Below are 57,671 nucleotides of genomic sequence, written 5' to 3' on the forward strand. Positions count from 1 at the left end.
TTTTTGTTATTTTAAATAAATAATTGATTCGCTAATATAATAAACCCCTCGGTATTTTTATATCGAAGGGTTTTAATTGAAATATTAAAGTATTTACTTAACTAAACTAATTACAATAGGTGTTGCTTGTATTGTCGTAGTAGTAATAAGCGTATTATCATTCTGATGTTTAATAATAACACCTGATTGAGATGTTGCTAATTTCCACACGCCTTTTACGGTAACTGTGCTGCTTATTGGTTTAGAGTCGGCCGTTAGCCATTTACGAGAATAAACACTGACTTCGACTTGATTTCCATTATTATCAATTTGGTCAGCTTCAATGTCTTGATATAAATTTAAATCAGGATTAACAATACTCAATGTTAACTGTTGGTTTTGTGCTTTAGCCATCACCATAGTAGGTGCATCACTCGATAATAATATTGCTTGAGGTGATTTTAATTGTGTCGCTTCAAAAAAAGCATACCCTTCTTCTTGGGTGATTTTATCTTTTACCGCATGCAATTGATTATTATGTTGCAATACAGTGTATTCAGGCGCTTTATTATCTTGTGACTCAATCGCTATCGCATACTCATAAGTCGCATCACTAGGTGCGTTATCATGAGAGATCACGGCTGTTGCAAATAGTTGTTCTGTTGATTTTGAATTTCTATCATCGAGTGAATGTTGTTTTTGATAACTAAACTCTACAGTTTGACCTTTAGCGAGCTTATATAAGTTACCCGCAGGATCAATTAAAGTATCTGCATTATTTAAAGTTAATTGAGTACCTAATTGATTCACTTCTTTGCCATTAATTATCACAGATTGTAATTTAGGAACAGCAAATTGGAACAGTGTGGTTTCTGTTTTATGTTGTTTGTCCGTATTTTCAATGCCCGATCCTAATGCAATAACCCTATTATCAAATAAGAAATAGGATTTATTAGCTCTTAAGCTTTGTTGTTGATATTTGCTGTGACCATGTAATTTCATGGCAAACATACTGTTATTATTTAATGTATTTGCACCAGAATAGCTTTCTGTTGAAAGCAACATTTCTTCAATACCTGCACTCGGTAATTGGTTTAATTTTGCTTCAAGTTCATCATAAGGAAGATGAATTGTCGTGGTACCCGGATATCGGTTCCAATCCCATCCTGCATGGCTAAATCCTGATTGTGCTAAGTTTGCGGGTATGATTTCCAATTGACCATACTGTAAGTAGCGCCCATAACGATTGTTATTTTCATAACTTTCATTACCAACAAGATAACGACTAAATCCGCGAGCGATAGCAAGCCAGCTTTGTTGGGGGGCTTGAATAGAGGCTCTACGCTGTATCGCCATCGAAGCATAGTTCATCGCCCATGCGCCAGTGGGTTCATTTTCAGCTTTAATACCTTCAAAACTGTCTTTGTTATCTAATTTTGCATAGGCCGCAGCCAATATGGTATCTAATTTTTGTTTGCCATCAGGTGTACCGGCTAATGCCATCCATTTAAATGGTGCGATCCCTATTTTATGTAATCCAGTAGGATGGCGGCCACTTAATACCACGGGAATTTGTGTCTCTTTAGTGTAGATGCGCATTTTTAATAACACATCTTTTAAACGCTCATGGGCTGAAGATGAAAGACGGAAAGGGGAATCACTTAGCGCATAAACACTAGGAGCTAAACCACCAAAAGCATCTTTCGCATACGCTGGATAATGCTGCGAGTGGTGAAAAATAGAACCATCAGGCTTGAAACCACCTGCAACACCTTTTGAACTTAGTATGGTTTTATTTAGCCAGTTTTGCAGTTGCGCTAAGGCTTGTTGGCGTTGTTGATAATCTGGCAACATCAGTAAGCTTTTTATCATCCACTGTAATTGTGTGTTGAGAATATCAACGTTTGCATCAACGATCTCATCGTCTTTTTCAAAAATTCGGCCTGTGGCGTTGTACCACATCATTGCCTGTTGCGTTGGCGCTAAAAGATGATTTTTTGCCAGAATATGACGACCAATAAACCATGCATCAAAAAGCTCTCTGGTTTGATATCCAACATGAGTAATAATTTGATAACCACTACCTCGTGTAAAACCTTGCTCAAGAACGTAACGAGTTCCTAATAAATAAAGATCTTCTAATTTTTTTCTATCGGCTACTGATAAGGAATTACTACGCAAGTAAATAGCAGTTTGAAGAAGCGTTTTACCTACATCTCTTAGCATATTGGCATCAAGTAATGCTTTTTTCGTCTCTTCACTAAATACGCCTTCAACTTTCATAAAGTTTTGCCGGTTGGGGTGATCTAGTGCTTTTCCTGTTATTGATCCATCAGCGTGTTGTGTTAATTCTAATTTTTCCCAGAGTGTTAAATTTTTATCTAGCATATCTGAGGTGATTTTTTTATCGCTGTTAATTCCCTGATAATACTCAAAACGCTGATAAATTGATGCCATTTCAGCTTGATCATCATGAAACTCAGTATCGAAATTTAGAGTTGGATAATGCACTTTAAACATCTGATCGTACATCAGTAAAGCACTCCAGTTTTTACTGACCATGGTATTTACTGCATTATTAACATAAGGCACATTATCATCAGGAACTGCCCAGCGATTGTCTAACGGTACACTCATAATAATTTGGTCGAAAAAGAGAGTTCCAGCTTGATTTGGTGCCGTAATGACTAATTGATCCAATTTTCCTGTTGCAGTGCCTTTCATATCACGAAAGGGAACTGCAATACCGCGCCATCCTGTGAAATTAAGTTGAGTATCAAAACTTAATGCCACTTGATCATTTTGTTTGAATTGTAATGTGAGAGGCGATGATTGTGGTTTTTCATTGTAAATCCACATCATAAACGTGAGTGGTGTCGCGGTATCTTTATCATCCTGATAATTTACTTGATTATTAAGTGTTAATGTTGCTTGTGGTTGATATTGCCACTTGAGTGATTGAACGCCATCTTTGGCATGTTCTTTACTTAACGATAATTGATTGCTATTTGAAGTGACTAATGTATTTGGTATTTCACCTTCAAAGAGGTAAAGATCACCAAAAGGTTCATGAGAAAGAGAAGGTAATGCTTGTGCGGGTAAGGATAAGCAGAAACTTAGTGTAATAGCATGGGCTAAAGGATGTTTTATTAGCATAATCAGATTTCCTGCAAATAAAAAAGGAACGCGAATGCGTTCCTTTAAAGGTTAAATCAAGGGAGAGGTGAGAGTTTAATTTCTTGTGGAATACCAAAATAACTGGTGAAAGTGAGTTCGGTATTCTCACCAGAAACGCGATGTTTTACCTCACCATCTTTATCCACAGACTGCCATTTTCCATTAACGGTGACATTAATTGTGACAGGTGTTGCGGCTTTCTGCCGTGTCATATTTAAATCTGGTGTAACGGCACTGACAGTAAGTGTATTTCCTTGATGATGAGTCATTACAATCGCGGGTTTATCAACCTTTTTGATCCATTTATCTTCAATTGATGCAGATTGATAAAAGGCATATCCCGTCACATTGCTGAGTTTATCGTAAATAATATGAACATCTTTATCTTTACGAAGAACCTGATATAACTCATTATTTTCATGGAACTTCTCTGCCATTTCTCTCATTTTTTCAGGAGTCGCATCTAAAAAGACCATATACTCATAGCTGGAATCTTTAGGTTGAACGCTGTGATCAATCCACGCTGAACTGAAGTTCCCTTCTGTTGGTTGGCGATTTTTATTTTCAGCCGAGGTCTGGTGTTGGCGACTGACATTCACTTTTTCTGCTTGGGTAATTAAATAGCCATTACCGTTGCTATCGATGATCCAATCACCTTGTTTTAGCGTGGTTTGATAAGGGAAACTGTCAACTTTTTGCCCATTAATCCAGATGGTATTTAATGTTGGTGTAATGGCATGTTGGAATAACGTTGTTTCAACATTTTTATTTTTATCGCTGCTATTAATATTGCTACCGACAAAAATTAAATGGTTATCCGCCGCTAATACAGTTTTTTTAGCCGTAAAGTTAGGATCAAAACGCTCAAGATTAGCAGGATAAATAAGATCAAATGCCATCATGCCATATTTACCATCAAGGGCAGATGTTCCACTAAATCCACGCTCTCCACGTTGCATTAACGTATGAGGTTTAGGGCTATCTAACTCTTTAAGAGGAAGATGAATAGTGGTTGCTCCTGGCATTCTATTCCAATCCCAACCTTCTTGTTGATAGCCTTGTGAAAGCTGTGAGCCATTACTGACTATCTGGGCTACACCATGGCTTTGATAACGACCATAGCGGTTATCTTTGTTATAAATTTCAGATGACCAAACATTGGTGTTATACGCTTTTAGTGTCACCATTTTATCTTGCCAACGATGAATACCAAAGGCACCACCATTAAAGGCATAGAATCCTTGAGGAAGTGCTGCTGGTGCAATATTTTCACCAAAAATAGCGCTCGATTCACTTTGCGTTTTATCACTAATGGCAAGATAAATAGAAGCGAGCGTTTTATCAGGTGATGGTTTTGCAGACATTGCAAGCCAGTAATAGCCTTGAGCAACCGATTTTAATGACGGTGAATTAAACGGGTGCCGCCCAGCTAAAGGTAATCCTACTTCAGGATTACTGTAGATCCATGCCGAAACCATGGCTTTTTTCAGGTTATTCCAACCACTTTCACCAACAGCAAAAGGTGTACTACGCAGTAAATAAATAAGCTGAGAGGCATTTTTAAAAGCAGGAAAAGAGTAACCCGGATAGTTACCTTCATGTCGCCATGCTGTACCATCAGGACGTAAACCATCTTTACCGCCTGGCGGTACTTGAGTTAATGCACCAGTAATGTAATGACTGAAAGTATTAACTAAGTTAATGCGCTTTTGATCATCAGGCTCTAGCAATAATAAAGCCAAGTGCTGACGAGATAAGGTGTTGAAATAGTCTAAATCTGAACTGTTTGCTCCTACCTTCATATCAAAACTACTTTTAAACTCTCGTGAATACCACAGTAATGAATCATAAACTTGAGTTTGTAGATTGGCTTCTTTTAGGGCATCAGACATTAATAATGTAGATATATACCACCAACGAGAGCTATATCCCCAGTGATGAGTTGTGACTAATGCACTCCCTTTAACAAAGCCTTGATCTAATAAATGCTTTGTCATTAATAAGTACATCTGTTTTAACTGGGCTTTTTGTGTCGGATCTTTTTCAAGAACATAAGCACGGCTGATATTAAACATTAATGTCGTGTAATTACCTAAAATAACGTAATTATCAAAAAGCGACTTATCTTGAGAATTAAGGTTTTCTGGCTGATAAATAATGGTTTGTTTATCCGTGATCAGATGTCGCCCTTGTATTCCACCATCCGCTAAAGTGTGAATGTTAAGTGCATCAAAATCACTTTTTAACTTGCTGATATTTTCTTCTAACGCGAGATTTGTTTCTTTTTCGCCACCCACAAATTCATTAATAAGACGTTGGCGAATAAGGTCAATTGCCGCTAAATTTTCAGGTGTTACAGGTAATTGAGGCTGTACGGTGTGAAATTGAATTTCTGGCTCTGATAAGCGTGTTTTTATTTGATAATCAGACCATTGATAGCGAGCATCATCGATAGAAAACATAATACGATCGATATATATTTCGCCTTGCCCCACATTAGACGGGGCTTTAAATCGTATACTGTCAACATTTGCACCCAAAGCACGACCGACGCTATCTTGAGAGCCATCTGACGAGGTATTCATGGGATTTAATGTCATTTCACGGTTTTCAAGGTCGTTATTTAGTGAAATACCCACTGCGCGCCAACCCGTAAAATTCAGTTTTACTTTAAAGCCCGCTTGCGCTTCGCTGTTGGTGTTGAGTTTTTCACCAAAATCAACAGTGAGATAGCCATCAATGGGTTTTTCATTATAAAGCCAAAATGATAAAACAGGTGTAGATGCACGTCCCCATGCTTTAGAGGCTTCTTTGTCTGTCGGTACAATCAGCTTTTTATGCAAAGTAAAGCTACTTCCACCTTTCCATTTCCACAAAAGGGATTGGCTTCCCATAATGCTACGCTTATCAGATAACGTCAGTGTTGAGTTTTTATCTGTTGTGAAATCAGCTAACGGATTATTTTGGGCAAAATGATATATTTCAGACTGCATCAGATTATTAGGATCAAATGCAGGATTGTTTGTTGCTGCCATTGCATTATAAGGGGCTGATAATAGCCCCAACGTCATGGCAAGTGCAGTAAAGCGAAATATCGGCATATTTATTCTCCTTAGAAACGCTGGCTAACAGTAAAACCAATGCGCCCTTCATTGAATTTGTCATAACGCTGATATCCCATCGTTGTGCCTAAATTTAGCGTGTTGGTAATATCGAGATTGGCACCTAATTCTGCACTAATAATGTCACCGCCAACGGCATTTCCTTTAATATCAAAAGTGCTTCCTCCAGTATTAAAATAAGTGAGGCTGTGGCGTTGATTAATATTATTTTCCCCCGCAATATCTTTGAAATAACGGAGATTAAGTGATGGTGTTAATTTGCCATAAGAGGTTTGATAGCTATTCCATAAAGCAACAGATCCCCCTAATTGATTAACTGCGTAGCGTTGACCATAAGTACGCATTGATAATGCCGAACCTGTTTCTTCCCACGAATCAATATTTAGCCATTGATATTGGTAAGTCAGCATTGGTTTAATATGGATGAAATCAAAATCAAAATAGGTTCCTGCATTAATCTGATAACCTAATTGCACACCAGAATAATCACCTTTTGCTTTGGTATTTCCTTGCCATCCGGTATTGCCGCCGATATCTCGCTCGCTATCGACAGTGTAATAACCAATATTTAAATTACCGTTTAGGAATAATGTGTCACTATACCAACCGATGTAAGGCATAAATTCAAAATGGTTAATTTCTTTACTTGCGTTACGTTGTTTCGCGTCAGCTTTGGCGTAGTTATAAGCCAAAGAAACGCCGATAAGAGCATCTTGATTAATTTCGTAATCAGTACCGATTTGAATACCTGTGCGGTAAGTGTTGTAACCGTTAATGCCACCTTGATTACTTTGTGTACCGTAACCGTACAGCATATTAGCCCAGCTATTCCAGCCAGCTTCTCTTTCTTCAATAGGTAATTGGTTATCATAGCGTAAATAGCGATGAGCAATATTATTGCGCATATCTTCAACCATGATTAATCCCGCTTGAATATCACTACCATCAGCGATAGGGGCTAAATCATTCGATAATGCGGCAATATTATTATCGTCATTTCCTGCGGCGACTAATAAACTCAGTGCTTCATCTGAGATTTGGTTACGCGTATTATTAAATTCATTTAATACGGTTGGAATAACAAAGTTTGCTGCAGCTAATCCATTTTCACTTACATTGCCACGTTCTGCTGCACTAATAAAATTATTGCCGCCTTCATAACTAATACCATAACGTGCAACTAACTGATTGCCACTAACGCCACCACTAATATTCGGCGGTGTGGTTTCTAACCATGAATCTGTTTTTTCTAATAAAGGAGAAACATCAGGTGCAATGGCATTAGCATCAGTAACGGTGATACCAGCTTCGTCTTTAATGGCGGAATTTGAAGAAATTAATACGATATCTTTGTTAATGATATTATCGACACTGGTTCCTTTAAAATCTAATTTGGCTTGGCTACCTTTTTTAAAGGTGACATCACCATCAACATGGAGAATAGCGTCATCAGTATTGGTATTATCATCAAGGCGGAAAATAAGCTGACTATTTTCCTTATTCATGAAATTACCTTCCCAATGAATTGTTCTATCTTTTCCTTGGATAGTTAAATTGCCATGATTTTCAATTAATGGAACACCTGTGATTTTGTATCCATCAAATAAAGCATTTTGAGCACCACCTTGATAAGCAAAGTTTATTTTAGTGTCAACGTGACCATTTCCTAGAATATCACCGTGGATCTCACCATTTACATCACTTCTAAAACCTGTATTCAGTGTTCTAAAGTCAATAGCCGCTGTTTTTCCTCGAATAATGGCGCCGTCTCTAATATAAACACCAGTACCTCGTTTTGGAAAATTGCCTTCAACAAGTATTGCTGTACCATTTTCACTGGTGACGTTAGCACCATTTAAATTAATATTACTGCTAAAAGAGGCACCCTGATTTATTTTGATTGCACTGGCTCCATCACCCGTTACGGTAATATTTTTTGTGATTGCTTGAGCTTTATATTCTGTTGATGAACCATTAAATACAACGCCATCACCTTGTGAAACTGTGACATCTTTATCTATTTGAGCATTATTGCCATTATTAACATTAACGGTTTCACAGATATTTAAATTAGGATCACAATCAGCAGCCCACGCAGAACCATAAATAGCTGATAAAATAGCAGCGCTCAAAAATAACAATTTTTTATTTTTCACAATATAACTCCATGAACAATTATATGATTTTAATTATTAGAATGTTGCTCGGAATGAAACTTTGAAATAATCCTGAGTTGATTTACTACCATCATTTTTATTTTCAACTCGTTCATTATAATATTCCGTCATGACTCGCCATTGAGGTGATATTTGATAAGCCATTTGTAGGGTATAACGGGTCATATCTTTTTCGACATAAACACCTTTATTTGTTCTATCTTCTATTTTTCCAAAAATAGATTTACGCATTGATGGAGAAACAATTAATCCTATTGGCGTTGTCCAGTTAACATACATACGTAATTGCTGATTGTGGTTTGTTTCTTTTGTGTCATATTCTTCGTGTCGAATAGCTTGCTTACCACCATCAAAATAAGCAACGGTTGTATTAATATTAGGAGTGACAAAATAGCGTAGGCCAGGTTCAATTTCCCATCCTAAGTAATCCGTGTTTGTGACACCATTACTGCGTTTATCTTCTTTCTTTTGTAAGCCAAATAAAACGCTACCCGTTAAAACCCAATTTTTATTGATTGGAAATTGGTAATTGGTTTTTGATTCATAGAAATCAATAGTTAATCGACTTCCATTATCATAGTTAGTGAGATCTTGACGTACTTTTAAACCAGGTTGGATCCAACCATTATTTAATTTAAAACGATAGCTACCCTGTAAATCATAACGCTGATAACGGTTTTTATTATCATGCTCACGTTGACGAAAACCAACATCGAAATACCAGTTAGACTTATCTGGATTAATATTAAAATCTACACGATAACCAGCATAGTTATTTGGTGTATCGTAATCTGCTGTTTCCCACGAAAACATGGCGTTGACATTAGCTGCTTGAGAATGAAAAGAAGTTAAACCTAAGCCAAGAAGAGGTAAAAAAAGAGCAATACGAAGTTTGTTCATGGTATATATCCAATTCTTTATTCGCTTTTATTTGTGTCAATTTTTAGGTGTAGGACATCTTTCCCTTTGTTTTATTAAAAGGATTTTTATATCAGCGAATTGGGTTTATATATAGCGCCATAATATTATGGCGCAGATATTTTTATTATTTCTCTTTACATGTTGATATTGTTTTATTTAATTTATTAGTTGTAGCCGTAATAAATTCAGTGGCGCGCCAAGAATCTCCTGTTTTTTCCAACCAAGGGGTTAATTCTTCTTTAATTAACTTCTCAATTAAAGGCATATTATCTTTGGCAACATTTTTCATTTGATATGGATCGTTCACATTGTCATATAAAGTATATTTTAATGGTTGTCCATCTTGTCTATCTATAACCAAAGTATGAGTTTTGGTTCTGACACCTCGTTTACCGAATGAAGGTTCACCATAAGGAATAAAGAGATAAAGCTGAGAATTTGCTGTGTCGCCTTTGCCTGTGACTACCCTATCTGCAAGATTAGTACCTTCTACGGAATCAGGGATCCATTCCGATAAACCAAGTAGCCCTAAGATAGTTGGGTAAATATCAGGTGCTGACATTAATGCATCGTCAGTGCCTGGTTTAATTTTACCCGGTAAACGAAACATCATAGGAACACGCATAGATTCTTCATAAGGATTATTTTTTGTTGCTTGTCCATTTGCCCCTAAGCAACTGCCATGATCAGAGAAGAAAACAACAAGAGTATTATCTGCAAGACCTTGTTTTTCTAATTCATCTACGATGCGACCAAATTGCTCATCAACACCGTTGACCATTGCCATATATTCTTTGAAATATTGAGGTCCATAGCCTTCTTGATATTCAGTATCCCACTGTACATTAGGGCGTGTATTTAGCTCTTTTGACGTCTTACCTTGATAAGCATCGAGGTATTTCTTCGGTACTTGATCATAAGGTGAATGAGGAGGGTTCATTGAAACCACTAATGCAAATGGTTTTGAATTATCTCTAAATTGATTATTTTCATTTTTGAGGAACTTGATTGCCATATCAGCTTCATGTTCAGGTCCCCATTGATCAATGTAAATTGGCTTATCACGAGGGGTATCGTTTGCCCAATACATTGGTTTTAAATGTAAATCATAAGTGCCATAAGAATACCAAAAATCAAAACCATGACGTCTATCTGGTGCTGCCCATTCATTCCAATAACGACCTTCCATTGGATTGTTGTAACTTTTAATAAACGGTTCGTAAGGTGCGTCAAGGTGCCATTTACCAATATAGCCTGTGCTGTAATCGAGAGATTTTAAAACATCCGACCAACATTTTGCATAAGGCGATAAATCAATACCCACTTTTCCACCGTAATCATGAGCATTACCTGTAATGCCATTGCGTACAGGATATTGTCCTGTCATAAACATGCCGCGAAAAGGAGAACACAAAGGATAGTTTGATGCCATTTGTGTCATTACTTTGGCTTGCTTCGCAAATTTATTAAGATTAGGTGTAATTGAAGGATCTTCCCCCATAAACTGCAGAGCGTGAGCACGCATTTCATCAGGAAAAACAATTAATAAATTAGGTGCGTTTTCTGGGCGCGTTGGTTTGTTAGGCGTAGAGCTCCCTGAATTAGCAAGAACAGGGGTAGAAACAGACATTGCCGCACCGCTGGCTGCGAGTCCTTTGATAAAAGTTCTGCGGGAAACAGTCATTGCTTCCTCCTATTTTACGTTTACTTTCGAATTGGTGTCTTTTATCTTATTTATACTTTTGTATAAGATCAAAAAGTAAGTTAACGAAAGATCAAGAATTGAAAGGGAGATCACAGAATGATGTCAAATTGTAAGCAATTTGACAGCTAAAATAGGAGTTGGAATATTGTTAAGAATAGATTAATTTTTTATTGTTTTATTTATTGTATTGATTTATATGGATATTATTTGTTTTGTGATGATGGTAGCAAAAATATCTAAAAGCCTCCATTTTTAGCTGGTAAATAGGATAACAGAAAGTGTAAGCATTTTTCTTTCGTTTGTTTTCATTGTCCTTTAATGATCCACCATGATGTGCCTTTAAACTCAAAGTTTTTAACGACCTCCATGCCCAATTTTTGGTGTGCTTTTAGTGACCGAATATTTTCGCTATTAACAAATGCGATAGGGTGCCCGCCATGTAGAGAACAGATCTGTTGGTAGAGATTTTTTAATAGTGACTTTCCTCGGTGCGATTTATCAATACAAACGGGGCCGTAAAACCAATTGTTTTGTGTTATTTCTGGAAAGTATTGGTTAATAGCTTGAGCAATTGGAGGGATCGAAAAAGAGGTAACAGGAAAGCTAAAAACAACAGCAATGATATTTTCCTGGTAAAGTGCAACAATGGCGTTAGTGCTATTTTGATACATAGCCTCAACTTTATTTAGAGGATATTCACCATATAATCCACCTTGTTGAGATTCAGAATTTGCCTGTAATAATAGTGCTACTGCACTTATATCTTTAGCGGTCATTTTTTGAAATATATAATTCATTTTTTATTCCTTTTTGCTCTGGCTTATAATCCTAGTATATAAAAAATAATGTATATTACAAAAAATATGTTAGAAATACTAAAGTTAAACTTATCAATTTTTCTTTAGATGATTTATTTATTGTCAATTGAAATTCTTTTTTATAAAGAAGCAGTAATATTACTTAAATTATTACTGCTTTAATTATAAAGTTATTTTTTAATAATCTGATTATAGAAGAGAAAATTGTTTACCAACCATAAGCTAATCCACCGCCAATAATAATTTCTTTTTCACTATTAATGGATGAGTTTAATCGAAATGCAATATCGTTATTTGGTTTATATTGTACACCTCCAGCAAATGCTGTTCCTGTCCGATAATTACTAATACCAATTCCGCCACTTAAAGTGTGATGAGCAAGATAAGGAATGCTAGTCATTGCAACTGATGAAGCTATGCCAGCAAATACTTTTTTTTCTAACGCGATAATTTCTTTGTCTAAATTTGCAATTGAATCTGTGATTTCAGCCTGTCTTTTTTTATAATAATTATCAAAATCATTAATATGGGTTTTGAGATTACTGATATCTGTACTGACCGTTCTCTTTAGCTGATTAATGGTGTTGTTTGTTGCTATTTTATTTTTATCAACCAACTTTTTAGCTTGAGCAAAGTTAACGGCATCAGTATTATTTTTTCCTTCACTGATATTAACTAATCGTGAAGTGTGTTTATTTTCAATGTTTCCAAATGAGACTGTATTTTCTTCCGTTGCTAATGAATTAGCGCCAATAGCAACTGAGTGTGTATTTTTAGCTTGGCTATTTGTTCCTATTGCAATTGAACCGTTACCTGATGCATTACTTTTATCGCCTAATGAAATACTAGGGATATTAATGATTATTGGATCTTCTTTATTTTCTTTGATTAAGTTTGTGTTTGAATAGGAGAAATTTGGAAATAAGAAAACAATTAAAAATAATTTTTTAAATAACATTTAATTTAATCCTTTAATGATCTTTAGTGGTATGAATTAATGCTAAATGATTACTTTTCTCATCACAAATAAAACATTCTGTATTTACTCTTAAAAATAGTTTTAAATAAAATACTAAGCTATTTAATATTTGATCAATAGTTATAGTTCATTAAATAGTATTTAAAAAAATTTATTTTATAAAAAACTGCATCTTACTTAAGATGCAGTTTAGGATAAAAAAAGTTATTAATGTTTTTTTCTAAAAGCAAAAGCGACAGAGATTGCTTGTAGCAGACACATTGTTGAAGTTTGAGAACGAAAGGTTTTTATTTGAGCTTCTTTAACAGTTAAACAAACATCGCTTAAACTCGCTAATGGGCTAATTGGACTATCAGTAACAATAATCTGTTTTGCTTCTTTGTAAGTTGCCATTTCACACATTTTTTGCATTTCATCTGAATACGGATGGAAATGAATACCAAAGAGCACATCACGATGTGTAATATTTCTTAATTGCTCTTTGTACATCCCGCCTAGGCTGTTGACAAAAACAGTCTCACAAGGGATATGCGAGAGAGCATGAAAAAAATAGCTTGCAGCACTGAATGAGTGATGAAAGCCACAAATATAAATTGTGTCAGCGTGTTCGAGTAATTGTAATGTTTTATTTAACATTTCTCTGTGAGTCTGATTTGCCAATTGTTGCAATGAATGGCTATTTGCTTGTGCAAATTCTTGCAAAATATAGGCTGGCTCATTCAGATTAGGAGGCTCCTCTTTATATTTTTGTTTATAAGTTAAATTTTCATTTACCATTTCATTCATCAAGTGATTTTGAAATAATTGTTTCATTTCATTGAAGCCATTGAAATGAAATGCGTTGGCAAAACGAATTAATGTCGATGGAGGAACATTTGCTTTATCTGCAAGGATCGCAATTGTATCAAATGCCACACTGTTTTTATTATCAAGTAGATAATGTGCAACCTGCTGTAGCCTTTTACTTAATCCATTATAGCGGGAGCGAACTTGTTCCTGTAGTTCATTCAGATTTGTTGCAGTAGACATAGTGCCCTCAATAAAAATACTATTGTAATTGTAGTGTTTTTTGCGTGGCATTTGAATGTTTTTAGCTAATAGTAATTAAAATGAAATATAGAGTTAATTTCAAGTAAATTAATGACCTAAAGGTAATTATTCGATGTTTAAAACTCTATTTTATTTATTCTTTATTAATTTTATTATAACCTTGCGAAATTAATTTTCTTTATTTGAATTTAAATGAAATTATTATTTCAAATTAACTAATGTGATATTAATAATGATATTGGCTTCATTAGAAAGATTTTATTTTATTTGACCTTGTTTGTTTTATTTTTTTGAAAATTTAGCTTAGATTGTTATTTTTTATTATCAATGTTATCTCTATTTGAAATGTTAAGTGTTTTAATATCTTTGTGCGCGATGATTGATATTTATAATACGACGCTTGTTTTATTTGTTAATGATAGTAATTTATCACTATCTTAATTAAAATTTATTTTCATTGGTTGAAGTTTTTATATGCAAAACGATCACTCGTGGATTAATTTATTAATGCACTATTGCCATGATCATTACTCAGAAATGATGCCAGTTATATTTTTTATTTGTATTGTTGGTATTATTTTTGGTGTTGTACGCGAAATGCGCTGGTTGTCCGTTTTTTTTACGGTTCCTCTAATTATTATTGTATTTTGCTTAATAAGTTCTAATTTAGGATAAGTGAAAGATACAATTGTTTTTATAGTTAGACAATTGTTGTATTGATATTATTTTGCTTATTATTTTTTATTCCTATTTTTATGTTTTTTATTATGTATATAAACACCTGCCAATATACCTATCTTATTTTGAAAAAAACTGATCCAACAATGTCATTGATTAGATAGTCAACAGAGTGACTAATAAGAGCTTATTACTTATTGATTATTATTGATAATGATAAGCAAATTATTTGTTGAATTATGGACTAACAATTTATCCTCAATACACTAAACTAGATAACATTATTTTAATGAATTAGAAACTATTGGATTTTTATTATGCAATGGCGAAATAATGCGTCTTGCTATGGGCACTTGTCACTCCTTTTACACTGGGGGGTGGCGCTTACTGTCTATGGTATGTTTGCTTTAGGGCTGTGGATGGTGACGCTAGGGTATTATGATAGCTGGTATCATTCTGCACCTGAAATACATAAGAGCATTGGTATTCTTTTATTTATTATTTTGATCGTGCGTGTGATATGGCGTTGGATCTCTCCGCCTCCTAAAGCTTTATCAAGTTACAGTAAATTGACACGCATTAGTGCTCATATTGCACATATGCTTTTATATTTAATCTTATTTTCTATTCTGATTAGTGGTTATTTAATTTCGACCGCTGATGGACAAGCTATATCTGTATTTGATTGGTTTTCTGTGCCTGCCATTTTTACAGGAGAAGCCGAACAAGCGGATTTAGCGGGCGATATTCATCTTTATTTAGCCTGGGCAGTGGTTTTGTTATCGCTATTACATGCTGCTGGTGCTTTAAAACATCACTTTATTGATAAAGATGTCACGTTAAAACGCATGCTAGGAATGCGGACTAAATAATTAAACTTATAAAATGAAATTATGGAGATAACAATGTTTAAGAAAGCTTTATTAGGTTTAACAGCAGGTGCGTTGTTATTAAATGCAAGTACTGCTTTAGCAGCAGATTATGCTATTGATAAACAAGGCCAACACGCATTTGTACAGTTCCGTATCCAACATTTAGGCTATAGCTGGTTATATGGCACTTTTAAAGATTTCGATGGTACATTTAGTTACGATAAAGAAGATCCATCAAAAGACAAAGTTGATGTTGTGATTAAAACAGGAAGCTTAGACACTAATCACGCAGAACGTGATAAGCACTTACGTAGCGCTGATTTCTTTAATGCAAGCAAATATCCTGAAGCTCGATTCGTCTCAACCCAAGTTACTCGTGATGGCGAAAACTATGTAGTAACAGGTAATTTAACATTAAATGGTGTGACTAAACCTGTTTCATTAAATGCCAAATTAATTGGCGAAGGTACTGATCCTTGGAAAGGTTACCGTGCTGGTTTTGAAGCAACAGGTAAAGTTAATCTGAAAGAGTTTAATTTTAAATCAGACTTAGGACCAAAAGCACAAGAAGCAGAATTAATTATCTCTGTTGAAGGTGTGAAAAAAGCGTAATTACTGGCTTTTTCATTGAGTTATTGTGCTCAAAAAAATCTAGATGATTTATAAACCGATGCATTAAGGCATCGGTTTTTTTATGCGTAAATAAGATTAATTGTCTTATACTTAGGAAATTGTTCTTGTTTTGTACTTAATTAATCGAAATTAATTAGCGATTTTATCTATTTTAAGGAAGAGCAAAAAGAGAAATACGAAGAAAATATTCTCCTAATCTAATCATTTATTTCACAGGAAAAGAACCAATGATGAGAAAATTACGTCATACTTTTTTAGGTACTCTACTTGTATCTGGATTTTTAATGGAGGGTATTGCAGAGGTGGATGCCTGCACTCGAGTTGTTTACTTAGGTGATAATAACCAAATTATTACGGCTCGTTCGATGGATTGGAAATATGATATAGGAACGAATTTATGGATATTTCCGCAAGGTATGCAGCGATCAGGAGAGGCAGGCGATAATTCGATTAAGTGGGTATCTAAATATGGTAGCGTTATCGCATCAGGTTACGATATCTCAACCACAGATGGGATGAATGAAAAAGGCTTGGTGGCTAATTTATTGTGGTTGGCGGAATCTGATTATCCAACATATTCCAAAGATAAACCCGCATTGTCAATTTCAGCTTGGGCGCAGTATGTGTTAGATAATTTTGCTTCAGTTGAAGAAGCCGTGAATGCATTAGAGAGTGAGCCTTTTATTGTATTGACGGATAAAGTTCCTGGACAAGATAGAATGGCAACACTGCATCTTTCGCTTTCAGATGCAACGGGAGATAGCGCCATTATTGAATATATAAATGGTAAACAAGTGATTCATCACAGTAAAGAGTATCAAGTGATGACGAATTCTCCTATTTTTTCAGAACAATTAGCGTTGAATAGTTATTGGCAACAAATCGGTGGAACCGTGATGTTACCAGGGACGAATCGTGCTTCAGATCGTTTTGCCCGAGCTTCTTTTTATGTGAATGCCATTCCTAAAGCTCAATCGAGTAAAAAATCTCTCGCTAGCGTATTTGGTGTGATTAGAAATGTATCTGTACCTTATGGATTAAGTACAGCTGAATCACCAGAAATTTCATCCACACGCTGGAGAACCGTGGCTGATCATAAAAACCAATTATATTTTTTCGAATCAGCATTATCACCGAATACCTTTTGGGTTAATTTAAAGGAAATCGATTTTTCAAAAGAGAGTGGGAAAGTGATGACATTACCATTAGGTGAGGAGCAATCAATCATCTATTCTGCTAATGCAACCCGTCATTTCAAACCCGCAGAGCCTTTTAAATTTCAAGGATTAGATAATATCCCTTTAAATAACTAGTGGAATATTCACAATACCTAATATGAAACTATCTGTAATACTACATGTAATAGAGACATCTAAAGTGACGAGAAAAATGATGTCTTTATTACTTATCTTGAATGGTATTTTTATCATTTACTCCATTTTGTTGTCTCGTGGTATTTATCTGGATTGGGAAATACACGGGTTTTCTGCATGGCTTAAATCATTAGGGGTATTAAAACTCCTCGATATACCAAAGGTGATGTTGGCTTGTGCGTTAATCTTGCTCTCAATATTTATGTATCTAGGGGCGAGGATCGCGTGGTGTGTTTCCTTGATTTTATTAGCTACCATTGTTTTTCTTGATGTTGCGGTTTATCAGCAAATTGGCATTCAGGCTTATTTTTCTTTTATTTTAGCGATTGGGTTATTAATCAGTTGGCGCGCATTTCCGCATCATAGTTTAACCAGTGCTGGTTTTGTGGCTTTTATCTGTATTTTTTCTTTGCTGTTATTCTCAATGTTGGGAAGTCTTTATATTGGTGATGAATTTAAGCCACATATTACAACATTGATGGATGCGTTCTATTTTTCTATTGTCTGCATGACGACACTAGGGTTTGGCGATATTGTGCCAATTAGCACGAATGCACGTATTTTTACTCTCACTGTTGTTATCTTGGGAATAACTGTTTTTACTACTTCCATTGTGTATGTCATGGGATTTCTTGCGCGCGGTACTCGCGATATTGTTAAGAAAAGGATCGCTAAAATGCATAATCATTTTATTATTATTGGTTCATCGGCATTAGCTTCTCAATTAGAAAAAGGGTTAAGAGAACAAGGGAAACCTGTCATTGCGATTTGTACCGATAAAAGTAAAGCCTCTTATGACGCGCAAGCCAATATTATTGAAGGTGATCCAACTAATCTTAAAACATTGCTATCTGCCAATATTGCGAAAGCAAGTTGGGTTGTTACTTTATCTGAAAGTGATGCAGAAAATACCTTTATTTTGCTGACTATCCAAGAATGTTCTAATGTTGATGCCAAATTGATCACCATTATTAATCAAGATGAAAATAGGGATAAGATCAGCCGATTACGTCCTGATATGCTGTTTTCTTTAGCATCATTAGGCAAAGAAATTATGATGAAAGTTTTATGTGGTGAATCTATTTCCTCCTCAGATGTGACTGATTTGCTTTTAAACAAATATTTAAAATCATAGTTTTGATAAAACCTTCTTTACGAATGATAATGATTGCCATAAGATGTATTTAAAATGCATCTTAATTGAGGTTGAATTATGGAACTTGTAAGTTATAAAACAATGCCAGAGTGGACTCGTACATCCATTCCTTTAGCGTTATTAGAACGTCACAATACAAAGGAAGGCACTTATGCCCAAATGCGAGTACTGCAAGGCAACATGACATTTGTTGTTTTTAATGATGATGGTTCACAAATTTCAGTTGAGTGTAATACTGAGGATCAGCCACCTTTAATTCAACCTCAACAGTGGCATAAAATAGATAAAGCCAGTGATGATGTACGTTGCCAACTCTCTTTTTTATGTGCCCCAGAAGATAAGCTATTTAAAGAAAACGACTTATCATTACCGCATTCTGAAGTACGTTATATGGCAACGTTTACTCAGCCTTGCAAGGTGTTAGATTTAGGTGCTGGTCGTGGTCGAAACAGCTTCTATTTAGCGTCTCAAGGTTATGATGTGACGGCGTTAGATATTAATGCTTCACATATTGATGCTATTGAAACAGTTAAAACCAAAACAGGATTGGCTGTAAAAAGTGGCTTATATGATATAAATAAAGCTTCACTTACTGAGAAATACGATATTATTCTTTCAACTGTTGTATTGATGTTCTGCCAACGGGAACGTATTGAAAGTATTATTAAAAATATGCAGGAATGTACCAACTCTAACGGTATTAATGTGATTGTTTGCCCTGTTGAAACGCCAAATAGTGATCCAGCTGAAATTCCATTTAAAACCTTTTTACGTCCAAACGAATTAGCTGATTATTATAAAGACTGGGAAATTATTAAATATAATGAGGATCCAGGACATTTACATAAAACAGATGCAAATGGCAATCGTATCGCCTTAAATTTTGCTACTTTAATCGCACGCAAAAAATAGTTAAGAACTATCATCTCTTTTTAAATACCCCAAATAATGAACTGCACCCCAAAAGTTGGGCACCAACTTTGGGGTATTTTTTATTTGTTTAAGCGAATTTTATTGTTGTGGTGATTTATCGCTTTTAATGTCGAGGGATTGGTCTGTTTGTTCTTTTTCTTCAGACTTTTGTAATATGCGTTCTAATAAAACCGTATAAATAGGGCGACCACCTAATAGTTGCGCCAACATCGTTGCTCCTAAGCAGGTAATAATCATAGGCAGAATAAGTTGATAATTATCGGTCATTTCTAATACGAGGACGATCCCTGTTAGTGGTGCTCTTACCGTTGCCGCAAATAATGCGCCCATTCCTGCAATAGCAAATGTACCGATTTGAATTTGATAATCGGGGAAAAGTAAGGTTGCAGTTAATCCGAATGCACTGCCAAATAGAGTACCTAGTGCCAGAGTGGGTGCAAATATACCGCCAGGAGCACCAGAGGCAAAACTGACAATAGATGTGATCGTTCGTAAAACAAAGAAAAGTAATAGCGCAATCAGGGAATATTGTCCCGTACTCAGCGCAGGAATAATACTAAATCCACCGCCAGTTATTTCAGGAATAATTAATGCTAATAAGCCACAAAGCCCACCGATGATGCCACCAGTTAAAACAAAGCGTGATGTTTTATCTTGATAGAAACGCTGAAATTGGGTTTGGACATAAAAAAGTAGCTTACTGAATATAACGCCAATAATGCCAAATAACATACCCAAAACTAAATACAGCCAGAGTGTATTGAGTGGTGCGGATGAAAATTTACCGATATGAATAACACCGCCTTCACCATTAAATAGGCGAAAAACAATGCAAGACATAATAACGCCAATAAAGACTGCTTTAATTGAAATAAGACTGTATTTAAATTGAGGTCGCATCTCCTCAATAATAAATAAAATACCCGCTAGAGGTGCATTAAAAGCAGCGGTTAATCCTGCGGCTGCACCAGTTGCTAATAACGTGTGGCGTGACTCTTTATCTTTTACTCGAGAAATATCATTTACGAGCTGGCCGATATTGGCACCTAATTGAACCGTTGGACCTTCTCGTCCTAACACCATACCAGAGCCTAAAGTTCCAATACTGGCAATAAATTTTACAGGTAATACTCGCCACCAACGAACAGGGCGAATATCTATCATCGCACCTTCAATTTCAGGTATTCCAGAGCCACCCGATTCGGGTGAAAACTTCTTGACTAAATAATATCCCAGCATTGCTAAAATAGAGGAAAAAAGCAAAGTACTTATTGCCAGAATATAAGGATTAGTAAAGGTTTTCATCAGTTCTTCTTGTCGAAAATGAATTACCCAACTAACACTTTTTTCAAATAAAACGCCCACTAATCCAGCTAGCGAGCCAACCACAGCGGATAGTAGTAGGATTTTTAGTGGTGCAAGGTTGGTTTCTTGCGCTTTTCTGAACAGATTAAAACGACGTTCATTTTGGGTATTTTGTGCTGATTTATGATTATGCATAACTTTGACTGAAGTATTGTAACGATGAACCTAATGATAGCGTAATTTAATAATGAAGTGATATTTCTCACATAACTCAGTCAATTTTAAAATTAGTCGTTTTTTTTTCTAGCATATTTTCACTTTTTCATCTTTAGTGTAATTGATAACAAAAAATACATATTTAGATAACATTTGGACGAAAAAGGGTAATTTATGGATTTTATCACTAATATATTAAGCGCTATAAATGGCGTGGTATGGGGAGTTCCGATGCTTGTCGGTATTCTCGGTATCGGCCTTTTTATGCAGTTTCGACTTGGCTTTTTACCTATTAGGAAATTAGGTACAGGATTTAAGCTGTTATTTGAAAAAAATGATAAAAGAGGCGAAGGTCAGATATCACCATTTAATGCGTTGATGACCGCACTATCCGCCACTATAGGAACGGGTAATATTGCTGGTGTTGCAACAGCTGTTGTCTTAGGTGGTCCAGGTGCATTATTCTGGATGTGGATGACCGCATTAGTGGGAATGGCAACCAAATATTCAGAAGCCGTGCTTGCTGTACGTTTTCGTGAAGTTGATAAATATGGAAACTATGTCGGTGGGCCAATGTATTACATCAAAAATGGCTTAGGTAAAAATTGGGTTTGGCTAGGTACTGTTTTTGCTGTCTTTGGGAGTTTTGCAGGTTTTGGTATTGGTAATACAGTACAAGCAAACTCTGTGGCTGATGTACTGGAAAGTAATTTTGGTATTTCGACGACAATTACCGCTATTGTGCTCGTTGTTTTAGTCGGTGCTGTACTCATTGGTGGCATTAAACGTATTGCTGATGTTGCCGGTAAATTAGTTCCTATTATGACCGTTGGCTATTTTGGTGCAGGTATTGTTGTTTTAGCACTGAATGTGACTGCGATCCCAGATGCTATTATCCTTATTGTTAAATCTGCATTTACACCAGTTGCTGCTCAAGGTGGTTTTGCAGGTGCAGCTGTTTGGGCTGCGATCCGTTTTGGTGTTGCGCGTGGTGTTTTCTCAAATGAAGCGGGATTGGGTAGTGCACCTATTGCCCATGCGACGGCAAAAACACAAAATCCTGTTCGCCAAGGTTTGATTGCGATGCTGGGAACTTTTATTGATACCATCATTGTCTGCTCTGTTACAGGATTAACTATTGTTATCACAGGACAATGGTTAACAGGGCAAAGTGGTGCAACATTAACCGCCGCATCATTCTCTATCGCTATTCCGGGTGGTAACTATATTGTGGCAATTGCATTAGCTATTTTTGCATTTACCACGATTTTAGGCTGGAGTTTTTACGGTGAAAAATGTGTGCAATACCTGTTTGGACCTAAAGCTATTATGCCATTTCGTATTGCTTGGCTGATTGCGTTACCAGTTGGGGCAACACAATCATTAGAATTTGTGTGGTTATTGGCTGATACACTCAATGCAATGATGGCGATCCCTAACTTAATTGCATTAGCGTTATTAAGCCCTGTTGTTTATCGCTTAACAAGAGATCATATAAAAGATGTTAACGCTGATAATATTGAATTAGATAAAGAAACTCACTCAGTGAGCAAAAAAGAAGCCGAAGCAGAGTAACTCGTTTTTACTTATTGGCTAACAACACAACATAAAACCGCATACTTTATAGCGATAAGGATGCGGTTTTTTTATGGTAATAACTTGAGGTGTGAGAAATTATAGATAATAAAAAGCCTTCTGGGGAGAAGGCGAAGAGATGAGTATAGATATTATATTTATAAGAATTTAGAAAAGAGAGAAAATCTTATTCTTTCATACTGATGAAGATATTTTTCACTTGGCTATAAGCATCTAACATCATTTTATGTGTTTCACGTCCTAAACCTGATTTCTTGTAACCCCCAAATGGTGCGTGAGCTGGGAGTTCGTGATAAGTGTTAACCCACATACGACCAGTTCTTACTGCTTTTGCAACACGTAAGGCACGGTTAATATCTTGAGTCCAAACACCACCACCTAGTCCATATTCAGAGTCGTTTGCCATGTCGATAACTTCATCTTCATTATCAAATGGGATAACACATAATACAGGTCCAAAAATTTCTTCACGAGCAACACGCATTTGGTTTGTGGCATTGATAATGATAGTAGGGCGAACAAAGAAACCATCATCATAACCTTCACCGGTGATACGTTCACCGCCTGTTAATACTGTCGCACCTTCTTTTTTAGCGAGTTCAACATAGCCTAAGATAGTATCCATTTGATCTTGGCTAACTTGTGTACCCATTTGCGTATTCGGATCAAGTGGGTCACCGACACGAATACTCTCAAATTCAGTTTTTAATGCTTTCAAAAATTCATCATGAATATCTTTATGTAAGAACAAACGTGAACCTGATTCACAAGCTTGTCCTTGGTTCATCAAGATTGCCAATGCTGAATATTTGACCGCTTTTTTCATGTTTGCATCAGGGAACACGATATTGGCTGATTTACCGCCTAATTCCAATGTTGCTGGAACCATTTTTTTCGCTGCGGCTTCTGCTACGGTATAGCCCACATTGGTAGAACCTGTAAACGCAAGTTTATCAATATCTTGATGCTCTAAAATAGCTTGTCCTACGACAGAACCGCGCCCTGTAACAATATTGATCACACCAGCTGGTAATATCTCATTTAAAATACGACCTAGCTCTAATAATGAAAGGGAAGTCAGTGTTGCTGGATTAATAACCACGGTATCACCTGCCGCAATCGCTGGTGCCAATTTCCATGCTGCCATTAATAATGGGAAGTTCCATGGAATAATTTGGCCCACAACACCAATAGGTTCGCGAATAACAAGGCTAATGGTATTTTCGTCTAGGATGGCACTTTCATCGGTATGAGAGCGTATCACGCCTGCAAAATATCGAAAATGGTCAATAGAGGCAGGTAAATCTATGTTTTTCGACTCATTGAGTGGCTTACCGTTATCAAGCGATTCAATCCAAGCAAAGCGTTCTTGCTCTTGCTCTAAACGATCTGCGATTTTTAATAAGAGGGCTTGACGCTCTGCAGGTGACGTTTTGCTCCATGTTTTGAATGCGTTACGTGCAGCGCTCACTGCGTGTTCAACATCTTCAGCACTACCAGATTGGTATTCGCTTAATAATTCACCAGTAGCAGGGCTATAGGTTTTGGTTGTTTTTTGCGATGTGCTAGATACCCATTCTCCTCCAATTAACATTTTGTAGCTTTCTAGAGGGCGAAATTCTGATGGAACATTATTTAATTTAATCATTTTTAATCTCCAATGTAGGGGTGAGTATCTTTCAAATGTGTAGTTTCATTTCGTAATACTCGTGCTAATAACATATATCAATTGAAATAATTTGATTAGCTATTGATGCAATAGGTGATATTAACTATAAAAAATAGTAAAGAATATTACTGAGTTAACAAAAACGGATGAACTTAATCGTTTCATCTCTCAGTCTTTATATGATTAAACAAAAAACAACCATCAATAATTCTTAAATAATCCTTCTCATTTACATGCCTACGGTGTCATGTAATTAATCTTTTTTTTTAAAAAAAAGATTTTTGGCTTAAGCCAAATCAAAGGATAAAAAAAGGAATATTAAAAGGTTTGCTAGAAATTGCGTTAGATCAAACAACATTTAAATTGTTCAATATTGCACTTTCTCTCTTATAAAAATGGCGTATTCTTATGTTGCATCTTGAATGCAACTTATAAAAATAAAGCGTTATCTTTTATTAGAAGGAATACGATATGTATTGTGTGCAATGTGAACAAACAATGAAAACGCCTGTAGGTAATGGTTGTGCCTATGCGCAAGGTATGTGTGGTAAAACAGCAGAAACTTCTGATCTTCAAGATTTACTCGTTGCGGTATTAGAAGGGCTTTCAGCGTGGGCTTTAGCAGCGCGTAGCGTTGGTATTATTGATCATGATGTAGATAGCTTTGCTCCTCGTGCTTTTTTCTCTACGTTAACTAACGTCAACTTTGATTCTGATCGCATTGTTGGTTATGCGAAAGAAGCTATCTATTTCCGTGAAAGTTTGAAATCTCGTACTTTAGCGAAAAATGCGGCAATTCAAGTCACTAATCCAAGAGCTGAAATCCAATTAGCGGGTAACGATTTAGACAGTTTACAAAAACAAGCTCAGCTTTTTGCTTTAAATGCAGATAAAGCGCAAATCGGTGATGATCTTCATGGATTACGTATGCTGTGCCTGTATGGCTTAAAAGGAGCTGCGGCTTATATGGAGCACGCGCATGTTTTAGGTCAGTATGACAATGAAATTTATGCAGAATATCACCGTTATATGGCGTGGTTAGGTACTGATCCTGCTGATATGAATGAGTTGTTAGAAAATGCGATGGGCATTGGTCAAATGAACTTCCGCATTATGGCTATTCTTGATAAAGGCGAAACTCAAGCTTACGGCAACCCTACACCAGTTACTGTTAACGTGCGCCCTGTTGCAGGTAAAGCGATTTTAATTTCAGGTCATGATCTGAAAGATTTGCAAATGCTACTCGAGCAAACGGAAGGTAAAGGGATTAACATTTATACTCATGGTGAAATGTTACCTGCTCATGGTTATCCAGAACTTAAAAAATATAAACACTTAGTGGGTAACTACGGAAGTGGTTGGCAGAATCAGCAAATTGAGTTTGCAAAATTCCCAGGTCCTGTATTAATGACTTCAAACTGTATTATCGATCCTAATGTTGGTAATTACGGTGACCGTATTTGGACTCGCAGTATTGTAGGCTGGCCGGGTGTAAAACATATTACTGGTGATGACTTCTCTGAAATGATTGAACAAGCACAATCATTAGAAGGTTTCCCATACAATGAAATTGAGCATTTAATTACAGTTGGTTTCGGTCGTGAAACACTATTAAATGCCGCTGATACTGTGATTGATTTAGTTTCACAGAAAAAATTACGTCATGTTTTCTTAGTGGGGGGGTGTGATGGTAGCCGTGGTGAACGTAGCTACTACACCGATCTTGCAAGAGAAATTCCACAAGACTGTTTAATTATGACTTTGGCGTGTGGTAAATACCGTTTCAATAAATTGGATTTCGGTACTTTAGAAGGCTTACCACGCTTACTTGATGTGGGTCAGTGTAACGATGCTTACTCAGCGATTATGCTAGCCGTTAACCTTGCTGAAAAATTAGGTTGTGGTGTGAATGATTTACCACTGTCTTTAATTCTCTCTTGGTTCGAGCAAAAAGCGATTGTTATCTTATTGACACTGCTTTCATTAGGCGTGAAAAACATTTATACCGGCCCAACAGCACCTGCGTTCTTAACCGACAATCTGCTGGCGGTACTAAATGAGAAATTTGGTATGCGCTCTATTACTACACCAGAACAAGATCTTAAAGATATTCTTTCTGCTTAATGTTTTAAATTCATTATCATTACCGAAGCCTACGGGCTTCGGTGAAGGATCAATATCCATGACGATGCCTACTTCTCTTTGTCCTAATCGTATGCAAGTTCACTCTATTAATCAGGAAACACCTGAAGTGTGGACGCTGAATTTAATTAATCATGACTTTTATTCTTATAAACCAGGTCAGTTTGCACTGGTGAGTATCAATAATAGTGATGAAATACTGCGTGCTTATACCATTTCATCTTCTCCGGGATTAAGTCCATTTATCACTTTAACCGTTCGCCGTTTAGAAAATGGTGTGGGTTCAGGTTGGTTAACATCACAAGTAAAACCAGGTGATTATCTTTGGTTATCTGATGCTCAGGGTGAATTTACTTGTGCTGGTAAAGAAGGTGCGCGCTATTTAATGTTGGCAGCAGGTTGTGGAGTGACACCTGTTATGTCGATGACACGTTGGTTGTTAAATAATCAACCTAAAGCAGACATCACGGTTATTTTTAATATTCGTGAGCAAAGCCAGTTTATTTTTGAGAAAGAGTGGATCGAATTAGCAAATGCATATCCATACAATCTTAATTTTATCATGATGCCTAAATTACCTGATAATAAAGGGTTATTTAGTGGACGCATTTCTCAAGAAAAATTGGCTGCATTAGTACCTGATATTGCGAGTCGTACAGTTATGTGCTGTGGCCCAAATAGTTATATGGAAGACACAGGACGTTTTGCAAGAAATCTTGGTGTACCTGCTGAGAATATCTTTATGGAACGTTTTGGTGATGAGCCTGTTTGTGTTGATGAAAACGAACAATTAACCATGACTATTCGTCATCCATTATCACAAATTAAAGTTCCTGTTGGCATGACTTTATTATCCGCTATGGAAGAAAATAAAGTTCCTGTCTTTGCGGCTTGTCGAGCAGGGGTTTGTGGTAGTTGTAAAACTCGTATTGTGAGTGGTGATTATGATGTCAGCAGTACCAGTACATTAACGGCTGAAGAGATAGCTCAAGGTTATGTCTTAGCATGTAGCTGTCGTTTAAAAGGAGATGTTGAGCTCGCTTAACCTCTTTTTATTAAGTATTTCCTTCTATTTTCCTGTTTTTTTTTACCCTGTTAATTTATTAACAGGGTTTTTTATGTCTATTCTCCCCATTAAAAAACTGAATAATCTGGAGAATGCTTCCCTTTATTTTAAATTAAAGAAGATTTTTATTTATTCAGAATAATAAAAATATTGGAAATAATGATTAACTAAAAATATATTTTAGTTAGTGGGGCGTTTCCTTATAAACATTCTGCTATTATTTAAACTATTGACTGGGTAAGGGGGGGTATATGAAAAAATTGTTACTTGTTTGTTTATTTAGTGTCATGTTATCTGGCTGTGAAAAACCTCAACAAACCCTTGATGGCTCTAATGTAGAGTCGCTACGTATCTCAATTGTTGAAATGCGCAACTCACTTCCCCTTGATGAACAATCACGTTTTGATGAAGCAATAGAATTAGCGATCCTTAATGATATTAATTTTAATGATTTAGTTATCGCAGGTCGTAATAAAAATGCGGATATTATCACGCGTAAAATGTGCCAATCATTAGATGGTAAAACGGTAAAAGATATATTTTTGCAAGCAGAAGAAATAAGAGTACAAAAATTAGCATTAAAATAATCAATTAATAAACAGATTATCTTTTACTATACGATTTTAGCTTTCGTAGGAAAACTTCATTTCTTTTTATATATTGGTTTCGAATGTAATTGCAATTCTCAATTGTGTGATGAATGCTTGAGGCTATTTTTCAATAGAACTTAAACAAAATCGTTATCGTGCTTTTCATTATATTGTGGGTGGTTATAATGCGCGCCGCATTCGCAAGAAAAGTGCAGTATCTCGTTAGGCGAGGCTCCTATACAAACACAGGTTACTGATCTGACGACGTCGAGAGACGCCCAAGATTAGGACAGGATATATCGACCGAAGGTATATCCCCATGTAACTTCCAGTATTCATCGGATACGTTGTATAGTGCTAAAACCGAGACGTGTAGATAGCTTTTGCATTCTCGCTTCTGGTTTCGCCCCTATGGAGAACTGATTTGCTAAACACAAACAGTAATAGGGAACCACAAAATGAAATTCAATACTCAAAACAAAATGGATGCTGTATTAGTTGCAGATGCATCCTTAAACACACCACAAAATAACTCAACTCAAGACCAATACAATCGTTTAAAAGATGATGCAACCGTTAGTGCTTATATGAGCCAGTCTTATATTGCGGTTTCTGTCGCTGATTCTGTTGAAAATGTGAAAGCTCAATTGGTTAATGATTTAAAAGATGAATTAATTCCAACCTATTTATATGTGGTGGATAAAGATAATTATCTAAATGGGATTTTGCCCGTTAAATCATTATTAACCGCGGCTAATGATCTGTTTGTGTCTGATGTGATGCGTCAAACCTTTTTCTCTGTTTCACCAGAACAGAATCGACATGATGTGTATCAACTGATTAGCCATAGCGGTTTAGACAGTGTACCAGTGATGCATTTTGGAAAATTGGTCGGTGTTTTACGCCCTCAAGATATTGCTGAATTAATTGAAGATGAAAATACACTTGATGCACAAATGCAGGGTGCAACTTCACCTTTAGAGCAGCCTTATTTAGAAACCAGTCCAGTAACATTATGGCGTAAACGTGTTGTGTGGTTATTGATGCTGTTTGTGGCAGAAGCGTATACCAGCACTGTGTTACATGCTTTTGAAGACAGACTCGAAGCCGCAATTTCATTAGCATTTTTTATTCCATTGCTGATTGGTACGGGTGGAAATAGTGGTACACAGATCACCTCAACATTAGTACGTGCTATGGCATTAGGAGAAGTGAGCTTACGTAATGTTTGGTCTGTATTAAGAAAAGAAATAACCACATCGATAATGGTTGCACTGACTATGGGTATTGCTGGTTTTGTGCGTGCTTGGTTCTTAGGTGTGGGTATGGAAGTGATGATTGTGGTTGGCTTAACGCTTATTTCAATCACGGTTTGGAGTGCGATTGTTTCATCTGTTATTCCAATGGTATTAAAGCGTTTAGGTATTGATCCTGCGGTTGTTTCAGCACCATTTATCGCGACGTTAATTGATGGTACAGGTCTTATTATTTACTTTGAAATCGCATCTCATGTGATGAGCGAGTTTGCTTAAGACAATCCCATATATTCATTCTCAAGATAAAGCCGATGTGAATTAATCAACACATCGGCTTTATTTTTGTCTGCATTTATTCATGCTTAATAAATTGCAAAATAGCCTGACAATGGCGACAACGGTATTGTGTCTCTCCGCGTAATACTTTGTTATGGCGGCGAATGGTAAGCTGATGTTTTTCTTCACAATGGCAAGCATAAGGAAAGGTTTTAGCTTTAACTGCGCTGACATCAAAATGATGGGTTCGTTTAGCTGAAACTTGTAATACTGTTTCCATCATCCATTTCCACTCTTTCCCATGAGGTGCTACACGACCAAAATGGCGATTAACTAATAAATGCGCTAATTCATGAGGAATAACTTCTTCAATAAAATTCTGTTTATTTTCAATCAATAATGTAGGATTAATACGAATTTCCCAATTTGCATAATAGGCACTGCCAGCAATAGTTCCTCTCTGATTATAATGTAGAGTAGGTTCTGGGTAATTTGTATTAAGATAAAGATTAGCCTGCTGCAATTTTTCACGCAGTGTTCGCATAACGCTTTGCACTAAGGTGATGGGGACTCTTACCGTTTTCATGTTACAGAGCATATAGTGGCTTATACAAACACGCAATAAAAAGAAAACTTGCACAATATATAAATTAACATATTATTAAAAAGTATATTGATTATGGAGTTTACCATGACACAACGAGTTCAACCTGATTTATTAGATGCAATGAAATTGGCGGCTAATGAAGCGTCTAGCATGCTTAAGACGCTAGGAAATGGCGATCGCCTCTTATTATTGTGTCAGCTAAGTCAGGGCGAAAAAAGTGTGAGTGAATTAGAAGAGAGTTTAGGTATCCGTCAACCGACACTTTCTCAACAGCTAACCGTTTTGCGCAATGAAGGGTTAGTGAATACTCGTCGTGATGGAAAACGTATCTTTTATTCTATTGCTGATGAAAAAGTTCTCGTACTACTCAATACGCTTTATCAGCTTTATTGCCCTATAGCAGGTTAATTTATGAATATAGATTGGGTTCACTTTACGCCTTTAAGTGCGGCAATTGGTGGGCTTATGATAGGTGCTGCGGCCGCCATTTTACTGTTATTTAATGGCCGTATTGCAGGAATAAGCGGGATTTTGGGTGGGGTTTTATCAACAAAACAGCAAGGTAATGGCTGGCGTTGGGCATTTTTACTAGGCATGCTAATCGCACCTACACTGTTTTATTTTTTTGATAAACCCTTATCGCCAGTAATTGAAACGTCACCTTGGATGTTAATTATTGCCGGAGTGCTGGTGGGAGCAGGTACACGTTTAGGCAGTGGTTGCACAAGTGGTCATGGTATTTGCGGATTAGCACGATTATCGCGTCGTTCTATTGTTGCTGTGTTAGTGTTTATGGCAACGGCATTTATTACCGTTTATATTCAGCGTCATGTGATAGGAGGCTAAGAAAATGACTAAGTTTGTTGCTTTTCTTTGTGGTCTTCTATTCAGTGCAGGATTGATTGTTGGTGGAATGAGCAATCCGCAAAAAATTCTAGGTTTTCTGGATATCACAGGAAACTGGGACCCTTCTTTATTGATAATCATGGGAGCAGGACTGGTTGTCAGCGTGATAGGTTACCAATTAACACGGTGTAGACAACAAAGTGTATTAGCATGCCCTTTAAATATCCCAACCAATAAAGTGATTGATAAACCCTTAGTGTTAGGTAGTGCGTTATTTGGTCTTGGTTGGGGATTAGCTGGAATTTGTCCAGGTCCTAGCTTGGTATTAGCAGGTGCTGGGTTTTATCAAGGTATTTTATTTGTCCTTGCCATGATTGTAGGTTGGCTGTTTGTTGGGCTTTTTCGTAAAGCGCAATAATAGCAGTTTGCTCTCATCATTTTAGAGAAAACGTTAAACGGGAAGCCAGTGCTTCCCGTTTGTGTATTTTATACATTGAACGTTATTTAAAGTCAGCATAAGGAATAAGAGGGTTTGGCGGTAAATCTAAATCACCGTTCCAACCATCAAATGAATAACGCAAGTACATTAATGCATGGCTTGGGGTATAGTTTTTGGCTTGTTGAATATCAATAGCTGCACCAATAAACCAATGCGGCGTAATACGATGTTCAACTAATGCTCTGGCGGTATAACCAAAGCCATTGCCAGAATCTCCTTCATCAACCGCATCACGCTCTTGATAATAAAGTCTCATTATTTCTTCTCGATCTTCGGGGCTAAGTTCATTCATATAGCGATTAAATTTATCGAGAGAAACGAGATTTTGTAAAGGATAACGCTTTCTGTCATCTGTTTGGGAGTAAGACCAAGAAAGAGAGCCTGATAATTCCCAAGACCAATTTTCAGTACGTTCACGATAATTAATTGGGAGCCCTAAAGAGACATATTTTTGAGGGCTATAATAACCACCTTGACCTAAAGTGTACCCGCTTAAGTCTTTATCATAATGCCAAAGCATAGTACTTAACCCAACAGAAACGCGGCGGTTGTTCTCATTGATAAGTTTATAATAGTAGCCTCCCATTCCTCGGACACTGCTATTATCTTCAACATTTTTACCTGTCAATTTATCAACAGAAACCTCGCCCCAATAACCATCTTTCCCACCTAAATCATAACTTCCGCTTAAACGAATACCGGTTCTTCTTACACCCCCCCATATTTGGTTAGTCCAAATATCTCGTTGACCACCAAAAGCAAGCATAGAGCTATTAACAGGGCGGCGGTGAATATCAAGTGTCCAGCCCACATTAAAAAGATCATGACTATAGGCGATTTTACCGGCCCAATCAGTCACTTCAAAACCTAACGGTGTGGTACCAAGATCCCATTGCCATTGACCATTTTCCCAGCCAATTGCAGGGCTAACACCAAAGGATTTTTGTTCTAGCGGGAAACAACCCGTGCGGTAACAAGTTCCAAATTTTGAATCATATGGTGATGTACCCAGTTTGCCACTATTAAGATTAACTAAGTCTGCACGCCAGAAGAAACGCCCATCATAAACAGGGTGATTAAGTTGTAACATTGTGGTGTGGGCGCGTAGTTTTGAATAACCTTCGCTACCACTAGAGCCCCAATAATCATGCTCAAGCGTAAATCGCCACTCTTGTTGGCGATAAAGCGCGTCAGCATCCGCGCGTAAACTCCGAGATAGCCAATTATCTTTTTCGTCATTACGCATTAATGTGGTGTACTCAATATTATCTTTTGGCAACCTATCTGTTATTCCATCCTTGATCATAGCTTGTTGATAATAATAGTGAGCTTGTTGGCGATGTTGCCCATCACGCTGAAAACGAGCAATATCGCGTAATACTAAAGGATCAGCACTGTCTGGCTCTGTTTCAATTTGTTGTGCCAAATAAGCAAAATAGTGTTGTGCTTTTTCTGTATTACCTACTTCTTTTTCAGCATTGGCAACGCGTCTAATTGAGTTGTTATTAAACTGGTTGGGAGAAAGCGTTTCTATTTTGGTAAGGTAGTATTTTGCCTGCATCTTTTTCCCTTGTTCTAAGGCGATATCCGTCGCACCTAATAATGCAGTTTCATTATTGGGTTCTAAATTCAGTGCAGTATGGTAATAACTTAAGGCCTGATCGAGGTTATTTCGTTCTTGAGCCCAGTTCGCTAATAACAAATAAGTCTGAATTTTTTGCTCTGGCGGAATATGAGCAAAAAGATAATCAACAGATTGTTGTTCTTGTCCTTTCGCTCGTAGAGACTCTGCATGTGCGACTATTTCACCAAAACGCAATCGACTATCTAACGCTTTCATGCTCTCACTGCGTTGAGATAAGGGGATCGTTTTTAGCGTATCAAGTGCTTGAGTTTCTCGTCCTGTTTTATTGAGATATAACGCATAAGCATAAAGGCGAGACGGATCATTAGGAAGACGACGATTAAGCTGATTAAAATACGCTTCAGCGACAGAGTCTTGCTGGGTAATTAATAAATCATCAGCAAGACGATAAATATTCCAAACATCATTAGGATAATCTTTAGCTATTGCCTTACGTTTTTCAATCGCACTGAGGTATTGCTCTTTATGTTCATCATCAGCCGCTAAATCTTGCCTTATACCAGAAATAATATAGCCATAATCTTCTGCTAAATTTTTATATTGTCTAGGTGTTAAGCCTGCAATAAATTGTTGCGCTTTTTCATGAGATTGTTGGCGATAAAGCTTTGCTAAACGATGTAGCGTTGCAGGGTGATTGGGTTGATATTTTAATGCCTGTAAATAATGGTTTTCGGCAACATCCCATTGTCGCTGTGCAACAGCAATATCACCTAAACCAAGATAAGGCTCGCTTTCATAAGGGCTTAACTTATTAAGCTGATTAAAATAGCGTTCTGCTAATTCATAATCTTGCTTTAAGAGTGCGTCATCGCCTTTTGAAAGCAGATGCCAATATTGGTTAGCCTGCAACATAGATCGCCATTGACCACTATTATCATGGTTGGGCGCTAATTTCAGCGCTTGGGAAAGATAAAAAATAGCCGCACTGCGTTGATTAGCACGAGAATAACGGACACCTAAAGCACCAACAACATCAGCATTATCAGGTTGTTGTCGTGCTTTTTGTTTTAAGGTCGCAATAGGTAATGAGGTAACATCTATTTGCGGTTTTATTGTTGAAACTGGGCTTTTTACTGACTCTATGGCGTGTTGTTGTTGCTGGTAGAGGCTCTCTATTTTCGTATTTTGCGGATACTGACGATAAATATGATTGAGTCGTTCTATTTTATCATCGTGAGACGATTGCATAAGTACTTGAATATACTCGAGTGCTAAAGTCTCATCGGGAGGCATTCCTCGGTAAATTTCATCGTATAAATTTAACGCATCATCATAGCGGCCAGCTGTACGGTAAAGCTGGGCTCGCTGTAATTTTTGCCGATTAACATCCGTTGTCAGTGATAACGTTTTGATTGCACGCTGATATTGCTCTGACTGTGGAAATTGAGTACCTAATTGGGTAAATAGCTGTTGTGCTTTTGCATTATCCTTCTGTTTTACAGCAAACTGAATTTGCATTAACAAGATATTAGGATCATTGGGTTTAATTAACGCTAAACGATATAGCGATTGAGCCACTAAAACTTCATTTCCTGTGGATGTTCCTAATCTCACTTGCTCTTGTAAAAAGGCTTCTGTTGCCTCTTCACTGGCTTGCGTGACAGGCAAAAAGCCTGTCAGCAAAAAGAGAGCAATAACAGAGTGGCGATGTGTGTGACCAAATTGCCACATAGCTTAGTCCTTAGTCGCTAAACGACGTTGGCTTCTTATTTTCATTGCTCGCCAAATAAGAAGAGAGACAAGAATAATGCCGACAATTGCCGCTAAACCAAGCCATATAGGGTGAGAAGCAAACACATACCAAACCACTTCCCACCAAGGTAAATAACCGACGAAATAAGTATCTCCCACACGCAAGCTATTTACGCCAGACTCTCTGACCAATACTACTGAACCATGCATAGCATCACGCTTACCACTATCACTGATCGCCTCATTTAACAGTTTGTAACCTTGCGTACTATCGGCTAATAATGCGACAACGCTACGCTGTGAAAAGAATGGAGATTGGAAACCAATAATTGCCCCCATCGATCCTTTTGAGGTCAGCGAGATCCGGCTATCAGGACGTTTATCAGTCGGTTGATAACTTGTGTGGCTAAAGATACTGATTTCACGAGAAGGCAGAGTGATTTCACTACGTGCTTTATCAATCAGTACGTTCATCTGTTTATCATTATTTAATGCAGGTGGAATGGTTCCGATAAGTAGTAGATCAGCATCTCTTTTTTGCACTTCATCCAATGAACTGGTTAATGAAACATTGAGTGCCGGATAACCTGTTTGAGCACCTATATTCCCCATTGAAATTAATAGGGTAGATAATTGTGTTGGAGACGGTTGCTGATTAACAAAAATCAAGGTTTCTGACAGATCCGCATAACGGCTAAATGGGAAGCCTGCATGGCTGTAAACCCGTAAGTCAGGCAGTGCAATATAGTGTCGATAATCACCTGTAAAATTAAAGCTAGATAAATCATCAATAGCGACAGCATTTGGTACAGGTTGATAAGTAATACATTGATCTGCTGAGCCCCCAGGAATGGGGTTGGTGTAATCAAAGGCAAATGTAATTTGGTTACGTTCACCCAGTTTTACGGCGGGTATATTCAATAAATTCTTATGCTCAATCCAGCCTTGAATAAGCGGTAAATAAGCGATGACAAGATTATCTTTTTTATCTTTCTCAAGAGGATAAGCTTTAATGAAATGGTCGTTTACTGAGATAGACATACGAGAATCATCTTGAAATGCAGGAGCGGTATAGCGATAACGCAATTGCATTTGTAATCCCGTATTATTAAACATAAATAGATCAGGCGGTAATGTCATATTTAATGTAATAGGATTTGGTTTTAATCCGCGAGATTGCAGCTGGCCTTCATAGTCTTGTAGCGTATTAAAGTAGATAGGTTTATTTAACTGTACCCATTTTGGCGCATCATAAGGTTCACGCGGGATCAATTTTTCTACTTCATTAATTGTGACGATATTCCCTCTGAAGATAACTTGTCCACGGGCTATTCCGTTTACGGCAGTGATCAAATCGTTATCATCACGCCCCATAATAAGAAGTAACTTAATATAAGGATTGGTTGGATGCGTCAGCATTTCGATGGTTGGTTCTTTCACATCGGGATGCTGTTTTAAAAAGGCGGGTTTTTGTGTATTGGTTGCAAAAACAATGCTGTGTTGATTTGGCAAAGTATCATAATAAACAGGGTAATTTTGCTTACGCCAATCAACTTGAGTACCAAACCAAGAAGAGAGGATCGCTGCCGCTTTTTGTTGAGCTAAATTAGGTGACTGGCTGAAAACCATTGGCAGTGTTAATTCTCCAAAATCACGGCTATCAAAAAAGGGTTCAGGGAAGTGCGCTAACTCATTACCTAAACGGAGTGATTGAAAGGTCAGATTGAGTTGACTGCTTTTACTTACATCAAGCCAGAGTGTTGTATTTGCTTGGTTTTCACAAATTTCACGATAATGGCCAATAAAAGAGAGTTTTATATGGTTAAAATCTTGAATAAATAAAGGATCAATAGGTATCGTAATTTGATTTTTCTTACCCAAATCTTCTGGTTTTAAGGTAATAACTCCCATCAATTCATCATTTAAATAGACATTAAGATGAGATTCCACAGGAAGGAGTGACGGAGACGGTGTAAATTCTAAATCAAGAGTGGCTTTAGAAACATATTCATCACTACGGACACCAAATTCTAAATAGCCATCAGGGCTAACACCCGTCAAATGGATCGCGCCATAACTAGGTGCTGTCTCTGCAAATTTTAATATCTTCTGGCGAGCAGAAGGCGTGATATCTGTAGAAGGCAATTGTGTATTTCTAGGTTCTGCTTGAGAAATAACTTCAGGAGCCGCTTCAGTTATTGTAACGGGTGGCTCTGAAATAGTGGTTTGCGCTTCTTGCGTTTCATCTCCATGAACTGAAGAAGTGAGCATAAATAAGGCAAATATGAGAAAACGTTTTTTCATTATTGTTACCCATAATCTTATTGTTTATTAATAAATTCCCAGAAAACTGAGTTTTACCTTCAAGACTGATGAAATATTTGTGAAACATTAACGCGTTGAGGGAGTAACGATGAAAGCCATAGCAAAAAGAGACCGAGTAAGCGGAAAGTAGCGTAAATAAAGTAAGGAGCACGCTTTAACAAGGTGTTATAACCTTGCATACTGATAAAAATAATGTTCTTGAGACTGCTTAAAGGTCTGTCGGTTGGAAGTTCATTTTGCCAATCTGCCCAAGTATCGGCTCGCTCAAAAGTACAAGCAGTAAACTCGATAGCTTTTTGCGTTGTCATTTCAAGGAGTTGTAATCCAATAATTTGCCCATCAATACGTGAAATATTGGCTTTAAAGGCATGTTCACGCTGATTTTGACTGAGTAATAGTGTGATGCTTTCATTTGGAGATAGTGAAAGTTTGACATTGTCAGGCAATAAAATTGCACAGCTATTATCAGAAAAATCATAGAGATAACATCGGTAGAGAGAGCCATTATCTAACAGCAACATGGCAGGAACTTTAACGCGAACACGAGGAAAACGGCGCTGCTGCTTTGTTTCGACAGAAACTGCAATTGCAACACCAAGTAAGATAAGGTTATAACAAACCCATAATAAACACATGGCAACAGCCCATGCTTCATCGGGATCGCCCGTTGCTATGCGCCAAAAAGCAAACAAAATACCTAGCAAGTTCAAGTTGAGAAAGAGTAAGTAAGGGCGGTTAATTCGCCAATCGACAAAGCCTTCTTCCATCACGCCACCTTTGCCAGTCACGTTGAAAGTTCCTTTATGAGGAGAGATAAGGGTACTTAACACTGGACGAGTGGTGTACCACGCTAAAATCGTTTCATAAACCTCACCCCAAAATGAGTGGCGATAAGCGCCTTGTAACTTTGCACTGGCGAGTGAAATGTGGATCAAATACGGCACAACATAGAGAGCGATCGCAATCGCAGGTGCATAAATGATATAGGCATGGAAAATAAGAAACGTTAGTGGTGCGAGTAAGAAAATCATCCGTGGAATGCCAGAAAAAAAGTGCAACATGGCATTTAAGTAACAAAGACGTTGCGACACGCTTAGTCCTTTACCAAACAAGGGATTATCAAGACGGAATATTTGCACCATTCCTCTCGCCCATCGAATACGTTGACCTATATGTGCGGATAATGATTCTGTCGCTAAACCAGCGGCTTGTGGAATGCGAATATAAGCAGATCTCCAGCCATGACGGTGTAAGCGTAATGAGGTATGCGCATCTTCTGTAACAGTTTCAACGGCAATGCCACCAATCTCATCCAATGCAGTACGACGTAAAACTGCGCACGAGCCACAGAAAAACGCTGCATTCCAAGTGTCATTACCATCTTGAACCAACCCATAAAAGAGTGTGCCTTCATTGGGTGTTTCACGAAAGTTACCTAAATTACGTTCAAAAGGATCTGGGGAGAAAAAATGGTGAGGTGTTTGTACCAAAGCTATTTTTTCATCTTTTAAAAACCATCCCATTGTAAATTGTAGAAATGAACGTGTTGGAATATGGTCGCAGTCAAAGATGGCGACAAATTCACCAGAAGCAAGAGTTAAGGCATGATTGATATTACCTGCCTTAGCAAAATCATGTTTTTCTCGTGCGATATAACGAATACCAACTTCTTGAGCAAATGCTTTAAATTCAGGACGGGAGCCATCATCAAGCAGATAAATAGTGAGCTTATCTTTAGGCCAATCTAAATTTAAGCTGGCATAGATTGTGGGTTTAACAACTTGCAGATCTTCGTTATAGGTAGGAATGAAAATATCAACGCTTTGCCATTGTGTAATGTCTTCAGGCATAGAAACAGGTTTTCGATGCAGTGGCCAAATACATTGCATAAAACTAAGGAATAGCACACACCATGCGTAAGTTTCAGCCAGTAAAAGCAGTAAGCCACAAAATAGACTGAAATTATCAATCCAATAAAGGGTTGAATGATAACGCCACCATATGTATCGACATGCAATTGTCAGTGCCAACATAACCATTGCGATAGAAGAAAAACGCCCAGGAATATCGCGGATAGCTAAGGCAACTAGCCAAAGAACAATTACAAAAACGAACTGAAATGTAAGATCAAATGGTTGAGTGATACTGAGTAAAATAAAGAAAATGGCAAAAATAGCGATAATGGAATAGAGAGCATATTGCCAAAAAGGTGTGGTTTTTTCCTTATGTTCAATGATTTCAATCGCGATAGGAGAGACATGAACAAAGAGTTTTTTGTATGTTTTTCGAATATAGAAAATAAATTGTGTGGGTTTTTTAATCAGTAATTGCCCTACATAATGGCAAGCTAGCCAAATGCTTTGTAACAAATAGCGCAAGGGATCAAAAATTTTAGGGCAACGGGGATCAATATGAGGATATAGCTCTCGTTGTTTTCTGGCAATTTTCCGCCAAAAAGGGGATTCCATCCGTAAAAAAAACCACATAATGCCCATAAATAGCTCGCTAACAATAGCTGCGCTACGAGATGCACCGTTATGGCGATAAAACTTGTAGTAACGAATAAGAATATGTTGTGTCACATTCTTTTCGATTTTATTCGTAGCATCGTAAGATGATGGCATTATGACTGTCCTTCTTTCCTCTTAAATAACGAAAAACACCATTGAGCAAGTTGCGATATTTCTTCTACTAACATGCAATTAGCTCGGTAATCATATAAAGGTAAACGTGAGGCACAGGCCTCTAGTGAGGCTTCATCTCGATGAAGAACAACAGGGCATAATGGAAATGGTGTCGTTTGCCAAAATTGATAAAAATCTTGGTGAATTTGGCTGGTGGCACGAAATTGGTTAATTAATACATATTCATTTTCGATAAATGTGTGCTGGTTAAGGCGAATATGACAGTTGCTTTCTGCCATTGATACGGTAAAAAAAATATCCGCTTTTTCTATCCAAGACGCGAAAAGGGTGTCTTGCGTATGCTGTAAATCCATTAAAATAATGGCATCAGGGTGTAGCTGAATAAATGTCGTTAAAAAATGGGTAAGATGTTGTTTTGCTGAGAATGACAATTGTAAGAGCAAGTTATCCTTCATATTAACCAAACCAAAAGGTAACACTTGGTAGTGTGGTCGATAGTAAAAAATACTCTCCTCTATTGGCGTTTCTGCTAATAATGCCTGACTTAATGTGGTACTTTTTTGCTGTGCTGGAAAATAGAAAGACAAAATATTTTCTGTGCAATTATCAATAATCAGCACTTCTTTATTTTGTTGATTAAATTGCCGAGCAAGTGCAATTGCCGTGGATGTTGTACCCACTCCACCTCGGAGTCCTTTTAATACAATAAGTGGCATAGTTAGCCTCATTTAGTCATGTAATGAAATGCATTAAGTAATGGCCAGCGATAAATAAGCATATTATTTCCTTCTTCTTTATTAATATCCTGATAGTGATAGTTATTTAATGAAAATAATTTTTTTAGTTTATCAATGTCCTTATTTAGATTATTTTTTTCTATTTTCATATTTGAGTTAATAAAATTTTCATTTTTCATTTTAATAACCTCTGAATAAAATAGAAATAGATTTCTATCAAAATTAAAATCTTGATAAAATAGTGTCTGATTAATGATTTGTTCTGTTTAATTAAGGTTCTTATTTTAGAATAGGCTTTAAAATACATTATTTCAATTACGTAAAAACACATAAAATAGATATTTATTATCTTATTTCTATAAAAGATGGCTATTGGTTTTCTTTTTTATATTTATATTTTTAAAATTTATTTGTTAAATAATAACGGAAAGGGCTTAGCTACAAAGTAAAGTAAAAAAAAAGAAATGTAGATTAGCTGTTTATAACAATATATTAAATTATTCAAATTCGATGATCATTATTGTATCTTGATTAGTATCATTTTTCATAGAAAAATCATTATATTATATTCTTTTATTGATTAGTTTTGTTTTTATATTGAGGCTCTTGTTTGTTTATTGATAAGTATGTTTATTAATTGTTATTTGGTGTTATTGATGTGTAATTTGTTTTGTGTTTGTTTAGAAATATAAAAATAAGATAACTCTGTGTTTCATTATTTAATGTAAATAAAGCATCATTTTTAAAAATAGGCGCTATTATATAAATAGAACGTTGAGTGTTTTATTTTTAAACTCATCTTAAATAATTTTTCTAGCATTAATTTTTCTTTTATATAAGAGACCGGTATTTTCTGGCGAGATTCTTTTTTTATTTAAGGGTTTTTACTTGGTTTTAAATAAATATTCTCTTATATGTTTATTTAGTAGTTAATTAAATATCAGAAGTAATAAAAAGACAGATGTGAGTAATCATATAACTGTCGAATTGGATTTATTTATACTAAAGAGTAGGAAATTAAAATGAACAAATCTAATACAACCCAGTTCAATTTTTTACATTACTGGCATGGGTTGGGAGCATGGAATTTCTATTTTTTACTAAAGTTTGTTTTGCTTTGGTATGGTTATTTAAATTTTGATGCTTTTAGCAATTTACTTTTTCTTGCCTTTTTATTGTTCCCATTACCAAAAAATATTTGGCATAAAATGCGCAATTGGGTCGCTATCCCAATAGGGATAATACTATTTTACCATGATACTTGGTTACCCAGCTTTTCAACGGTACTTGCCCAAGGTGGGCAACTTAAACAGTTTTCCTTTGATTACCTGGTTGAGTTAACTGTTAACTTTATCAATATCAAAATGATAGGTGTCGCCTTTGTTTTGTTAGTCGGTTACCTTTTTATTGAACAGTGGGTAAGGGTATCTGTTTTTATTATTGCAGGTGTATTGTGGCTAAATATTGGTGGGTTTACTCATATTTCTCAAGGTATGGTGCCTCCTGTTTCAGCGAATACTTTTGTGCAAGAAAGTAACATTAATACTGAAAAAAGCACTGCGGTCGTCAAAGCTCCTGAGGTGTTACCCGCATCAGTCGAACCTCAAGTCCTCCCTGAAGTTGTACCGACTAAAGAGGTAGAAAGTACATCAATTAATACTGTTTATCCACCACAAAAACAGAAGGTTAATAATAAGGTATTGGATGATTGGCTCACACAATTTTATGGTTACGAGAAAAAACGTACGACACCATTTCCTGCGCAGTTAGCAGCCAATGCTCAGCCTTTTGATATCTTGATTATTAATATTTGTTCACTTTCTACCGCTGATGCGGCGGTTGTTGGGCTACAAGAACACCCAATTTGGGGTAACTTTAATGTGTTATTTAGCCACTTTAACAGCGTATCTTCTTATAGTGGTCCTGCATCATTAAGATTATTACGCGCGAGTTGTGGTCAGACTCACCATTCTGATTTATACGATCCCGCAGATACGCAATGCTCGCTGATGGATAATTTATCATCGTTAGGATTTGCCAAGAAATTGGTACTCGACCATAACGGGAAGTTTGGTAATTACCTCAAAGAAGTTCAGCAACTCGGCAATCTTAATATCGCCTTACAAGATCAAGAAAATCTTTCTCATCAAATTACCGCATTTGATGGCACCAAAATTTACAACGATAAGGAAACATTACAACGTTGGTTGAAAGCGCGTGAACAGTCTAACGAAGACCGCACTGTGACCTTTGTGAACTTGGTATCACTACATGATGGTAACCGTTATGTAGGAGAAAATAGTACTGCTGATTATGGCAAACGTGCCTCCACATTACTTGATAATTTAGATAGCTTTATGGATGAACTAGATAAAAAAGGAAGAAAAGTGATGGTGGTGATTGTGCCTGAGCATGGTGCGGCTTTACAAGGTGATAAGACGCAAATGTCAGGGTTAAGAGATATTCCAAGCCAAAGTATTACTACCGTACCTGTTGGTATTCGTTTCACTGGAATAAAAGAGCAAGCATCATTTAACCCTCCGGTGATTGTTGATGAACCAAGCAGCTATTTAGCTATCTCTGAGTTTATTTCTCGTAATGTGAATGGGGATGTTTTTAACCAATCTGCTATTGATTGGGATGCATTAGCCAGTGAACTTCCTCAAACTGCCAATGTTGCAGAAAACCAAGCTACGGTTGTGGTTGATTATCAAGGGCAGTCTTATATCAAGTTAAATGGAGGAGAGTGGATTAATTATCCTAACTAACTTTTTATCGCTTTTTATAAAAAAAGCGTTTCATCATAAATCTATGTTCTCGTTTTCTCTTATTGAGATCCCCGTATGATTGCGGGGTTTTTTATGGGTTTTATAAACAGAAGCCATAAAAAAACCACATCTATAAAGATGTGGTCTTATTTAAAATCAATAACATGATGTTATTGGCAAGAGACTTATTTTAAGCCTGCCGCTTCACGTAAGATTTCAGCTTTATCTGTTGCTTCCCAAGGGAATTCAGGACGACCAAAGTGACCGTAAGCAGCCGTTTTTTGGTAGATTGGGTGCAGTAAATCTAACATTTGAATTAATCCGTAAGGACGTAAGTCAAAGAATTCACGCACTAACAGGATCAGTTGTGCTGTTGGGACTTTTTCAGTACCAAATGTTTCTACCATAATGGATGTTGGCTCTGCCACACCGATTGCGTAAGAAACTTGGATTTCACAACGATCTGCTAAACCTGCTGCCACGATGTTTTTAGCAACGTAACGTGCAGCATAAGCTGCTGAACGGTCAACTTTCGATGGATCTTTACCAGAGAAAGCGCCACCGCCGTGACGAGCCATACCGCCGTAAGTATCGACAATGATTTTACGACCGGTTAAACCACAGTCACCCATTGGCCCACCGATAACAAAACGACCTGTTGGGTTGATGAAATATTTAGTTTGCTCATTTAACCATTCTGCTGGCAGAACAGGTTTAATGATCTCTTCCATCACTGCTTCATGCAGATCTTTTTGTGAAATATCTTCAGAATGCTGAGTTGATAATACAACTGCATCAATACCAACAACTTTATTGTTGTCATATTGGAAGGTAATTTGGCTTTTTGCATCAGGGCGTAACCAAGATAAAGTACCACTTTTGCGGACTTGTGCTTGGCGTTGAACTAAGCGATGAGCATAAGTAATTGGAGCAGGCATTAATACATCAGTTTCGTTGGTTGCATAACCAAACATTAAACCTTGGTCGCCAGCGCCTTGTTCTAATGGATTTGCACGGTCAACACCTTGGTTGATATCAGGAGATTGTTTACCAATCGCACTGATAACTGCGCAGGAATTAGCATCAAAGCCCATCTCGGAACTGGTATAGCCGATTTCACGAACAGTGTTACGTGTAATTTCTTCGATATCGACCCAAGCTTTGGTGGTAATTTCTCCGCCTACCATAACCATGCCTGTCTTAACGTAAGTTTCGCAGGCAACGCGTGCTTTTGGATCTTGTTCTAAAATTGCATCCAGAACGGCATCAGAAATTTGATCCGCGATTTTATCTGGATGACCTTCTGAGACTGATTCAGAAGTAAAAAGGTGTGTAGTCATTATATCTCGTTACCTTAATACAAACGGTTTAAGGATGGATGTTTTAACATCTAGACGTCCATTTTATGACTCTTCTCTCTTTAATTCCAGCTTTTTTTAATCAAATATAGGGATAAAGCAGAATCAAACAGTTAATCTTATTTTTTGTTGTCCACTATTTTTGTGTTGAGAAAATAGGGAGTAGAGAAAAAAAAGTTTTTTGTACTTTTTGCTTTGCATTTTTAACTAAGTAAAGGTATAAACTCGCGGTTACTGTGAAATCTGAACACAGTGTAAACCGCAGGATTTCTGATCCTGTTTCTCTGTTAGGGAAATGGCTTACGGGTTTAAGCCATGTGTGGAGTGAATGGGTAATGTTCCATTGTCTACAGGTTAGTCTTTTCAAAAACCAAAACAGTACTCACCAATACTATACACGTAGTATATCTAGAGTAATTTCCTCTTTGAGCTCTTTCTCTTTAGAGCGAAGTTGTCTGTTACTTGCCAATAGGTGATTGTGTTAACTCGTTATAGGTTAACTCAAGAACTTTCTACTATTATGTCCTGCGTATAGCTGGATAATCATATAAAAATATATAGTGAGCCATTACTTCCAACTGTTATTTATCAGTCGTTTCAGATTTTTGTCAGATAATTGACTACTATGGTGACAGGCAAGGTATAAACTCATACTCCCTAAGGAGAATGTCATGAATGATAACATCGCTCGTAAGATGCAGCAGACCTATAACATTGCATATTGGGGGGGCGGTTACTATTTAGCGAATAATCGGGGAAATATTAGTGTTTGCCCTAATCCTGATGTTCCTGATGCTACTTTTGATTTAACCGAATTGGTTAAACGAGTTCAAGAAGAGCAACCAAACCTGCGTTTACCTGCACTTTTTTGCTTTCCACAAATACTACAACATCGTTTACGTTCGATTAATGCCGCGTTTCATCGCGCGCGTGAATCCTATGGTTATAAAGGTGACTATTTTTTAGTTTATCCAATTAAAGTTAACCAACAACGTCGTGTGATTGAGTCATTAGTGAATGCAGGAGAGCCTTTAGGTTTAGAGGCTGGCTCTAAAGCGGAATTAATGGCAGTACTTGCTCATGCCAATATGACAAGCTCTGTGATTGTTTGTAATGGTTATAAAGACCGTGAGTATATTCGCTTAGCACTCACAGGTGAAAAACTTGGGCATAAAGTTTTCTTAGTCATTGAGAAAATGTCTGAGATTAAAATGGTTCTTGAAGAAGCTGAACGTTTAGAAGTTATTCCACGTTTAGGCGTTCGCGCTCGTCTTGCTTCTCAAGGATCAGGCAAATGGCAGGCAAGTGGTGGTGAAAAATCAAAATTTGGTTTAGCTGCGACACAAGTTCTGCAATTAATTGATATGTTACGCCAAGCTGACCGCTTAGATAGCCTGCAATTACTGCATTTCCATTTGGGATCACAAATGGCGAATATCCGTGATATCGCAACGGGTGTTCGTGAATCTGCACGCTTCTATGTTGAACTGCACAAATTGGGCGTAAATATTCAGTATTTCGATGTGGGTGGTGGTTTAGGTGTGGACTATGAAGGTACACGCTCACAATCTGATTGCTCTGTTAACTATGGCCTTAATGAATACGCGAATAACGTTATTTGGGCGATTGGTGACGCATGTGATGAAAATGATTTACCACATCCAACTGTTATTACTGAATCAGGTCGTGCATTAACGGCACACCATACCGTATTAATTTCTAATGTGATTGGCGTTGAGCGTAATGAATTTACGGCAATTACACCACCTGAAGATGATGCTGCAAGACCGATTGCAAGTCTTTGGGAAACATGGGAAGAGATGCAAACTAAGGGGCATAGCCGTTCATTACGTGAATGGTTACACGATAGCCAATTAGACTTACACGATGTGCATACTCAATATGTTCACGGCATGTTAAGCCTGACAGAGCGTGCATGGGCAGAAGAGCTGTATTTGAATATCTGTCGTCGTATTCAGTATGATTTAGATCCAAGTAATCGCGCTCACCGTCCTATTATTGATGAGTTACAAGAACGTATGTCAGATAAGTTCTATGTTAACTTTTCTTTGTTCCAATCTTTACCTGATGCATGGGGTATCGACCAGTTATTCCCTGTATTACCTATTGAAGGGCTAGATAAACCTCTTGATCGTCGCGCAGTGTTACTCGATATTACTTGTGACTCAGATGGTATTATTGACCATTATGTTGATGGTGATGGTGTTGAAACAACAATGCCAATGCCCGCTTATGATCCTGAATATCCACCCATGATCGGTTTCTTTATGGTAGGGGCATATCAGGAAATTTTAGGCAATATGCATAACTTATTTGGTGATACGGCAGCTGTTGACGTTTACCTTGATGAGAAAGGTAACCTGACTTACGAGCAAAGTGAAGAGGGTGATACGGTTGCCGATATGCTCCAGTACGTTAAGTTAAATCCTACCGTGCTGTTAGATCGTTTCCGTACTCAAGTAAAAAATGCACAGTTAGATGAAGCGTTACAAGAGCAATTCCTGACTGAATTTGAAAGTGGTTTATACGGTTATACGTATCTGGAAGAAGAAGAGTAATTCTTCACTTTCCAATGCAAGAGTGATGTTATTAAACATCACTCTTTATCTATCATATTGATTGTATGTTGCTTATTTTAAATAAGTAACAGAGGTAATAGCATGAAAAATAGTACGTTAGGTAATGAGACTGATAATTCATTGATCTCTAATGCATTTGGTTTTTTACGTTTTCCACTGAATTTTCAGCCTTACAGCAGTGATGCAGATTGGGTTATTACGGGTGTGCCTTTTGATATGGCAACATCAGGTCGTGCAGGAACTCGTCACGGACCGGGCGCTATTCGTCAAATCTCAACGAATTTAGCGTGGGAAGGTAACCGCTGGCCGTGGGATTTCGATATGCGTGAACGTTTAAGCGTCGTCGATTGTGGTGACTTAGTTTTTAACTTCGGTGATGCACAAGATATGAGCGATAAATTACAAGCTCATACAGAGAAATTATTAGCGGCAGGTAAAAAATGTTTAACGTTTGGTGGTGACCATTTTGTCACATTACCGTTATTACGTGCCCATGCAAAACACTTTGGTAAAATGGCATTAGTTCATTTTGATGCACATACCGATACTTATGGTAATGGTAGTAAATTTGACCACGGTACAATGTTCTTCCATGCACCAAATGAAGGATTAATCGATCCTAACCACTCTGTTCAAATTGGTATTCGTACTGATCATGACAGTAATAATGGTTTCACTGTATTGGATGCAGCGCAAGTTAACGATCGTGGTGTGGCTGATCTTGTAGATCAGATCAAAGGTATTGTTGGCGATTTACCTGTTTATCTCACTTTTGATATTGACTGTCTTGATCCTGCGTTTGCACCAGGAACAGGAACACCCGTTGTCGGTGGATTAACAACAGATAAAGCGCTGAAGATCTTACGTGCATTGCAACCGTTAAATATTGTCGGTATGGATGTAGTTGAAGTTTCTCCAGCTTACGATCAATCTGATATTACTGCGCTTGCAGGGGCAACAATTGCACTTGATATGCTTTATTTGCAGGCAGCTAAAAAATAACTTCGCTTGATGTCTATTAAATAAAAAATAGCTTCATAATATGAAGCTATTTTTTTATAAAATAACTATTCTTGTTCTTACTCGTTTTATTATAATTATACATCTTATTTTAATGTGTGTTATTTTTTATATTTACATTAATGAAATAATGCAATTATTTTTCAGATAAATAAATTATTTAAATGGAAAATATAAAATGGAAGAAAATAAATTATTAATAGATAATGATGAATCATATCGATTTACACTCATAAAAGCAGAGACAGATATCTTAAAAAAAGTAAGAAATGATAAAATAAATGCATATTATTCATTAAATGATAAAAGAAAGAACACTAACGAAAATGTCATTATTCTTCTGAGTGAAGCAGATGAAATAGAAAAAAACTATCTTAGATATGTAGATGAATATCATGCGGCTGGATATGATTTATTTATTGTTGATGTATCAAAAAACAAAAATGCAGGTTCTGATTTATTAGAACATCTTTGGTTACAGCATAGAGGGCAATTACCTCAAAATATTTTCATTCATGGAAATAACGATCAAAGAGAAAATGCGCTTTTATTATATGCAAATAATATTGCCAAGAATAATGAAATAAAAGGCATTATATTAAGTAGTTATCTTCCTAAAAATGAATTTATTTTTCCATCAGATTTAGAAATAAATACAAATATTTATTTCTCTTATGAAAATCCTGACGAGGACTATAACAATAATCTCATCTATAATGAATTATTAAGTAAAAATAAAAAAGTAAAAAAAATCAGCTTCACAAATAGAGAAGAATATAATAGCTTTTCAGAATTAAACAAAAAAGAAAATAATAAGATATTAAATTCATTAGGTTATAATAATCATAGAAAAAAGGAGTTAAACGAAGTAAAAATAGGTATGCCAATTAAAGATCAAGCGATATTTTCTCAGATAGCAGAAGAAAAAGGGCTTATTATTGGTGTAAGACCGATCGATACTAACTCAACTTCATTAATTTCATCGGGAGAATATAGTAGTAAGAGTTTAGCTATCAAGGCGAAAAGTTCTGATTGGGGACCTATGGCTGGTTTTATTCCTGTCGATCAATCACTGGCTAAAGCATCGGCACAAAAAGATCTATTGAAATATAAGGACGCAGTAGCAGATGCAATAAAAACAGGCGTTGCATCTGTGAGTGAGCTTTATCTTTCTACCGAAAGAGTGGACGAATTGATGGAGAGCAAGGTGATCAATTATCCTTATGATAAAGATTCACCTTTAATTTTTGAAGTCATACACAATAATAAAACACATGAGTTCTTTTTAGAACTACAAATAATAGAAGGAAAACAGTATTATTTAGTTCAACACCATAATCGACTTGAAGTAGAACCTGTATTGGTGATAGCTGATCCTATATCAAATAAACCGATGATTGCAGATTATGATCTATTTACGGTGATTTATCCTTATAGCCATTTAGGAACAAATACACGGGTTAATATGCCTGTATCTTGGGAGGAATGGAAACAAAGTGTGAATTACTCTGAACTCACTGATAAGCAAAAAATATTGTACAATAATCAATTATTATATGAAAAAAATGAAGGACATCAATTAGGGTTTATTAGTCAGCAAATAAAAGAACTAAAAAATGAACTAAACACAGCATTGGGGCGATCAATAGGGATGGAAATAGTCCATCATGGTGCCGATGATGCTAATCCCTTTGCAGTAATTCATGATAATTTTCCTGCCACTTTTTTTGTTCCTAAATCACTATTTGATAAATCTCTTAATTCAAAAAATCAAACATTACATGATTTATTTTATATTAATAATAATGGCACTGTTGTATTACAATCACCAGATGAACTTTCAAAGTTTCAGCAATTTATGATTGATTTAGGTTATATTGCGCCTTTAAATGAAAAATGGAACGATGGGATCAATGATAATTATTTTACAAATAAACGAAAGATCTCAGCCTCATTTATTGATACAAAAAATGAAGTAGGACGAAAGTTAAGCATAGATAAAAAAGATAAATATACGTTAGAACATGAAGCTTCACTTAATAAGTTTAATGAAGGTTCTTATGTTAAAAATAATACAATTTCGTCTAAAATAGAACTCAATAATAATGCTAGGAATGAAATAACTTTATTATCATCAGAATATAATCGTAAAAATGATCTTTTAAATAAGATGACTAATAAAAATCATCTTCTATCTACAAAAGAGAGAATCGAATTTTATTCTAAAATAAGAGATATACAATGGTTTAAAAAAGTAGGTTATCAATTACTTGAGTCATTGATTAAGACAGATGGACTTTTTTTGAATAGAACGAATGAAACTAGTTTAATTAGTGTCTTTTCTTTATTATCTAAATATTCTGATATTGATACACCAATATATAAATCATTTACTGTTAAAAATAGTGATGTTTTAAAAAATAATTATGAAAAAGGAAATTTGCTCGCTTTTGATGGTATTTTTCATGGCTTTAGTAATATTGAAAAAGTAAAGAAAACATCGTCTGATAATGTGTATGTTTCTATTGTTGGAAAGCACCGAGCTAAACCATTAACAAGTCTTCATTCAGGTAGTTCAGAAAGAGCAATTATTGCACCGGGAACACATCTTCGTGTAATAAAAAATAAAATTATCAATAATAAAAATTACGTTGTATTAGAAATTGCTAATGAAATAAATTATCAAGAGCCCGTTTTTGATTTATATGACGGAGAATTAAAAGGCATTGGTATTGATAAGAATAGAACGACATTTAACGAAAAAACGGAAAGAAAGATAAATTCTTTCCAGCTGAATAATATTTTTGGAGCTTGGTGTGGTGAATCACTAGGATCAGTCACTATTAAAAATGTGATAGATAAAATTATCGAAGGCAAAATTTCAGTTGAATATGCAATACATAAATACTTTAAAGAAATTTCAGAGGTTTTCTCTATTGATAATAGCACCTTATTATCCAATAAGTTATATATTGCTCTTTATGATCCATTAATGAGTAAAGCGTTTAATCAGTATGTGAATGAAAATATAACCTTAGAAGCATGGAAAAACAGCTATGATTTTAACTATTTAAACGATACTATAACTGATAATTTAAATAGAATTAAATTATTAATAAATAATATTTATGATGTACCAAAATCGATTGATTATTTAAGTGACGCATCAATTGATTTACTCTCTCATTATTTTAATGAATCTAATAAAAATAAATTGACGGTTGATTTGTTGAAAATAGCTTTAAATGAACAAGAGTATAATATTGCTATTAATGATGTTGATTATTTAATCTCATTAAATAGTAATAAAGATATTTTATCATCATTTGGTATAAACGAAGTACGAGCATTAAGTCAAAAAAGATCACATGAGAATAAATCAACTGATAATTTATTTGAATTAAGCTTAGGGCTTAATAATAGTGAAATTGTAGAGGATAAAATAAAAATCCATGATATCGAAGTAGACAAAAGACTACTTATCAGCTTAGGTGCGAAAATTAATAATAAAAAAATAGAGCATACGGATATTTTTGAAAAAAATCATGATTATTCTAATTTTACATTCGATGCGGATAAGCTAAATGATTATTTCTTATTTGCTTCGGGAACAGATAATGATAAAACAGCTATTTCTATTATTAGAAGTTTATTAAATAATAAAGAAGAGAATATAAAAAAATTAATTTCAATTAATGCTGAGCGTATTGATTATCTTGCAAGTTATGAACGATTAGTTAAAATTTTAGAATTAGAAAAAGTCCCATTTGATGAGCATTATTGGGAGAGCATCAGAAAACCTTCATTAAAAATACCTAGACATATGAAAATATTGAGTAAGGTAGGTTATGCTAATATTGGTTATTCCATGTGGCAGTCTGTTAATAATACTTTTTCTTTAGCAGAACAACTCAATAACCCAAATATATCTTTACAACAACGAAAAGAAATCATTACTGACTTGTCCTTAATGTGGTCTGAAATGGCATTTAATGGGGTTTCTGAAATAATTGAAATTGCAATAGCAAAAGGATTATTGCGATATCGACACAACCCTTTGGAATATGTGAGTAAGATAAGCACGCGAGTAGGGATTGCGCTTAATGTGCTTTCAGTTGGATTTGATATTTATCATGCTTATGATAATTTCAGCCGTATTTCAGGTGAGACTGATGAAAAGAGAAAAATTGATTATATCGTTAATGGTTCATTCGCGATTGTTTCAGGGCTTGTTACTGTAGGCATTTCTATAGCTATACTTGCAGGTTCAACAATTGCAGGACCTATTGGTATTGTCGCGAGTACTTTGATTGCATTGGCAACTTCAATTTATAATGCAGTAAGATTAATTGAAGAGGCAAAAAAACAAGTCAATTTTACACCTATGGAGGAATTAAATAATGGTTTTCATGCCTTTCTTATGGGCGATATTATGCCAGATAAGAAAAATGAGATAATATATTTAGACACCGAAAATCAACTTGAAGAGATGATTGATAAAAAAGCGTTAACTCATTATGAAGAAATAAAAGAACAGAGCCCAAATAGTAGCTATTTTTATACAAATGAAAAACAGATTTATCAAGAACATTATTATTATAAAGTTATTTCTACATTAATAGAAGAAACAGTCGATTCTATTTTAATACCTTCAAAAGATTTTATTTCTCAGCGAATAGCACAAAATATGAGCCAAAAAGAAGCTGAAGAAATGTCAGTGCTTCATCCTAATCTGCGTGCGAAAAAAACAGCCTATAAATATTATTTACCTAAAGAAGCGATTGCCACAGATGAAAAACTTATTTTTGATATGGATTTTTATATTAATGAGTTAAACCGATATACAATAAAAATTGCTTCTGACGACGAAGATGCTATTTTTGGCGAGATAGTGGATGAAGATTTTTTTAAGAATAGTAAAACGACTAAAGAATATGTGATTAATAAATTAGGAGAAAGTAAATTAGAGAATGGATTAATAAAAACTAATAATATTGAAAAATACTATACTTCGGATTGGCATGAAAATGCAGTGCTTTATTTTAACACACATAATGGTAATGATATTATTGCAGCACCCTCAATAACTCAAAATACATTCGATATTTATAATGGCACTAAGCGATTAAGTGGTGGTGAAAAAGATGATGTATTTAATGTCTTTACATCAGAGTCACCTTATTATGCGAGTCGTTTTTATGGTAGAGAAGGAAATGATACACTTCGCCTGATAAAAACTACAGGTAAATACACGGGTTATAAAGTCGATTTACAACATAATTACGTTAAATTTCAAAACTCAGAAGATAAAACTAATAGCCAAAGTTTTCATTCAAAACTTTATCTTTATCAAAGTGAAGGGCGTTTTTATTCGAAAAAACTTATTGATACAATGCCTAATATAGAGTTACAAGATCAGCAAGTCATTGCGTATTTAGACAGTATTGAAAATGTTATTGGCAGTGAAACAGGTGATGATTATATTTTGGGTAATGAAGAGGATAATTATTTAAATGGTGCTGGTAGTGTTGATCATTTATATGGTAAAGGGGGAAATGATACACTTGTATTAAATGAAGGTTATGCTGAAGGGGGGGAGGGCAATGATAGCTATGTTATTTTACGTTCTTCTTTAGAACAGAGTTATAATAAATTATTTGAAACTATAATTAATGAAACTAATAATTTCGGATCTAGTGTTGTAAGGTTTAATTATTGTTTTGATGAGATAACATCAATAAAACGTAATAAAAAAGATATTATTTTTGATTTTAAAATTAATAATGAAAATCAGGAGGGAAAATATATTTATCATTCTGTGACATTGAAAAATGTTTATGATGATTCAGTAAATAATACGCATTCACATCGTTATACATTAATAACTCAAGATGGTTTTACACTCACGTTGGATGAAAGTACTAAAGATAAGGTATTATACAAGTTTAGTTATTTAGAAAAATATAATGAATCAAAATTAGCAATTAAAGATTTTTATATTAATGAGTATGATAATTTAGTTGTGACTGCTTTTAAAAGTCAGAGTCGAAATATAAAATTATTGCCAGAGTTTAAATATAGTGGTTTCTCATCTGGAACAAATTTACGATTTGGTATTCACGGGAATAACCAAAATAATCATTATTTTGGTATTGAGGCTAACTCATACATTAAATTAAGTCAGGGAAATGACAGTTATCAAATAAAAACATTTTTAACAAACAATAACAATGAAAGGGTAAATATCTCACTATCTGACTATATCGATAAACTAACTGATGCTGATGTGAGCCATTTCTTTTTAACAGATATAAGTGGTTTTGATTTAACATTTAAAGATGGCCTTTTATCTCATCGCTATCTTCCTGATGATTATTTAACGCTATCTTTCGATTCAGAGCTATTAAATAAAATCGTCGATACAAACGTGAGTATTCGATTAATAGATAAAGATAATATTGTTTTTACATTACCAACTAAAGATAGCTATTCAAATTTGCTAATGCCTGTAGTTAATTTGAATTTAAATATAAGTAATAATGATGATTTATTAGTGATCCCTGAATCACTTATTTTAAATAAAGAAGCATTATCTGCCTATGGTGTTAATTCAGTAGTGCCTTATTCAACTCCATTATCAGCAGCACTTGCAGATAAACCGAAAGAACTCATTGATTTATTGCCTATTATTGAACTGAATGATGGGAATGATATTATTATTAATCATAATAATATAAGCTCAGTTATTGATGGTGGGAAAGGTGATGATAATATTCTTGTCAATAAAGGGCATCATATTTTAATTGCTGGAGAAGGTAATGATCGCTTGAGCGGAGGTGAAGGCAACGATCTGTTAATTTCTCAATTTGGTCATGATTATCTGAGTGGGGGTGAAGGTAACAATGTATATGTGGTGCAAAAACGGCAAAGTCATGTGACTGTTTATGATGAAGGAAAAAACAGTCATATTTTTGTGACTGGATTGACGGAAAATGAAACATTGATTTCATCTCAAGTGGGTAATAATACACAGTATCAAACTGAAGATAAGCAATTTACGCTAACTGTAAAAATGGCAGCAAATGAGGTGAATGAAAAAGAACAGAAACCTGTTATTTCGATGACTGAAACATCCTCAGAGCTATCATTACAAGGGGTGGCAAATATTATCCAAGATATGGCAATATTCAATCAGCAACAATTTACTGTCGTAAACAATCATGAAACTATGTCGTTATCGACATGGTCGCCTTTGGCATTAGTGGAAAAACAGTTGTGATTTTTTTTAATCATTGAGATGCCATAACTTAAAAAAACAGCTCCAATTTGATTTGGGGCTGTTTCACAGATAACAAATATCTTAACTACGATAACGTTAAAGCTGAAAATAACGAGCAAGCAGTGGAGCGGTAAAATTCTTTTTTAAATAAAAGCCTCTGGGTAATGTCATAATACGTTGTCCATTTTCACCAATGGCTTCGGTTAATGCTTTGCTGTTAGCTGCTTTAGGACGGATTTGTAAGACTTGTCCGTGGCGTGCGGTAATGCTTTCTACTTTACCCAACACAATCATATCCATTAGCTCTTCCCAATCATGACGTAATAATTCTTCTTCCGTCCTATTAGGGCTCCAAAGTAATGGAGAAGCGACGCGACGTTGTGCTAATGGTATTTCCCTTTCTCCTTCAACAGGCACCCATAATACTTTTGAGAGTTTACGTTTTACATGGCTATTTTCCCATGTAATACCGCTGTTTCCGGTTAATGCTGCGACACAGACAAAAGTCGTTTCCAAAGGCATACCTAATCTATCAATTGGAATTGTTTTGAGTTCAATGCCCAACTCACTGAAGTCTTGCTCAGGTTTGCTACCTGCACTTGCACCTAAATAATATTCCAACAACATACCTACCCAGCCTTTATCTCTTTTAAGATCAATTGGGATAGGAAGTTGTGCAAAAGAGGCAAGTTCACCAAAAGTATAACCTGCAAGCGCTTTTGCTCGTTCGAATAAAACTTGCTCATTTTCGGGCGCTACTGGTGGCGTAAACATAGTTATTATCTTCTTGTATAAATAATAGACAGAAAAAACAGGTTATTGATAACGTATTTAGCTTTATTTCATTTAAATCATAATAGCATGATATATCATCATTTTTTTGAGTTAACTCGCCAATTGAAATTTATAATTCTAAGTTGTGCACGGTTATCCTGAAATCATAAACAGGCTTTTGCACTAGGTTATCCACAGCTTTATGGGATAACTCACAGAAAGTGAGATCACTGTTCTGATTTACAGCCTTGACTTTTGCAGATATTTGCCAAAATTATCCTATTTTGTCTAACTAATCGGCATAACCTGTGGATAAAACACCCTATGGTTATTTTTTGTGCGATTTAAGCAGGGGAGTATTTTAATTGTTTTATCCAATCGCTGAAATAGGCATTGAAATATGGCTATTAATTTGAATTATAAGTGATATTTTAAAATTTATATCAACAGCCTTTCTAACAATATAAAAACTATACCCTGATTATCTCACTCTTTTTCACATAGATATCCACAGAAAAAGTGAATAAATCCCCTAAGCATTTATGTGGGTGTTTATAACTTTCAAGGTTTCTGTGAATTAACGCAAATAATGGCTAATCCGTATGCTGAAAAGAGACGATAACCTATTTTAATCTTGGTGTATCGATATCAGGTGTAAACCACGCTGATTTAAAATCAAACCAGCCAAAAGTATTCATTTTGACACCTCGTATGGTTCTCTGCCCTTGTAGCTCTAATAAATGGTGAAATAGAGGGTAAAGCCAAATATCTTGTGTTAGCTGGTGACACCACTCTTCAAGTGGCAAAGATTTTTGATGCCATAATGTGAGCTCTTGTGAGAACGATGCTCCCAAACATTGGTGAAAGAGGGGTAATTCATAAAGTGCAGCAAAAATTGAGAACTCTAAAGGCTTATAAAAATTCACTGTCGCTAACCAAATATCACTATTAGCTTCACCGTAATACCATTGTTCATAATCAAGTACTTGAATGGTTAGTTCAATATCATACTGAGATAAAATACTTTCTATTAAGTCTGCAATAGTACTGTATTCATGATGCTCTTTATAAAGCGTGACAGTGAGTTTTGTTAATGAAGCTGGTTTAGGATGTTGGCGTATTAATTTACTGTGATGCCAATGAAGTAATAAGCCATAAGCGGGAGACCAATGACGTTGATAGAAAGG

General features: G+C 35.9%; 36 protein-coding genes and 1 riboswitch (1 of these 37 running past the window's edge). Of the genes, 17 read left to right on the top strand and 19 right to left on the bottom strand.

Translation table 11 applies throughout. The annotated features are described in order from the left end of the window. Nucleotides 1–93 precede the first annotated feature (93 nt). From ACNARN_RS08070 to ACNARN_RS08105, 8 genes are all read right to left on the bottom strand, one after another. On the bottom strand, nucleotides 94–3,135 hold the full coding sequence (locus ACNARN_RS08070) for a chondroitinase family polysaccharide lyase (protein WP_416304326.1): 3,042 nt from the start codon (nucleotides 3,133–3,135) through the stop codon (nucleotides 94–96). Nucleotides 3,136–3,191: 56 nt separating this feature from the next. Then, nucleotides 3,192–6,257: a chondroitinase family polysaccharide lyase gene (locus ACNARN_RS08075; protein ID WP_311747465.1), complete on the bottom strand. Its 3,066-nt coding sequence runs from the start codon at nucleotides 6,255–6,257 to the stop codon at nucleotides 3,192–3,194. 11 nt (nucleotides 6,258–6,268) lie between these two features. Continuing rightward, nucleotides 6,269–8,434: an autotransporter outer membrane beta-barrel domain-containing protein gene (locus ACNARN_RS08080; RefSeq protein ID WP_416304327.1), complete on the bottom strand. Its 2,166-nt coding sequence runs from the start codon at nucleotides 8,432–8,434 to the stop codon at nucleotides 6,269–6,271. A gap of 36 nt (nucleotides 8,435–8,470) precedes the next feature. Further along, nucleotides 8,471–9,355 (bottom strand): OmpG porin family protein, encoded by an 885-nt coding sequence (locus ACNARN_RS08085; protein ID WP_198620905.1) that lies wholly within the window; start codon nucleotides 9,353–9,355, stop codon nucleotides 8,471–8,473. A 145-nt stretch (nucleotides 9,356–9,500) separates the two neighbouring features. Beyond that, on the bottom strand, nucleotides 9,501–11,060 hold the full coding sequence (locus ACNARN_RS08090) for a sulfatase-like hydrolase/transferase (RefSeq protein ID WP_198620906.1): 1,560 nt from the start codon (nucleotides 11,058–11,060) through the stop codon (nucleotides 9,501–9,503). Nucleotides 11,061–11,386: 326 nt separating this feature from the next. Beyond that, on the bottom strand, nucleotides 11,387–11,878 hold the full coding sequence (locus ACNARN_RS08095) for an N-acetyltransferase (RefSeq protein ID WP_198620907.1): 492 nt from the start codon (nucleotides 11,876–11,878) through the stop codon (nucleotides 11,387–11,389). 229 nt (nucleotides 11,879–12,107) lie between these two features. Further along, nucleotides 12,108–12,857, bottom strand: coding sequence for a YadA-like family protein (locus tag ACNARN_RS08100; protein ID WP_368887615.1), 750 nt, complete (start codon nucleotides 12,855–12,857; stop codon nucleotides 12,108–12,110). A gap of 228 nt (nucleotides 12,858–13,085) precedes the next feature. After that, nucleotides 13,086–13,907 (bottom strand): MurR/RpiR family transcriptional regulator, encoded by an 822-nt coding sequence (locus tag ACNARN_RS08105; RefSeq protein ID WP_416304328.1) that lies wholly within the window; start codon nucleotides 13,905–13,907, stop codon nucleotides 13,086–13,088. Between the two features lie 1,016 nt (nucleotides 13,908–14,923). Between ACNARN_RS08105 and ACNARN_RS08110 the strand changes: the two genes are divergently transcribed. The 5 genes from ACNARN_RS08110 (at nucleotide 14,924) to tehB (ending at nucleotide 19,552) form a co-directional block, all read left to right on the top strand. After that, the gene (locus ACNARN_RS08110) at nucleotides 14,924–15,478 is read left to right on the top strand and encodes a cytochrome b (protein ID WP_198630346.1); all 555 of its coding nucleotides are present in this window, start codon (nucleotides 14,924–14,926) and stop codon (nucleotides 15,476–15,478) included. Between the two features lie 33 nt (nucleotides 15,479–15,511). After that, entirely contained in the window at nucleotides 15,512–16,090 is a 579-nt protein-coding gene (locus ACNARN_RS08115) for a YceI family protein (protein ID WP_109371210.1), read from the top strand. 248 nt (nucleotides 16,091–16,338) lie between these two features. After that, a complete protein-coding gene (locus ACNARN_RS08120) occupies nucleotides 16,339–17,424 on the top strand; it encodes a linear amide C-N hydrolase (protein ID WP_198632528.1) in 1,086 nt (361 codons plus the stop codon). A 79-nt stretch (nucleotides 17,425–17,503) separates the two neighbouring features. Further along, on the top strand, nucleotides 17,504–18,619 hold the full coding sequence (locus tag ACNARN_RS08125; protein ID WP_232799457.1) for an NAD-binding protein: 1,116 nt from the start codon (nucleotides 17,504–17,506) through the stop codon (nucleotides 18,617–18,619). A 78-nt stretch (nucleotides 18,620–18,697) separates the two neighbouring features. Further along, entirely contained in the window at nucleotides 18,698–19,552 is an 855-nt protein-coding gene (tehB, locus tag ACNARN_RS08130) for an SAM-dependent methyltransferase TehB (RefSeq protein WP_160230596.1), read from the top strand. Nucleotides 19,553–19,651: 99 nt separating this feature from the next. On the opposite strand, the gene clcA is transcribed toward tehB, so the two are convergent. Beyond that, complete coding sequence (gene clcA / locus ACNARN_RS08135) at nucleotides 19,652–21,073, bottom strand: H(+)/Cl(-) exchange transporter ClcA (protein ID WP_198620912.1); 1,422 nt, start codon at nucleotides 21,071–21,073, stop codon at nucleotides 19,652–19,654. Between the two features lie 195 nt (nucleotides 21,074–21,268). On the opposite strand from clcA, the gene ACNARN_RS08140 reads away from it, so the two are divergent. Beyond that, nucleotides 21,269–22,669 carry an alanine/glycine:cation symporter family protein gene (locus ACNARN_RS08140; RefSeq protein ID WP_099074772.1) on the top strand — a complete coding sequence of 467 codons (1,401 nt, stop codon included), beginning with the start codon at nucleotides 21,269–21,271 and terminating at the stop codon, nucleotides 22,667–22,669. Nucleotides 22,670–22,856: 187 nt separating this feature from the next. Here the strand turns inward: ACNARN_RS08140 and ACNARN_RS08145 are convergent, their stop codons facing one another. Beyond that, nucleotides 22,857–24,338: an aldehyde dehydrogenase family protein gene (locus ACNARN_RS08145; RefSeq protein ID WP_416304329.1), complete on the bottom strand. Its 1,482-nt coding sequence runs from the start codon at nucleotides 24,336–24,338 to the stop codon at nucleotides 22,857–22,859. Between the two features lie 492 nt (nucleotides 24,339–24,830). On the opposite strand from ACNARN_RS08145, the gene hcp reads away from it, so the two are divergent. The 4 genes from hcp (at nucleotide 24,831) to mgtE (ending at nucleotide 29,689) form a co-directional block, all read left to right on the top strand. Then, nucleotides 24,831–26,483, top strand: coding sequence for a hydroxylamine reductase (gene hcp, locus ACNARN_RS08150; protein WP_196533359.1), 1,653 nt, complete (start codon nucleotides 24,831–24,833; stop codon nucleotides 26,481–26,483). A 58-nt stretch (nucleotides 26,484–26,541) separates the two neighbouring features. After that, nucleotides 26,542–27,546 carry an NADH oxidoreductase gene (gene hcr, locus ACNARN_RS08155; RefSeq protein WP_198620914.1) on the top strand — a complete coding sequence of 335 codons (1,005 nt, stop codon included), beginning with the start codon at nucleotides 26,542–26,544 and terminating at the stop codon, nucleotides 27,544–27,546. Nucleotides 27,547–27,818: 272 nt separating this feature from the next. Further along, complete coding sequence (locus ACNARN_RS08160; protein WP_198620915.1) at nucleotides 27,819–28,154, top strand: DUF6694 family lipoprotein; 336 nt, start codon at nucleotides 27,819–27,821, stop codon at nucleotides 28,152–28,154. 214 nt (nucleotides 28,155–28,368) lie between these two features. Further along, nucleotides 28,369–28,540: riboswitch (M-box (ykoK) riboswitch) on the top strand. Between the two features lie 75 nt (nucleotides 28,541–28,615). Further along, nucleotides 28,616–29,689 (top strand): magnesium transporter, encoded by a 1,074-nt coding sequence (gene mgtE, locus ACNARN_RS08165; RefSeq protein ID WP_100159143.1) that lies wholly within the window; start codon nucleotides 28,616–28,618, stop codon nucleotides 29,687–29,689. Nucleotides 29,690–29,765: 76 nt separating this feature from the next. Here mgtE and ACNARN_RS08170 read toward each other — a convergent pair whose 3' ends face one another. Continuing rightward, entirely contained in the window at nucleotides 29,766–30,275 is a 510-nt protein-coding gene (locus ACNARN_RS08170) for a SprT family zinc-dependent metalloprotease (RefSeq protein ID WP_198630348.1), read from the bottom strand. A 105-nt stretch (nucleotides 30,276–30,380) separates the two neighbouring features. On the opposite strand from ACNARN_RS08170, the gene ACNARN_RS08175 reads away from it, so the two are divergent. From ACNARN_RS08175 to ACNARN_RS08185, 3 genes are read left to right on the top strand one after another with little or no spacing between them, the layout of a single operon-like run. Beyond that, a complete protein-coding gene (locus ACNARN_RS08175) occupies nucleotides 30,381–30,704 on the top strand; it encodes an ArsR/SmtB family transcription factor (RefSeq protein ID WP_036912417.1) in 324 nt (107 codons plus the stop codon). A gap of 3 nt (nucleotides 30,705–30,707) precedes the next feature. After that, nucleotides 30,708–31,142: a YeeE/YedE family protein gene (locus ACNARN_RS08180; RefSeq protein WP_109371192.1), complete on the top strand. Its 435-nt coding sequence runs from the start codon at nucleotides 30,708–30,710 to the stop codon at nucleotides 31,140–31,142. A gap of 4 nt (nucleotides 31,143–31,146) precedes the next feature. Next, nucleotides 31,147–31,560, top strand: coding sequence for a DUF6691 family protein (locus ACNARN_RS08185; RefSeq protein ID WP_198630349.1), 414 nt, complete (start codon nucleotides 31,147–31,149; stop codon nucleotides 31,558–31,560). An 82-nt stretch (nucleotides 31,561–31,642) separates the two neighbouring features. Here ACNARN_RS08185 and bcsC read toward each other — a convergent pair whose 3' ends face one another. From bcsC to bcsR, 5 genes are read right to left on the bottom strand one after another with little or no spacing between them, the layout of a single operon-like run. Further along, nucleotides 31,643–34,957, bottom strand: coding sequence for a cellulose synthase complex outer membrane protein BcsC (bcsC, locus tag ACNARN_RS08190; protein WP_416304330.1), 3,315 nt, complete (start codon nucleotides 34,955–34,957; stop codon nucleotides 31,643–31,645). Nucleotides 34,958–34,960: 3 nt separating this feature from the next. Then, nucleotides 34,961–37,282 (bottom strand): cellulose biosynthesis cyclic di-GMP-binding regulatory protein BcsB, encoded by a 2,322-nt coding sequence (gene bcsB, locus ACNARN_RS08195; RefSeq protein ID WP_416304331.1) that lies wholly within the window; start codon nucleotides 37,280–37,282, stop codon nucleotides 34,961–34,963. Nucleotides 37,283–37,341: 59 nt separating this feature from the next. Then, a complete protein-coding gene (gene bcsA, locus ACNARN_RS08200; RefSeq protein ID WP_416304332.1) occupies nucleotides 37,342–39,927 on the bottom strand; it encodes a UDP-forming cellulose synthase catalytic subunit in 2,586 nt (861 codons plus the stop codon). Next, nucleotides 39,927–40,664 carry a cellulose synthase operon protein YhjQ/BcsQ gene (locus tag ACNARN_RS08205; protein WP_196533366.1) on the bottom strand — a complete coding sequence of 246 codons (738 nt, stop codon included), beginning with the start codon at nucleotides 40,662–40,664 and terminating at the stop codon, nucleotides 39,927–39,929. Before ACNARN_RS08205 ends, bcsA begins: the two co-directional genes overlap by 1 nt. An 8-nt stretch (nucleotides 40,665–40,672) precedes the next feature. Then, on the bottom strand, nucleotides 40,673–40,864 hold the full coding sequence (gene bcsR / locus ACNARN_RS08210; protein WP_109371180.1) for a cellulose biosynthesis protein BcsR: 192 nt from the start codon (nucleotides 40,862–40,864) through the stop codon (nucleotides 40,673–40,675). A gap of 843 nt (nucleotides 40,865–41,707) precedes the next feature. Here bcsR and bcsG point away from each other — a divergent pair. Continuing rightward, nucleotides 41,708–43,453 (top strand): cellulose biosynthesis protein BcsG, encoded by a 1,746-nt coding sequence (gene bcsG / locus ACNARN_RS08215; protein WP_198632524.1) that lies wholly within the window; start codon nucleotides 41,708–41,710, stop codon nucleotides 43,451–43,453. Between the two features lie 185 nt (nucleotides 43,454–43,638). Here the strand turns inward: bcsG and metK are convergent, their stop codons facing one another. Then, nucleotides 43,639–44,793 carry a methionine adenosyltransferase gene (gene metK, locus ACNARN_RS08220; protein WP_198620922.1) on the bottom strand — a complete coding sequence of 385 codons (1,155 nt, stop codon included), beginning with the start codon at nucleotides 44,791–44,793 and terminating at the stop codon, nucleotides 43,639–43,641. Between the two features lie 689 nt (nucleotides 44,794–45,482). Between metK and speA the strand changes: the two genes are divergently transcribed. The 3 genes from speA (at nucleotide 45,483) to ACNARN_RS08235 (ending at nucleotide 55,710) form a co-directional block, all read left to right on the top strand. Further along, nucleotides 45,483–47,390, top strand: a complete 1,908-nt coding sequence (speA, locus tag ACNARN_RS08225; protein WP_198620923.1) for a biosynthetic arginine decarboxylase — start codon at nucleotides 45,483–45,485, stop codon at nucleotides 47,388–47,390. 102 nt (nucleotides 47,391–47,492) lie between these two features. Next, nucleotides 47,493–48,413: an agmatinase gene (gene speB, locus ACNARN_RS08230; protein WP_198625864.1), complete on the top strand. Its 921-nt coding sequence runs from the start codon at nucleotides 47,493–47,495 to the stop codon at nucleotides 48,411–48,413. A gap of 196 nt (nucleotides 48,414–48,609) precedes the next feature. After that, nucleotides 48,610–55,710, top strand: a complete 7,101-nt coding sequence (locus tag ACNARN_RS08235) for an anthrax toxin-like adenylyl cyclase domain-containing protein (protein WP_416304333.1) — start codon at nucleotides 48,610–48,612, stop codon at nucleotides 55,708–55,710. Between the two features lie 96 nt (nucleotides 55,711–55,806). Here the strand turns inward: ACNARN_RS08235 and mutH are convergent, their stop codons facing one another. Next, nucleotides 55,807–56,484 carry a DNA mismatch repair endonuclease MutH gene (gene mutH, locus ACNARN_RS08240; protein WP_198620926.1) on the bottom strand — a complete coding sequence of 226 codons (678 nt, stop codon included), beginning with the start codon at nucleotides 56,482–56,484 and terminating at the stop codon, nucleotides 55,807–55,809. A gap of 623 nt (nucleotides 56,485–57,107) precedes the next feature. Further along, on the bottom strand, nucleotides 57,108–57,671 hold the final stretch of the coding sequence (gene sgrR / locus ACNARN_RS08245) for an HTH-type transcriptional regulator SgrR (protein ID WP_349442961.1). 1,116 nt of this gene lie beyond the right edge of the window; the window shows 564 of its 1,680 coding nt (coding positions 1,117–1,680); its start codon lies beyond the right edge, outside the window; it ends in the stop codon at nucleotides 57,108–57,110.

This window comes from Proteus sp. TSJ240517 (assembly GCF_047921575.1).
GTDB lineage: Bacteria > Pseudomonadota > Gammaproteobacteria > Enterobacterales > Enterobacteriaceae > Proteus.

What these genes read in the sequence shown, in the direction of transcription:
- bcsC (WP_416304330.1), bottom strand. Translation starts at nt 34,957, where the DNA reads ATGTGGCAATTTGGTCACACACATCGCCACTCTGTTATTGCTCTCTTT.
- ACNARN_RS08090 (WP_198620906.1), bottom strand. Translation starts at nt 11,060, where the DNA reads ATGACTGTTTCCCGCAGAACTTTTATCAAAGGACTCGCAGCCAGCGGT.
- tehB (WP_160230596.1), top strand. Translation starts at nt 18,698, where the DNA reads ATGGAACTTGTAAGTTATAAAACAATGCCAGAGTGGACTCGTACATCC.
- ACNARN_RS08235 (WP_416304333.1), top strand. Translation starts at nt 48,610, where the DNA reads ATGGAAGAAAATAAATTATTAATAGATAATGATGAATCATATCGATTT.
- ACNARN_RS08120 (WP_198632528.1), top strand. Translation starts at nt 16,339, where the DNA reads ATGATGAGAAAATTACGTCATACTTTTTTAGGTACTCTACTTGTATCT.
- ACNARN_RS08115 (WP_109371210.1), top strand. Translation starts at nt 15,512, where the DNA reads ATGTTTAAGAAAGCTTTATTAGGTTTAACAGCAGGTGCGTTGTTATTA.
- ACNARN_RS08170 (WP_198630348.1), bottom strand. Translation starts at nt 30,275, where the DNA reads ATGAAAACGGTAAGAGTCCCCATCACCTTAGTGCAAAGCGTTATGCGA.
- bcsB (WP_416304331.1), bottom strand. Translation starts at nt 37,282, where the DNA reads ATGAAAAAACGTTTTCTCATATTTGCCTTATTTATGCTCACTTCTTCA.
- mutH (WP_198620926.1), bottom strand. Translation starts at nt 56,484, where the DNA reads ATGTTTACGCCACCAGTAGCGCCCGAAAATGAGCAAGTTTTATTCGAA.
- ACNARN_RS08145 (WP_416304329.1), bottom strand. Translation starts at nt 24,338, where the DNA reads ATGATTAAATTAAATAATGTTCCATCAGAATTTCGCCCTCTAGAAAGC.
- bcsG (WP_198632524.1), top strand. Translation starts at nt 41,708, where the DNA reads ATGAACAAATCTAATACAACCCAGTTCAATTTTTTACATTACTGGCAT.
- ACNARN_RS08070 (WP_416304326.1), bottom strand. Translation starts at nt 3,135, where the DNA reads ATGCTAATAAAACATCCTTTAGCCCATGCTATTACACTAAGTTTCTGC.
- ACNARN_RS08075 (WP_311747465.1), bottom strand. Translation starts at nt 6,257, where the DNA reads ATGCCGATATTTCGCTTTACTGCACTTGCCATGACGTTGGGGCTATTA.
- ACNARN_RS08140 (WP_099074772.1), top strand. Translation starts at nt 21,269, where the DNA reads ATGGATTTTATCACTAATATATTAAGCGCTATAAATGGCGTGGTATGG.
- hcp (WP_196533359.1), top strand. Translation starts at nt 24,831, where the DNA reads ATGTATTGTGTGCAATGTGAACAAACAATGAAAACGCCTGTAGGTAAT.
- ACNARN_RS08105 (WP_416304328.1), bottom strand. Translation starts at nt 13,907, where the DNA reads ATGTCTACTGCAACAAATCTGAATGAACTACAGGAACAAGTTCGCTCC.
- mgtE (WP_100159143.1), top strand. Translation starts at nt 28,616, where the DNA reads ATGAAATTCAATACTCAAAACAAAATGGATGCTGTATTAGTTGCAGAT.
- speB (WP_198625864.1), top strand. Translation starts at nt 47,493, where the DNA reads ATGAAAAATAGTACGTTAGGTAATGAGACTGATAATTCATTGATCTCT.
- ACNARN_RS08160 (WP_198620915.1), top strand. Translation starts at nt 27,819, where the DNA reads ATGAAAAAATTGTTACTTGTTTGTTTATTTAGTGTCATGTTATCTGGC.
- ACNARN_RS08175 (WP_036912417.1), top strand. Translation starts at nt 30,381, where the DNA reads ATGACACAACGAGTTCAACCTGATTTATTAGATGCAATGAAATTGGCG.
- bcsA (WP_416304332.1), bottom strand. Translation starts at nt 39,927, where the DNA reads ATGCCATCATCTTACGATGCTACGAATAAAATCGAAAAGAATGTGACA.
- ACNARN_RS08180 (WP_109371192.1), top strand. Translation starts at nt 30,708, where the DNA reads ATGAATATAGATTGGGTTCACTTTACGCCTTTAAGTGCGGCAATTGGT.
- ACNARN_RS08085 (WP_198620905.1), bottom strand. Translation starts at nt 9,355, where the DNA reads ATGAACAAACTTCGTATTGCTCTTTTTTTACCTCTTCTTGGCTTAGGT.
- bcsR (WP_109371180.1), bottom strand. Translation starts at nt 40,864, where the DNA reads ATGAAAAATGAAAATTTTATTAACTCAAATATGAAAATAGAAAAAAAT.
- clcA (WP_198620912.1), bottom strand. Translation starts at nt 21,073, where the DNA reads ATGCATAATCATAAATCAGCACAAAATACCCAAAATGAACGTCGTTTT.
- ACNARN_RS08110 (WP_198630346.1), top strand. Translation starts at nt 14,924, where the DNA reads ATGCAATGGCGAAATAATGCGTCTTGCTATGGGCACTTGTCACTCCTT.
- ACNARN_RS08100 (WP_368887615.1), bottom strand. Translation starts at nt 12,857, where the DNA reads ATGTTATTTAAAAAATTATTTTTAATTGTTTTCTTATTTCCAAATTTC.
- ACNARN_RS08205 (WP_196533366.1), bottom strand. Translation starts at nt 40,664, where the DNA reads ATGCCACTTATTGTATTAAAAGGACTCCGAGGTGGAGTGGGTACAACA.
- metK (WP_198620922.1), bottom strand. Translation starts at nt 44,793, where the DNA reads ATGACTACACACCTTTTTACTTCTGAATCAGTCTCAGAAGGTCATCCA.
- ACNARN_RS08095 (WP_198620907.1), bottom strand. Translation starts at nt 11,878, where the DNA reads ATGAATTATATATTTCAAAAAATGACCGCTAAAGATATAAGTGCAGTA.
- speA (WP_198620923.1), top strand. Translation starts at nt 45,483, where the DNA reads ATGAATGATAACATCGCTCGTAAGATGCAGCAGACCTATAACATTGCA.
- hcr (WP_198620914.1), top strand. Translation starts at nt 26,542, where the DNA reads ATGACGATGCCTACTTCTCTTTGTCCTAATCGTATGCAAGTTCACTCT.
- ACNARN_RS08185 (WP_198630349.1), top strand. Translation starts at nt 31,147, where the DNA reads ATGACTAAGTTTGTTGCTTTTCTTTGTGGTCTTCTATTCAGTGCAGGA.
- ACNARN_RS08125 (WP_232799457.1), top strand. Translation starts at nt 17,504, where the DNA reads ATGTCTTTATTACTTATCTTGAATGGTATTTTTATCATTTACTCCATT.